The organism is uncultured Comamonas sp. (assembly GCF_964277875.1).
In the GTDB taxonomy this organism is placed as follows: domain Bacteria; phylum Pseudomonadota; class Gammaproteobacteria; order Burkholderiales; family Burkholderiaceae_C; genus Comamonas; species Comamonas sediminis.
In genome coordinates this window covers 1-57,671 of record NZ_CAXYJV010000034.1, presented here as the reverse complement: position 1 = coordinate 57,671, position 57,671 = coordinate 1, and the positions used below count along the sequence as shown (strand labels likewise).

43 protein-coding genes (1 of these 43 running past the window's edge) are annotated in these 57,671 nt (G+C 66.1%); 31 read left to right on the top strand and 12 right to left on the bottom strand.

The features are described 5' to 3' along the window. Both ACHWUQ_RS12200 and ACHWUQ_RS12195 read left to right on the top strand, forming a co-directional pair. Positions 1-374, top strand: partial view of an anti-phage dCTP deaminase gene (locus tag ACHWUQ_RS12200; RefSeq protein ID WP_394681288.1) — the 3' portion only. Its footprint begins 1,222 nt before the window's first position; 374 of the gene's 1,596 nt are visible here — the last part of the coding sequence; its start codon lies off the left edge, out of view; it ends in the stop codon at positions 372-374. Then, positions 361-912 carry a hypothetical protein gene (locus ACHWUQ_RS12195; protein ID WP_394681287.1) on the top strand — a complete coding sequence of 184 codons (552 nt, stop codon included), beginning with the start codon at positions 361-363 and terminating at the stop codon, positions 910-912. Before ACHWUQ_RS12200 ends, ACHWUQ_RS12195 begins: the two co-directional genes overlap by 14 nt. Positions 913-2,136: 1,224 nt before the next feature. On the opposite strand, the gene ACHWUQ_RS12190 is transcribed toward ACHWUQ_RS12195, so the two are convergent. The 4 genes from ACHWUQ_RS12190 to ACHWUQ_RS12175 are packed head-to-tail and all read right to left on the bottom strand — an operon-like array spanning position 2,137 to position 4,844. Then, positions 2,137-3,075: a ZIP family metal transporter gene (locus tag ACHWUQ_RS12190; protein WP_394681340.1), complete on the bottom strand. Its 939-nt coding sequence runs from the start codon at positions 3,073-3,075 to the stop codon at positions 2,137-2,139. Positions 3,076-3,134: 59 nt separating this feature from the next. Next, positions 3,135-3,761: a superoxide dismutase gene (locus ACHWUQ_RS12185; RefSeq protein ID WP_394681286.1), complete on the bottom strand. Its 627-nt coding sequence runs from the start codon at positions 3,759-3,761 to the stop codon at positions 3,135-3,137. A gap of 55 nt (positions 3,762-3,816) precedes the next feature. Further along, positions 3,817-4,311, bottom strand: a complete 495-nt coding sequence (locus tag ACHWUQ_RS12180; protein ID WP_394681285.1) for a hypothetical protein — start codon at positions 4,309-4,311, stop codon at positions 3,817-3,819. Then, positions 4,308-4,844: a hypothetical protein gene (locus tag ACHWUQ_RS12175; protein ID WP_369459742.1), complete on the bottom strand. Its 537-nt coding sequence runs from the start codon at positions 4,842-4,844 to the stop codon at positions 4,308-4,310. Before ACHWUQ_RS12175 ends, ACHWUQ_RS12180 begins: the two co-directional genes overlap by 4 nt. A gap of 249 nt (positions 4,845-5,093) precedes the next feature. Between ACHWUQ_RS12175 and ACHWUQ_RS12170 the strand changes: the two genes are divergently transcribed. From ACHWUQ_RS12170 to ACHWUQ_RS12150, 5 genes are all read left to right on the top strand, one after another. Then, positions 5,094-6,902, top strand: coding sequence for a VRR-NUC domain-containing protein (locus tag ACHWUQ_RS12170; RefSeq protein WP_394681284.1), 1,809 nt, complete (start codon positions 5,094-5,096; stop codon positions 6,900-6,902). Continuing rightward, positions 6,899-9,217: an ATP-dependent DNA helicase gene (locus tag ACHWUQ_RS12165; protein WP_394681283.1), complete on the top strand. Its 2,319-nt coding sequence runs from the start codon at positions 6,899-6,901 to the stop codon at positions 9,215-9,217. The genes ACHWUQ_RS12170 and ACHWUQ_RS12165 overlap by 4 nt, the downstream gene beginning before the upstream one ends. A gap of 84 nt (positions 9,218-9,301) precedes the next feature. Further along, positions 9,302-11,446 (top strand): TonB-dependent receptor family protein, encoded by a 2,145-nt coding sequence (locus ACHWUQ_RS12160; protein WP_394681282.1) that lies wholly within the window; start codon positions 9,302-9,304, stop codon positions 11,444-11,446. A 239-nt stretch (positions 11,447-11,685) separates the two neighbouring features. Further along, complete coding sequence (locus tag ACHWUQ_RS12155) at positions 11,686-12,360, top strand: DUF2760 domain-containing protein (RefSeq protein WP_133857494.1); 675 nt, start codon at positions 11,686-11,688, stop codon at positions 12,358-12,360. Between the two features lie 3 nt (positions 12,361-12,363). Next, a complete protein-coding gene (locus ACHWUQ_RS12150; protein ID WP_394681281.1) occupies positions 12,364-14,220 on the top strand; it encodes an Hsp70 family protein in 1,857 nt (618 codons plus the stop codon). A 92-nt stretch (positions 14,221-14,312) separates the two neighbouring features. Here ACHWUQ_RS12150 and ACHWUQ_RS12145 read toward each other — a convergent pair whose 3' ends face one another. From ACHWUQ_RS12145 to ACHWUQ_RS12115, 7 genes are all read right to left on the bottom strand, one after another. After that, the gene (locus tag ACHWUQ_RS12145; RefSeq protein WP_394681280.1) at positions 14,313-16,310 is read right to left on the bottom strand and encodes an IPTL-CTERM sorting domain-containing protein; all 1,998 of its coding nucleotides are present in this window, start codon (positions 16,308-16,310) and stop codon (positions 14,313-14,315) included. A gap of 120 nt (positions 16,311-16,430) precedes the next feature. After that, complete coding sequence (locus ACHWUQ_RS12140; RefSeq protein WP_394681279.1) at positions 16,431-17,657, bottom strand: acyl-CoA dehydrogenase family protein; 1,227 nt, start codon at positions 17,655-17,657, stop codon at positions 16,431-16,433. 19 nt (positions 17,658-17,676) lie between these two features. After that, positions 17,677-18,717: an aldo/keto reductase gene (locus ACHWUQ_RS12135; protein ID WP_394681278.1), complete on the bottom strand. Its 1,041-nt coding sequence runs from the start codon at positions 18,715-18,717 to the stop codon at positions 17,677-17,679. A gap of 21 nt (positions 18,718-18,738) precedes the next feature. Then, entirely contained in the window at positions 18,739-19,722 is a 984-nt protein-coding gene (locus tag ACHWUQ_RS12130; protein WP_312461586.1) for an oligopeptide/dipeptide ABC transporter ATP-binding protein, read from the bottom strand. Positions 19,723-19,729: 7 nt separating this feature from the next. After that, positions 19,730-20,725, bottom strand: coding sequence for an ABC transporter ATP-binding protein (locus ACHWUQ_RS12125; RefSeq protein WP_230779284.1), 996 nt, complete (start codon positions 20,723-20,725; stop codon positions 19,730-19,732). After that, positions 20,726-21,751 carry an ABC transporter permease gene (locus tag ACHWUQ_RS12120; protein WP_312410768.1) on the bottom strand — a complete coding sequence of 342 codons (1,026 nt, stop codon included), beginning with the start codon at positions 21,749-21,751 and terminating at the stop codon, positions 20,726-20,728. It abuts the gene before it with no gap. Further along, positions 21,751-22,737, bottom strand: a complete 987-nt coding sequence (locus ACHWUQ_RS12115) for an ABC transporter permease (RefSeq protein WP_394681277.1) — start codon at positions 22,735-22,737, stop codon at positions 21,751-21,753. The genes ACHWUQ_RS12120 and ACHWUQ_RS12115 overlap by 1 nt, the downstream gene beginning before the upstream one ends. Positions 22,738-23,177: 440 nt before the next feature. Between ACHWUQ_RS12115 and ACHWUQ_RS12110 the strand changes: the two genes are divergently transcribed. The 7 genes from ACHWUQ_RS12110 (at position 23,178) to ACHWUQ_RS12080 (ending at position 32,501) form a co-directional block, all read left to right on the top strand. Continuing rightward, complete coding sequence (locus tag ACHWUQ_RS12110; RefSeq protein ID WP_239809440.1) at positions 23,178-24,362, top strand: LLM class flavin-dependent oxidoreductase; 1,185 nt, start codon at positions 23,178-23,180, stop codon at positions 24,360-24,362. A gap of 111 nt (positions 24,363-24,473) precedes the next feature. Next, the gene (locus tag ACHWUQ_RS12105; RefSeq protein ID WP_239809439.1) at positions 24,474-26,063 is read left to right on the top strand and encodes an ABC transporter substrate-binding protein; all 1,590 of its coding nucleotides are present in this window, start codon (positions 24,474-24,476) and stop codon (positions 26,061-26,063) included. Beyond that, on the top strand, positions 26,060-27,613 hold the full coding sequence (locus ACHWUQ_RS12100) for an amidase (RefSeq protein ID WP_394681276.1): 1,554 nt from the start codon (positions 26,060-26,062) through the stop codon (positions 27,611-27,613). The genes ACHWUQ_RS12105 and ACHWUQ_RS12100 overlap by 4 nt, the downstream gene beginning before the upstream one ends. Continuing rightward, complete coding sequence (locus ACHWUQ_RS12095; protein WP_394681275.1) at positions 27,610-28,839, top strand: acyl-CoA dehydrogenase family protein; 1,230 nt, start codon at positions 27,610-27,612, stop codon at positions 28,837-28,839. Before ACHWUQ_RS12100 ends, ACHWUQ_RS12095 begins: the two co-directional genes overlap by 4 nt. 32 nt (positions 28,840-28,871) lie before the next feature. Then, positions 28,872-30,494: an ABC transporter substrate-binding protein gene (locus ACHWUQ_RS12090; RefSeq protein ID WP_394681274.1), complete on the top strand. Its 1,623-nt coding sequence runs from the start codon at positions 28,872-28,874 to the stop codon at positions 30,492-30,494. A 22-nt stretch (positions 30,495-30,516) separates the two neighbouring features. Continuing rightward, the gene (locus ACHWUQ_RS12085; protein ID WP_394681273.1) at positions 30,517-31,617 is read left to right on the top strand and encodes an ABC transporter substrate-binding protein; all 1,101 of its coding nucleotides are present in this window, start codon (positions 30,517-30,519) and stop codon (positions 31,615-31,617) included. Beyond that, positions 31,614-32,501 carry an NAD(P)H-binding protein gene (locus ACHWUQ_RS12080; protein ID WP_394681272.1) on the top strand — a complete coding sequence of 296 codons (888 nt, stop codon included), beginning with the start codon at positions 31,614-31,616 and terminating at the stop codon, positions 32,499-32,501. The genes ACHWUQ_RS12085 and ACHWUQ_RS12080 overlap by 4 nt, the downstream gene beginning before the upstream one ends. A 142-nt stretch (positions 32,502-32,643) precedes the next feature. On the opposite strand, the gene ACHWUQ_RS12075 is transcribed toward ACHWUQ_RS12080, so the two are convergent. Beyond that, a complete protein-coding gene (locus ACHWUQ_RS12075; protein ID WP_239809433.1) occupies positions 32,644-32,976 on the bottom strand; it encodes a four-helix bundle copper-binding protein in 333 nt (110 codons plus the stop codon). 357 nt (positions 32,977-33,333) lie between these two features. Between ACHWUQ_RS12075 and ACHWUQ_RS12070 the strand changes: the two genes are divergently transcribed. The 17 genes from ACHWUQ_RS12070 (at position 33,334) to cobA (ending at position 57,154) form a co-directional block, all read left to right on the top strand. Next, positions 33,334-34,212, top strand: a complete 879-nt coding sequence (locus ACHWUQ_RS12070) for an alpha/beta hydrolase (protein ID WP_394681271.1) — start codon at positions 33,334-33,336, stop codon at positions 34,210-34,212. A gap of 294 nt (positions 34,213-34,506) precedes the next feature. Then, the gene (locus ACHWUQ_RS12065; protein ID WP_394681270.1) at positions 34,507-35,292 is read left to right on the top strand and encodes a hypothetical protein; all 786 of its coding nucleotides are present in this window, start codon (positions 34,507-34,509) and stop codon (positions 35,290-35,292) included. A gap of 107 nt (positions 35,293-35,399) precedes the next feature. Beyond that, on the top strand, positions 35,400-35,984 hold the full coding sequence (locus ACHWUQ_RS12060) for a TetR/AcrR family transcriptional regulator (protein WP_394681269.1): 585 nt from the start codon (positions 35,400-35,402) through the stop codon (positions 35,982-35,984). A 90-nt stretch (positions 35,985-36,074) separates the two neighbouring features. After that, complete coding sequence (locus ACHWUQ_RS12055) at positions 36,075-36,566, top strand: hypothetical protein (protein ID WP_394681268.1); 492 nt, start codon at positions 36,075-36,077, stop codon at positions 36,564-36,566. A gap of 252 nt (positions 36,567-36,818) precedes the next feature. Then, positions 36,819-39,221, top strand: coding sequence for a glucose/quinate/shikimate family membrane-bound PQQ-dependent dehydrogenase (locus ACHWUQ_RS12050; protein ID WP_394681267.1), 2,403 nt, complete (start codon positions 36,819-36,821; stop codon positions 39,219-39,221). 140 nt (positions 39,222-39,361) lie between these two features. Beyond that, positions 39,362-42,235, top strand: a complete 2,874-nt coding sequence (locus tag ACHWUQ_RS12045; protein ID WP_394681266.1) for an Hsp70 family protein — start codon at positions 39,362-39,364, stop codon at positions 42,233-42,235. Between the two features lie 196 nt (positions 42,236-42,431). Next, positions 42,432-43,454 (top strand): tripartite tricarboxylate transporter substrate binding protein, encoded by a 1,023-nt coding sequence (locus ACHWUQ_RS12040; protein WP_394681265.1) that lies wholly within the window; start codon positions 42,432-42,434, stop codon positions 43,452-43,454. Continuing rightward, positions 43,447-44,541 carry a P1 family peptidase gene (locus ACHWUQ_RS12035; protein WP_394681264.1) on the top strand — a complete coding sequence of 365 codons (1,095 nt, stop codon included), beginning with the start codon at positions 43,447-43,449 and terminating at the stop codon, positions 44,539-44,541. Before ACHWUQ_RS12040 ends, ACHWUQ_RS12035 begins: the two co-directional genes overlap by 8 nt. Positions 44,542-44,545: 4 nt before the next feature. Further along, entirely contained in the window at positions 44,546-45,364 is an 819-nt protein-coding gene (locus ACHWUQ_RS12030; RefSeq protein ID WP_313337007.1) for a M55 family metallopeptidase, read from the top strand. A gap of 77 nt (positions 45,365-45,441) precedes the next feature. Next, complete coding sequence (locus tag ACHWUQ_RS12025) at positions 45,442-46,743, top strand: nitrate- and nitrite sensing domain-containing protein (protein WP_394681263.1); 1,302 nt, start codon at positions 45,442-45,444, stop codon at positions 46,741-46,743. A 319-nt stretch (positions 46,744-47,062) separates the two neighbouring features. After that, positions 47,063-48,358, top strand: a complete 1,296-nt coding sequence (locus ACHWUQ_RS12020) for a CmpA/NrtA family ABC transporter substrate-binding protein (RefSeq protein ID WP_394681262.1) — start codon at positions 47,063-47,065, stop codon at positions 48,356-48,358. Positions 48,359-48,455: 97 nt separating this feature from the next. Beyond that, positions 48,456-49,343: a nitrate ABC transporter permease gene (gene ntrB / locus ACHWUQ_RS12015; protein ID WP_394681339.1), complete on the top strand. Its 888-nt coding sequence runs from the start codon at positions 48,456-48,458 to the stop codon at positions 49,341-49,343. Beyond that, on the top strand, positions 49,343-50,173 hold the full coding sequence (locus tag ACHWUQ_RS12010; RefSeq protein WP_394681338.1) for an ABC transporter ATP-binding protein: 831 nt from the start codon (positions 49,343-49,345) through the stop codon (positions 50,171-50,173). Before ntrB ends, ACHWUQ_RS12010 begins: the two co-directional genes overlap by 1 nt. Positions 50,174-50,468: 295 nt before the next feature. Next, positions 50,469-52,988: a nitrite reductase large subunit NirB gene (nirB, locus tag ACHWUQ_RS12005; protein ID WP_394681261.1), complete on the top strand. Its 2,520-nt coding sequence runs from the start codon at positions 50,469-50,471 to the stop codon at positions 52,986-52,988. Between the two features lie 23 nt (positions 52,989-53,011). Next, positions 53,012-53,440 (top strand): nitrite reductase small subunit NirD, encoded by a 429-nt coding sequence (nirD, locus tag ACHWUQ_RS12000; protein ID WP_394681260.1) that lies wholly within the window; start codon positions 53,012-53,014, stop codon positions 53,438-53,440. A gap of 25 nt (positions 53,441-53,465) precedes the next feature. After that, the gene (locus ACHWUQ_RS11995; protein WP_394681259.1) at positions 53,466-56,327 is read left to right on the top strand and encodes a molybdopterin-dependent oxidoreductase; all 2,862 of its coding nucleotides are present in this window, start codon (positions 53,466-53,468) and stop codon (positions 56,325-56,327) included. A 20-nt stretch (positions 56,328-56,347) separates the two neighbouring features. Further along, complete coding sequence (cobA, locus tag ACHWUQ_RS11990) at positions 56,348-57,154, top strand: uroporphyrinogen-III C-methyltransferase (protein WP_394681258.1); 807 nt, start codon at positions 56,348-56,350, stop codon at positions 57,152-57,154. Positions 57,155-57,671 lie beyond the last annotated feature (517 nt).

Genomic DNA, 57,671 nt, shown 5'->3' with positions numbered 1-57,671 from the left:
GTACTAAGCTGTATGTAACCACCTTTCCTTGTCACTATTGCGCACGACATATTGTTACTGCAGGGGTTGAAGAAGTCCAGTACATTGAACCCTATCCTAAGAGCAAGGCGTTGAGTCTGCATAGTGATGCGATTCACCAAATTGCTAAGGGTTGGAAGTCGCCGCAAAAAGGGCGTGACGGGAAAGTCCTATTTAGGCCCTTTACGGGGGTTGCGCCTCGTCTGTACAGGAGAGCATTTATGAAAGATAGAAAGTTGAAGGATGAGAGCGGAGGCCTTTCGATCAGCGAGCCTTTGTGGGTTAGTGGGCTGATGCGTGATAGCTATACTTCACTTGAAGCCCACGTGATAGAGGCTCACCGTGTCGAAGATTAGCAACGTTATTTCCCTATTTCGCGGGAAAAATGTTGCTGCAAAATATGAGGGTGAAGAGGAATCCTCATCGAGCGAAGCGTGGCAGATATCGCTGCCATTTAATGCTCCACCCATGGTGTTTGTGATTCACTCTGAAGTGCTGGCATTGAATGTAGATTTCAAGGCATTTATTGAGGCCATTGAGCCAGTGGCTATTTTTGATATGCGAAAGGCACCTCGACTTGATTTTATTTCCTCAAATAGGGTTAATTCTTTCGCGCTGCTTGATTCGATGCATGTAAAATATTTTGATGTTTTAGGTAGGACTGGATTTTCATCCTCTCGCGCCTCCGAATTTGAATTATCTGTGTTTATCGGGGACATCTGCAGTCGAGCGGAAAGCATTGGGGGAGATAATCATCCAATGATTATGCTCTTTGATGATTCTGATTTTTACCATCGTTGCGAGAGGGCGTTGGTCAAGAACTTCGATTTAGAGAATGTTTCCAAAAACTCTCTCGCTGAATTTTCTCATGGGGATTCGAAGCTGAGGATGTAAGCTCCAATGATTCTGAAAAGAGCCGACCTACTTTTTAGTGGGTTGGCTTTTTTGTTCGGGGCCTGCAAGCCACCTTTGACCACTCCAGGTTGCACGATGTCTATTGACCTCGGAAATTGTGTCAACAGGTCTACCGAGTGCAGGAGGTGAGGTTCTGCGCCAAAGTCTCCACGATCCGACTTTTCCCGGCCTATCGTCCAGCCCGCCCGCAGCGTCGGCTCCATCCGGGACCACGCTCGGCTTCCAGCGAGGCCCCTTCTCCTCGCCCTGCAGGATCCTGATGCGTTCTGAGGCGCAGGCCACTTCCTGCGGTGTCTTCATATTGGCCAGATTCTGGAGGATCTCGTTCTGCATTCGAAGGCCCACGCTCTCCAGCGCGGACTTCGCACGCGACTGCTGCCGGTCATCCCTGCGGTCTTGTGCACCTTCACGAGCCTTATGCTGCTCGGTCAGCAAGGAGCATGCTGGGGCAACTGCTGGCGACCGGGCGGTGTGCGGATGCCCATCTGCTGACACAACTTGGCCTGCTGGTACTGCGGCGAGTCGGTCCCATAGATGAGGCGTACCGGTTCCAGCTTGACAGTGTTACCGCAGCGATGGCACCTTGCATCGCCGCGCTGGGATTGCCCGCTGCTTTGTGTGGGTCGGCGGTCAGGCTTGGTACCGGCTGCTCGATACGAGCGCGCAGATACTCGTGCGTGCGGACATGCATGGCACTGTAGAGGCCCTGCTCGTTCTTCCTGATGAAGTAGTTCGCGAAGTACTTCTCAGACTCCGAACTGCGGTACCCATAGGGTATCGAGCAGAGAACTCAGTTGGACGATCAGTATCACCGGCGCGACGGCGACGCAGCGGAGGAATCGATGCGTCGACTGTTAACGGTTACCGGTGTGGCGTGCAATTTGGGAGGATGAAACAGCAATCTATGCAGACGCAGCATCAGGCCGAAAGTGCTGCGGGTCGACGCCCCCCCCGGCGCTGGCAGCGTGTGCCCTACAACGGGCCACATAGCTTCGATTTCGCTCCACTGATTGGTTATCGCTTGGCGAGTGCTGGGGCCGAGGCGGCGAGCCCATCGGCAGAGAGGTCGCTTTTGGCTCCAAAGGTGCCTTCAACGTTTCTTCCGGAATCGACAGCAAACGCTGCAAAGCAGCCGTCGCTTCTTAGTTTTCTACTGCCCAATATAAGTTGGTCGGGCTTTAGCACATCCAAAACGCCCACCCCTCACCCCAACGCCGTATCCAACACCATCATCAAAACAAACCCCACCATCAACCCGGTAGTCGCAAAAAACTCATGCCCCTTGCGGTGCGATTCCGGGATGATTTCGTGGCTGATGACAAAGAGCATGGCGCCGGCGGCGAAGCCCAGGCCCCAGGGGAGGAGCAGGGCGGAGCTGCCGATGATGGCGGCGCCGGCGACGGCGCCCAGGGGTTCGACCAGGCCGGAGGCGATGCCCAGCAGGACGGAGAAGCCTCGGCTGGAGCCGACGGCCAGCAGCGCGGCGGCGACGACAAAGCCTTCGGGGACATCCTGGATGGAGATGCCGATAGCGAGCGCATTGGCGCGCATGCCTTCATTGCCGGCGTAGCCCACGCCAATGGCCAGGCCTTCGGGGAGATTGTGGAGGATGATCGCAAACACAAACAGCCAGGTGCGGCGCAGCTGCTGGGCGCTGGCGCCTTCGCGGCCTTTGATGAAGTGTTCGTGGGGCAGCAGGCGGTCCATCACCAACAGGGCCATGCCGCCCAGCAGGATGGAGGTGCCGACGACACCGCCAGCAGCCCAGGCGCTGCCGCCAAAGATGTTGGAGGCACGTGCGGCATCCAGTGCGGGGATGACCAGCGAGAACGCGCAGGCGGCCAGCATCACGCCGGCGCCAAATCCAAAAAGGGTGTCGCGTGTGCGTTCAGACGGGCGTTGGGCCAGCAGCACCGGCAGGGTGCCCAGCGCAGTGGCCAGCGCGGCCATGCAGCCGCCCAGCAGTGCGTTGCGCACCGATGGCTCGTTTTTGAGGCCATCCCAAATGAGCGCGCCGAGTGCAAATACCCCCAGGCCACAGATCAGCAGACCGATGCGGGTTCGCAGCTTGAGCGCCGGTTTCGGCGCAAGGCTGGCGGTGCTGCGCGATGCGTCATCGCGCGGATCGGGCTGGTTGTCCATTTCCATCGGTTGGTGGCCTGGGGTCATGTGGGTGCTCGCGTGCTCAGTGGGGGAATGGCTTATTGGCCCAGCGCTGCGGCGTACTTGCGGGCAACGGTGCCCCAGTCCACCACATTGTAGAAAGCGGCAATGTATTCAGGGCGGCGGTTTTGGTACTTCAGGTAGTAAGCGTGCTCCCACACATCCAGGCCCAGGATCGGGGTGTTGCCCGAGCCAATGCCTTTCATCAGCGGCGAGTCCTGGTTGGCGCTGCTTTCCACCGCCAGCTTGCCTTCAGGCGTTACCGTCAGCCAGGCCCAGCCGCTGCCAAAACGGCTCAGTGCCGCCTTGGTGAAGGCATCCTTGAAGGCCTCAAAACCACCCAGGTCGGCATCGATGGCCTTGGCCACATCGCCTTGGGGCAGGCCGCCGCCGCTGGGCGACATCACTTCCCAGAACAGGCTGTGGTTGGCATGGCCGCCGCCGTTGTTGCGCACGGGCAGGCGCAGCTTCTCGGGCAGCGATTCCACCTGGGCCACCAGCGCTTCGATGGGCAGGTTGGCGAACTCCGTGCCTTCAACCGCCGCATTGAGGTTGTTCACATAGGTCTGGTGGTGCTTGCTGTAGTGGATCTCCATCGTCTGGGCGTCAATATTGGGCTCCAGGGCATCGTAGGCATAGGCCAGCTTGGGGAGGGTATAGGACATATCGTGTGTCAGTCGTTGGGTGGAGAGCAGTGGGTCAATGCCGGTGCGGCGGCTGTCAGTGCAGCAGCGTGCCCGGCGGCGGGTTGCCCGAAGGCATGGAAACGCTGTGGGCCTGCCGCTCCATCGCATCCTCGCGCTCGCGGGCGGCGCAGCGGTTGTGGTGCTCGTTCAAGGCGGCAAAGGTGTGGTGCAGGTGCTTGCAGGCGGCCGATCGCAGATCGGCGCTGGCATGGTCGTCGCGTGTCAAGGCCAGCAGCTGGTGGTGGGCGCAGTGGATGCACTCGCCGGCGGATATGGGCTGGCTCAAGGTGTTGAAGCAGTCGGCCAAATTCAGGTGCGCGACCACAAAGGCGGCGAGGCGGTCATCGGCGCAGACGCCGGCCGGTGCATCGTGGAACAGCTGGTGCGCCACGCGCAGCGCATGCTCATGCCAGACCAGCGCCTGCTCGGGGCGGTTGTCGCGGCTGGCTTCCACGCCGGTCTGGGTCAGGCGCTCCCATTCGCGCAGCAGCAGCGGGCCCGATACGGAGGACGGAAAACGTGAACTCATCGCTGCTCCTTGGCGGGCCCGCTGGCCGCCGTCATCACCCAGGCGTGCGATGCCTTGGCGGTTTCTGTGGGGACAAAGGCCTGGGGGTCTTCCAGCAGGCAGGTGGTGCCCAGGCGCTTGCACTGGTCGTGGTCGCGCCAGTAGCCGCCGTGGCTGATGCAGCCGGTCTGGCAGATCACCAGGTTGGCGGCATGCTGGCCCAGCTCCTGCAGATAGGCATCGGGTGGCGGCTGGGGCACGGCGGCCACTTCCATCGTCGCGGCCGGGTCCACACAGCGGCGCACGGCCGTGACGGCCGCCCGGTTGGCGATGGCCGACAGGTGGCGCAGCCGGTCTTCGCGCTCCCAGATGAGGGCGCTGTCGCGCATGATGACCTGGGCCCGCAGCCGGGTGACCTGGGCGCGCAGCGCCTTCACTTCAGCACGCAGGGCATCGACCTGGGCCGTGCAGCGCGCTTGCAGTGCAGCATAGTGGCGCAGCATCACACCGTGCTCCTGCACCAACGGATGGATGTCACTGTCTGGGTTTGGCACGGTGGGCTCGCCTCCACGGAATCAACGGAAAACACTTTGCTCGGCATCAAGGCAGCATCAAATGAAACCATAATAAATGAGAATCGTTTCTATTCGCAAACTCATTTGTGTATGGCCTGCCAGTTAGCAGTGGAATAGCGCTATCAGTTGAGCGAGCCATACGGCCAGAAGGGGACATGGCTGCAAAGTTAAAATAGCTGTATAAAAATACAGATAAGCTATCACTCACACCCACCGCATCCAACCTCCATGCTGGCCCCCCATCGCTACTACTACCTGCACAACTTCGAGCGCGCGCTGCAGTGGTTGGGGCAGCGCTATGGCGATGTGCTGGATGCGCAGGAGCAGCAGTTTCTGGCGGACTTTGCGCAAGCCCCGATGCAGTCGCAGGCGCTGATGGTGCGCATGCTGATGCGGCGCGGGCCCTGGTTCCGCGCGGACAAGCTGGTCTACGACGAGATCCCCGATGTGCATGCCGCCGCGCAGCCCTTGCTGGCGCTTGGCTGGATCGATGCCGATGCCGACATGGCCCTGGCCGAGCTGTTTGCGCTGCACACCAAGCCCGAGCTGCTGCAGATCTTTGCCCACGCCGGCTTGGCGCGCTCGCTGCGCAAGGCGGACATGCTGGCCCAGCTTGCACAATGGGCGCAGCTGTCTGATCCAGGTACCGAGCAAGAAGCCCAAGAGCAGCTGCAGCCCTACCACCGCTGGCACCCGCAGGCCGAGCATGCCGCCTGGCGCGTGACGGTCGGCGAGTTGGCTGAAGGCCTGCGCCTGATGTTCTTTGGCAATCTGCACCAGGACTGGTCAGAGTTTGTGCTGGCCGACCTGGGCATCTTCAAGTACGAGACGGTGGCCTTTGATGCGCAGTCGCGCGCGTTTCAGACCCGTGCCGATGTGCAGGGCTACCGCCAGCTGCAGCAGTGGCGCCAGGCGGTGGATGAGGATGAAGACCGCCAGGCCTTGATGGACGCGCTGGCCGCCTGGCGCAGCGCCAACCCCTGGCTGCAGCAGCGCCATGCCAAGGTGCTGCTGCGCCTGGGCCAGGCCTGCGAGCGCAGCCAAAGCTGGGCACTGGCCGAGCAGGCCTATGCCGCCAGCCCCTACCCGGGCGCGCGCCACCGCCGCATGCGCGTGCTGGAACGCATGGAGCGTTTTGACGAAGCCCTGGCCCTGGCCAGCGCCGCCGCGCAGCAGCCCGAGAGCGATGAAGAAAGCCAGCGCCTGGCCCGCATGCTGCCGCGCCTGCGCCGCCACCTGGGCCAGCGCAGCGCCAGCCGCCGCGCGCTCAAACCCGAGGTGGCACAGCTGCGCGAGGATGTGGCGCTGGACCGGGTGCTGCGCATGCCACGCATGGCGCACGGTGGGGCGGCGATGGATGCGCTGAGCGATGCGGCTGCCCTGGAAGCCGCCTTGCGCGCTGGCGAAGCGCTGGACGCCACCGAGGCCCCCGAAGGCCTGCGCCTGATGCCGGTGGAATACGCGTTGCGCGACCACTGGCACCGCGACGATGCGCCGGTGTTTTATGTCGAGAACGCGCTGGTCAACTCGCTGTTTGGCCTGCTGTGCTGGCCGGCGATTTTTGCGCCTTTGCCGGGGGCGTTTTTTCATCCGTTTCAGGCGGGGCCGGCCGATGTGTATGCGCCCGATTTTGTTGCGCGGCGTGCGGCGCTGTTTGGCGCTTGCCTGGCCATGCTCGATGACGGCAGTTATGCCGATGTGATCCGCCAGCGCTTTGCCGACAAGGCCGGCCTGCAGTCGCCGTTTGTGTTTTGGGGAACGTTGACCGAGGCACTGCTGGCGCATGCGCTGGCCTGCATCCCGGCGGCCCACCTCAAGCTGCTGTTCCAGCGCCTGCTCGGCAATCTGCAGGCCAACCGCACGGGCTTTCCGGACCTGGTGCGGTTCTGGCCGGCGGAGCGGCGCTACCAGCTGGTGGAAGTCAAAGGCCCGGGCGACAAGCTGCAGGACAACCAGATCCGCTGGCTGGAGTACTGCGCCGCCCATGGCATACCCGTGGGCGTCTGCCATGTGCAGTGGCGCGAGGCGGGCGCATGAGCTACACCGTGGCGGTGCGCGCCTTGTGCGAGTTCACCGCCCGCGCGGGCGATCTGGATCTGCGCTTTACACCGGCGCCATCGGCGCTGGAGGGCATCGAAGGCCATGGCCTGGTGCGTGCCCGCCGGGGCGCTGGCTATGAGGCGGAGGTACGCCTGGCAGGCCGCTTTGAAGACCTGCAGGTACGCGGCCGCGCCGATGGCTTTGACCCGGCCCTGGGTCAGCTCGAAGAAATCAAAACCTACCGGGGCCAGATCGACAGCGTGCGCGACAACCACCGCGCGTTGCACTGGGCGCAGGCCAAGGTCTACGGCCATCTGCTGTGCCTGGAGCGGGGCCTGCCCAGCTTGAAGGTGGCGCTGGTCTACTTCAACGTCGGCACGCAGCAAGAGACCGTGCTGGCCGAGCCCTACAGCGCCGCCAAGCTGCAGGCGTTTTTTGAGCAGCAGTGCCGCTTGTTTTTGGACTGGGCGCGCAGCGAGGCCGCGCACCGCAGCGCGCGCGATGCGGCGCTCACGGCGCTGCGCTTTCCGTTTGCGCAGTTCCGCAGCGGGCAGCGGGCGCTGTCGGTGGCGGTGTACCGCACCGCGCAGGCAGGCTTGCAGGCGGGTGGCGGCAGCTGTTTGATGGCGCAGGCACCCACCGGCATTGGCAAGACCGTGGCCACGATTTTTCCGATGCTCAAGGCCAGTGCGGCGCAGGGGCTGGACAAGCTGTTTTTTCTGACCGCCAAGACCACCGGCCACCGGCTGGCCTTGCATGCGCTGGGCCTGTTGCAGACGGCACTGCAGGGCCAGACGGGCGCGGTGCCGCTGCGCGTGGTCGATCTGCAGGCGCGCGACAAAAGCTGCGAGCACCCGGACAAGGCCTGCCATGGCGAATCCTGCCCGCTGGCCCGGGGCTTTTACGACCGCTTGCCTGCCGCCCGCGCCCAGGCGCTCGCGCAAGAGCCGATGCTGACGCCCGACAAGGTGCGCAGCCTGGCGCTGCAGCACCAGGTCTGCCCCTATTACCTGACGCAGGAGCTGGCGCGCTGGAGCGATGTGGTCGTCGGCGACTACCACTACTTTTATGACAGCGCCGCCATGCTGTATGCGCTGACCCAGGCCCACCAGTGGAAGGTGGGCGTGCTGGTGGACGAGGCCCACAACCTGCTCGAACGCGCCCGCCGCATGTACACGGCCGAGCTGCCGCAGCACACCTTGGCTGCGGCGCGCAAGGCGGCGGCCGGCCCGGTCAAGAAATCGCTGGATGCCTTGAACCGCCAATGGAACGCACTGAACAAGGCCCAGCAAGAAGGCGGCCAGGACTACCAGGTCTACCCCGAACTGCCGCCCGGCCTGTTGGGCGCCGTGCAGCGCGCCGTGGCCGCCATTGCCCAGGCCCAGGGCGACAGCCCCATGCTGCCCGGCGATGCGGTACTGGGCTTTTACCTGGAGGCCTTGTCGTGGCTGAACCTGGCCGAGCAGCTGGGGCCGCATGCGCTGTTTGATACCAGTTTGTGGCGCAGCGCAACGTCCGGCCGCCGGGGGCCGATGTCCACGCTCTGCATCCGCAATGTCGTGCCCGCGCCGCACCTGGCTGCGCGCCATACCGCCGCCTGCGCCACGGTGCTGTTCTCCGGCACCCTGGGGCCGCAGGCCTTCTACCAGGATCTGCTGGGCCTGCCGCCCGCCACGCAGTGGGTGGATGTGCCCTCGCCCTTCCAGGCCGCGCAGCTGCAGGTGCAGATTGCCGGGCATATCTCCACCCGCTACCAGGACCGGGCGCAGTCGCTGGCGCCAATTGCCGAGCTGGTGGCGGCGCAGTTTGCCCGCCAGCCAGGCAACTACCTGTGTTTTTTCAGCAGCTTTGACTATTTGCAGCGCGCCGCCGAATGCATGCAGCGCCTGCACCCGCAGCTGCCGCTGTTCTGCCAGACCTCGGCGATGGACGATGCCGGGCGCGCCGCCTTTTTGGCGCGCTTTGACGAGGCCGGGCGGGGCATTGGGCTGGCGGTGCTGGGCGGGGCGTTTTCAGAAGGGGTGGACTTGCCGGGCAACCGGCTGATTGGCGCCTTTATCGCCACCCTGGGCCTGCCCCAGGTCAACCCCATCAACACACACATGCAGCGGGCCATGGCCCAGCGCTTTGGCGCTGCCAAGGCCTATGACTACACCTACCTCTACCCGGGGCTGCGCAAGGTGGTGCAGGCGGCCGGGCGGGTGATTCGCAGTGAGGACGACCGGGGCGTGGTGGTGCTGATCGACGACCGCTTTCACCGCGCCCAGGTACGCGCGCTGCTGCCAGGCTGGTGGGCGCCGCAAAAGCTGTAGCGCAGGGTTTGTCTCAGAGGGTGTTAGGGGTTTCTGTACCAAATTTCCCATCCCTGGGGGCGCTGTAAGAAAATACGGGCCTCTATGCCGATCCACGCCCTTTCCTTCTCGCCCCTGCGCCCTGTGGCCGGGGCCGCTGCGCTGCTGTGCGCCTTGTCCGCCGCTGCACAAACGGCACCCGCAACACCTTCCACCCCTGAAACCCCCGCTGCCGAAGCCACCTTGCCGACCGTGTCGGTGCGCTCGGCTGTTGGCACCGCGGACCTGCTGCAGCTGCCGGCCTCGGCCAATGTGGTGGAAGGCCGCGAGCTGCAGGATCGGCAGATGCAGGTCAACCTGTCCGAAGCGCTGGGCAGTGTGCCCGGCCTGACCCTGAACAACCGCAACAACTATGCCCAGGACCTGCAGCTGAGCGTGCGCGGCTATGGCGCGCGCTCCACCTTTGGTGTGCGCGGCGTGCGCCTGTATGTCGATGGCATACCGGCGACGATGCCCGATGGCCAGGGCCAGACCTCGAATGTCGATATCTCTAGCCTGGAGCGGGTGGAGGTGCTGCGCGGCCCGTATTCGGCGCTGTACGGCAATGCCTCGGGCGGTGTGCTGAGCTTTTACACCGAAGACCCGCAAGGCCCGCTGAAGCTGGAAACTGGCGCGAGCGTAGGCAGCGATGGCCAGCAGCGCTACAGCCTGAAGGCCAGCGGCCAGACCGATGGCGGCATGGGCTATGTGCTGAGCACCAGCCGCTTCATGACCGATGGCTACCGCGAGCACAGCGCCGCCGACCGCAACCTGCTCAACGCCAAGCTGGTGATTCCGCTGGCGCATGACGACAAGCTGACCCTGGTGGCCAACCACACCCGGGGCGATGCGCAGGACCCGCAGGGCCTGACCATGGCGCAGTGGCAGGCCGATCCGCGCCAGGCCAGCAGCGTGGCCAACCAGTACAACACGCGCAAATCGCTGGAGCAGCAGCAGCTGGGCGCCACCTATGACCTGCGCATCAACGCCCGGCAAAGCCTGAGCCTGTCTGCCTACTACGGCCACCGCAGCATGCTGCAGTACCAGTCCATCCCCAAAGCGCCGCAGCTGGCGCCGGGCCACGCCGGCGGCGTGATCGACATGGCGCGCGACTATGCCGGTGCCCGCCTGGTCTGGGTGGGTGAGTTCGACACCATCGTGCCGCTGCAGCTGAGCGCGGGGCTGGATCTGCAGCAGATGACCGAGAACCGCCAGGGCTACGAGAACTTTATCGGCAACACCTTGGGCGTGCGCGGCCAGCTGCGCCGGGACGAGAAAAACAAGGTCAGCAGCACCGACCCCTTTGTGCAGGCGCGCTGGCAGCTGGCGCCCCGCTGGAGCCTGGACACCGGCCTGCGCTACAGCCGCGTGCGCTTCAGCTCGGACGACTACTACATCACCCCCGGCAATGGCGACGACAGCGGCAGCAGCCGCCACAGCAAGTTGCTGCCGGTCGCTTCGCTGTCGTACCAACTCAGCCCGCAGCAGACGGTTTACGCCAGCGTGGGGCGCGGCTTTGAGACGCCGAGCATCACCGAGATGTCCTACCGCAACAGCGGCTCGGGCCTGAACACCGATCTGCGGCCCACCAGCAGCACGCAGTGGGAGCTGGGCTACCGCCAGCAGCTGCGTGGCGATGCGCTGCGCGGGCTCTGGAGCGCGGCGCTGTTCCAGTCGCACAGCAGTGATGAGATCGTGACCGACCAAAGCGCCGGCGGCCGCACCACCTACCGCAATGCCGGCAAGACCCGCCGCCAGGGCGTGGAGCTGTCGGCCCAGTTGGACCTTGTGCGCGACTGGCAGCTGCGCGCCGCCTATACCTGGCTGGATGCGCGCTTCCGCGAGGATTCGGGCAGCGGCATCGCCGGCCAGCGCCTGCCGGGCCTGGCCCGCCACAACGCCTACCTGGGTGCCGACTGGCACTTTGCGCCGGCCTGGACGGTCGGCATGGGCGTGCAGGCCAGCTCCAATGTGCAGGCCAACGATGCCAACACCCAGGCTGCCCCCGGCTATGCCACCACGGCCCTCAGCCTGGGCTACCGCGCACAGATCGCCCCGCGCTGGACCCTGGCCGCGTTTGCGCGGGTCAACAATGTGTTCGACAAGCACTACATCGGCTCGGTCATCGTCAACGACGGCAACCAGCGCTATTTTGAAAGCGCGATGGGGCGCAACTGGGCCAGTGGCGTCAACGTCAGTTACCAGTTTTAAGCCGTTCCCCTCGCTATTGCCCTCCGGGATGCTTATCCACCGCTTGCTGGTGCATAGCGCGGGGGCATAGGGCCAGCCGGTAAAATCCCCGGTTTTGCGGGCTGGCCGCCGGCTGTAGAGCCCAGGCCCAGCGCTTGCCGCAAACCCCGTTTTTAAAACCACCCGCCTGCGCTGCGCAGCTGCCCCGGCCCTGACCGCGCAGCGCCGCAGCGCCCTGGCGGGTGTCTGTTGGTGCCTCCATGAACAACACCCCCCCATCCTTTTTCAGCCGTATCGCCATTGCGATCGGCAGCTTCTTCGCCATTCTGGGCAATGGCCGCCTGGCGGCCGATGTGCAGCGCGTGCGTGGCGGTGAGCGCCTGGCGGCCGATGTGCCACCGCAGGAAGTGCGTGTCGAAGTCCCGGTCGAGAAGATCGTCGAAGTCCGCATTGAAGTGCCGGTCGAGAAAATCGTTGAGAAGACGGTAGAGAAGCGGGTCGAAGTACCGGTGGAAAAGCTGGTCGAGAAGCTCGTGGAAAAGACCGTGCAACTGCCCACCGAGACCGCTGCGCTGCAGCTGCTGGGCCTGCTCCAGCGCGAGGCCCGCTTTGTCGACTTTATCCAGGAAGACGTGGCGCCCTACACGGATGCCGAGATTGGCGCCGCCGCCCGCGTGGTGCACGAAGGCTGCCGCAAGGTACTGCGTGAGCACTTCGCGCTGGCCCCTGTGCGTGCCGAGGCCGAAGGCAGCCGCATCACCTTGCAGGCCGGCTTTGATGCCGCAGCCGTGCGCCTGACCGGCAATGTCGTGGGCCAGGCCCCGTTCACCGGCACGCTGGGCCACCGGGGCTGGCAGGTCACTGAGGTCAAGCTGCCCCAGCTGACCGACACCGCCGCCGCCAAGGTGCTGGCCCAGGCCGAAGTGGAGCTGTAAACCATGCAAGCACCTGCCCAATTCAGCATTGGTATCGACCTGGGGACCACGCACTGCGCGCTGTCCTATGTGGACAAGAGCGCCAGCGATGGCGACCACCTGGTCCAGCATGTGCTGGCCATCCCCCAGCTCACGGCGCCCGCCAGCATCGAGGCGCGGCCGCTGCTGCCGTCGTTCCTGTACCTGCCCCATGAGAGCGAGCTGAGCGCCGCCGACATGGCGCTGCCCTGGGGCGCGCAGCAGGATTTTGTCGTGGGCGAATTTGCCCGTTCGAGCGGCGCGGCCACGCCGATCCGCCTGGTCTCCAGCGCCAAGAGCTGGCTCTGCCACCCCGGTGTGGACCGCCGCAGCCCGCTGCTGCCGGCCGATGCCCCGGCCGAGGTGCACCGCGTCTCGCCCCTCACAGCCTCGATCCGTTACCTGTCGCACCTGCGCTGGGCCTGGGAGCAGGCCCACCCCGAGGCGCCGTTCGATGCGCAGGACATCACCGTCACCATTCCCGCATCCTTTGACCCGGCCGCGCGCGAGCTGACGGCCGAGGCCTGCAAGGCCGCCGGCTTTCAAAAGCTCAGCCTGCTCGAAGAGCCGCAAGCCGCGCTCTACAGCTGGATCCAGGCCAGCGGTGGCGGCTGGCGCAAGCAAGTGCAAAGCGGCGATGTGATCCTCGTCGTGGACGTGGGCGGTGGCACCACCGACCTGTCGCTGATCGCCGTGCTGGAGCGCGATGGCAACCTGGCCTTGCAGCGCGTGGCCGTGGGCGAGCACATCCTGCTGGGCGGCGACAACATGGATCTGGCGCTGGCCTATGCCGTGGCGCGCAAGCTGGCGCAAGAGGGCAAGCAGCTCGACGCCTGGCAAACCCGCGCGCTGGCGCATGGCTGCCGCGCCGCCAAGGAGCAGCTGCTGTCCGATGAGGCGCTGCAATCCGTACCCGTGGTGGTGCCCAGCCGGGGCAGCAAGCTGATCGGCGGCAGCATCCGCACCGAGGTGACCCGCAGCGAAGTGCTGGCCACCCTGGTCGAAGGCTTCTTCCCCCAAGTGGCGGTGAGCGACAAGCCCATCAGCCGCGCGCGTGGCGCGCTGACCCAGCTGGGTCTGCCCTATGCGCAAGATGCTGCGGTGACCCGCCACCTGGCCGCCTTCCTGTCGCGCCAAGCCGGCGTGACCGAGCAGATCGACGGCCTGCAGGGCACCCAGCCCGAAGGCGCCAGCTTTCTGCACCCCACCGCGATCCTGTTCAACGGCGGCGTGCTCAAGGCGCCGCAGATTGAGCAGCGCATCACCGAAGTGCTGAACAGCTGGCTGGCTGCTGAAGGCGCTGCCCCCGCACGCCTGCTGGACGGCGCCAACCTGGACCTGGCTGTGGCCCGTGGCGCTGCCTACTACGGCCATGTGCGCGAAGGCCGGGGTGTGCGCATCCGTGGCGGCACCGCGCAGTCCTACTACGTCGGCGTCGAGTCCAACATGCCGGCGATCCCCGGCATGGAGCCCCCCATGTCCGCGCTGTGCCTGGCACCGTTTGGCATGGAAGAGGGCAGCGAGGCGGCGCTCGATACGCAGGAGTTCGGCCTGGTTGTGGGCGAGCCGGTGCGCATGCGCTTCTTCGGCTCCAGCGTGCGCCGCAGCGATACCGTTGGCACGATGCTCGATTTCTGGGGCCCCGAAGAGCTGCTGGAGCTGCAGGAGATCGAGCTGAACCTGCCCGCCGAAGGCCGCGCCAATGGCGAGGTCGTCCCCGTCACCCTGCATGCCCGCGTGACCGACATCGGCACCCTGGAGCTCAATGCCGTGCCCGTGGGCGGCAGCGAGCGCTGGAAGGTGGAGTTTGATGTGCGGGCGCAGACGGCGGCGGAGCAGTAAGCGGCGGGCCGTTGCGAGGCGGCGGCTACTTTGCCTATAAAAAATGGCCCCTCAGTGTTGCGCTGACGGGCCATTTTTCGTTGTGGGTGGGATCAGCGCTGGCGCCTGCGGAGCTGGCTCATGCCGAACATGGCTGCCATCGACGACAGCAGCATCAGCGCCCATCCGCCCAAGGTAGGCACCCTTGCCAGATTGGTGGCGGTATCCGGCACCTGGGGCACTTCCGGAATCTGCGGGGTACCCGGGTCGGTCACGACGGCGGTTTTGGCCTGCAGGTACCAGTTGCTGCCCACTTGGGCCAGCTGGTAGCGGAAGCCACCCACATCGATATAGCCAGGTGCAGGCAGTGCGAAGGCGTTGGCGGCAGAGCTGCCAGCCACCTGCACCAGCAAGATGCCATTGCCGCTGGTGGCGGCACCGGCACCAGCCAGGTTGCTGATGGCCAAGGTGGTGGGCGTTGCATCGGTATTGCCCTGCACCACCAGATGGTCTGCTGCCGAGCTGCTGTCGCCCAAAACGACATCCAGCGCCAGGCCGCCACCACCGGCGTAGTTGCCGGTGACGGTCAACACATCGCCTGCCTGGCTGTTGGACAGCGCCACCTGGCCCTGGTTGCCCAGATCACCATGGACCGAAAACGCCGCATCCTGGAAGCGCAGCGTATTGCCTGCGTTGACGACCAGGCCCATCGCTTCGCCGGCCAGCGCGCCGCTGCCGGTGACCAAGCTGCTGCCGGTCAAGCTCAGGTCGCTGTTGCCCGTCAGGCTGATGCGTTCCCAGTTCAGAAACTTGGCGGCCGGCTGCGGGCCGTTGATGGCCGCCAGGGTCAGGCGGTCCACATAGCCGTCTGCGGTGGACACGTCATCGCCGCCATCGATCAAGGTGATCTGGCTGATGTCCGTGCCATGGATGGTCAGGCTGTCCGAGCCATCGCCCAGCACGATGCTGCCGCTGACCTGGGCAGCGCTGTCCAAAGTCACGCTCGTATTGCCATTGCCGGGACCATCAAAGATCGCGCGGCCTGCGCTGGCAGTCAGCTGGCCGGCCTGGATATGGATGCTGTTCGCCACAGCCGGTGCGTTCACCGAGATCGCATCACCGGTGGTGGCGGTCACGCTGCCGCCTTGCATCTGCACCGTGTTGCCTGCCGCGGCGCTGGCCTGGATGCCGTTGGCGCCCTGTACCGTCACGCTCTGCGTGCCAATGCTGACCAGGCTGGTGCCCGCTGCTGGTGTGGCCGATGTAGGTGCGCTGTTGCCCAACGCCACCTGCCCACCGCTGGCGAGAATCGCTGTGCCTGTGCCGCTGGTAATGGTGGCTGGCACAGGCATATCGACCGTGCCGGCCGAGATATTGATGGCGGCGCCTGCCGTGCTGTTGATGCTGGCGGCAGCGCCCAGTACCTGCACCAGACCGGCGCTGTTGGAAATGCCGGTGGCTGCGGAATAAATGGTCAGCCCATTGCCGAAGAAGTTGCTCCCTGTGGTGCCGCCGGAGGCACCGTTGCGGATGCCGTCCACCGGTGCGGGTGCCGTGGTCGAGGCATCGGCGCCCAGGCGGGTGCTGCCTGTGACCTCAATCACCCCCCCGGTGTTCTGAACTACCGCGCCTCCCGAGCTGCCCGCGCGCATCGCCACCAGGTTGCCATCGACCTGCACTTTGTTGAGCACATTGGCGGCATTGGCACCGGAGTAGATATAGAGGGCACGGCTGTTGTTGCCCCGTGACGTGAGGCTGAGGTTTCCCAGCGCATGCACCAGGGAGGCAGGCTCCGCTGCCACGCCACCACTGTTCAAACCGCCGGAACTCAAGGTGTAAGTGCTGCCGGTACTGGTGATGAGGCTCGTGCCGGCCAGCAGGTTCAACACCGATCCATCGCCGGTGGCACCGGCGACATTGTTGCCGCCGTACGCCGTGAGGCTCGCATTGCAGGTGCTGCCTGCCGTGGCCGTCAGCGCCGGGTTGCCGGAGGGGATGTCACTGCAGGCGGCCCAACTGCCCGATGCCAGGCTGCAGAGCAAGGCAATCGAGAGAAGACGGAAGCGGGCGGATGGGTGGCGTGGGTGGTGTGGGGGGCGTTTGCAGATCATGGGGTTCCTGGGAATCTTTCACTGACCTGGGCGAATGTAATTGATTTGGTTAAAAATGCCACATTTTGTAAATTTATTTGCAAAAATTAACCATGCCTGCAACACCCACGCCGCACCGGTTCAAAACACCCGCCCCTCCTCCAGATGCGTGCGCGTGCCATTGAGCACATAGTCCCCCACCACCCGGGTCTTATGCAGCAAAGGGTTGTGGCTGAAGATGGTGCGCAGGTTGCGCCAGTGGCGGTCCAGGTTCAGCTGGCGCGAGGTGGCGGAGGCGCCGCCTACTTCAAACAGGCGCTCGCCGGCATTCAGCGCCAGGCGGCTGACGACCAGCTGGGTCTGGGCGGTGGCCAGCGCGCCTTGCAGCACGGCGTCGTCCGCACTCTGCGGGGCGTGCACGATGGCATAGGCACCCTGGTCGAGCTGGCGGGCGTTGGCGCTGATGAGCGCATCGATCGCATAGCTGGCGGCGGCCAGCTCGCCGACGACGGCCTGCACAAAATGGTCGTCGCGTGAGCGCTCTGCCGGGCTGTGCATCGCAGGCCTGCCCAGCTGCAGCACATAGTGGCGCGCATCGGCCAGGATATTGCGCACAATGCCGGCAGCAGTCGCCACCAGGATCAGCTGGCGCAGCGCAGACGCATGGCGGCCGGCCAGGTTGTCGCGCGCGCCGGGGCTGATTTCGTCGTCATAGACCAGCACGTTGTTCAGCTCCAGGCTGCCGCTGGCCGTCAGCCGCTGGCCCATGCCATCCCAGTCGTCGAGTATCCGCACCCCCTCGCGCTGCACGGGGATCACGGCATTGACGCCCTGGCCCTCGTCATTGACGGCAAAGACGTTGAAGTAATCCGCATAGGCCGTGCCGGTGGCGTAGTACTTCTTGCCATTCAGCCGGTGGTGTAGTCCCTCGCGCAGCAGGGTCGAGGTGCTGATGCCGGCGCGGGCCGTGCCCAGCTCGGTAAAGGCGCCGCCAAACAGCTTGCCCTGCAAGGCCCAGGCGTTCTGGCGCTGGGCCAGCGGGGAGGGCTTGGTGTCCAGCCGCAGCAGCTCGGTGGTGTTGAAGTGGGTGCGCAGCGCATGCGCCACGTTGGAATCGGCAGCGGCCAGGGTGCTGACCACCTCGACCACATCGGCCACCGATCCACCCGGTCCGCCCTGTTCACGGCCAATGCGCAGGCCGCCGAGGCCCGATGCGCGAAGCAGGTCAAACGCCGCCCAGGGCGGCTCGCGCAGCAGCTCGCGCTGTGCAGCGCCTTGGCCGATATCGGCCGCCAGCTGGGGCAGGCGGGCCAGCAGGTCATCGCGGCTGGGGCGGCTGGAGCGCAGGGGGGGAACAGAGGCATTCATGGCGGTGGACCTGGTGGGTTTAAGCGGCCGCTGGTGTGGAGGCCGGGGCAGCCGCGACATAGGGCACACGGCCTTCGACCGGGTGGCCGGGGTCGGTAAAGCCCAAGGTGGAAGGGTGGCCGGCGGCCACCAGGCGGTTGACCAGGGCCTCGTCATCAGCGGTGAACTGGTAATCGAGCGCGCGGATATAGCCGTCCCATTGCTCGGGCGTGCGCGGGCCGGCGATGGCGGCAGTCACCAGGCGGTTGTTCAGCACCCAGGCCAGCGCAAAGTCCACCGGGCTGATGCCGCGCTCGTCGGTATGCCGCTTGATCTCGGCGGCAATGTCGATGGACTCGGGGCGCCATTCGGTCTCCAGCATGCGCTTGTCCAGCCGCGCGGCGCGCGAGCCGGGCTCGGCCGCTTCCACACTCGGGTACTTGGCGGTCAGCACGCCCCGGGCCAGCGGGCTGTACGAGACCACGCCCAGGCCGTAGGCGGCGGCAGCAGGCAGCTGCTCGGCCTCGGCCGTGCGGTTGACGATGTTGTAGAGCGGCTGGCTGGCGATGGGGCGGTCGATGCCTTCGGCGTCGGCCAGGTGCGCCACCTCGGCAATGCGCCAACCGCGAAAGTTGGACAGCCCGAAATAGCGCAGCTTGCCCGCGCGCACCAGGTCGCCAATGGCGCGCACTGCCTCGCCCAGCGGCGCGTCGAAATCGGCGCGGTGAAAGTACAGCAGGTCGATGTAGTCGGTACCCAGGCGGCGCAGGCTGTTGTCGACCGATTCGATGATCCATTTGCGCGAGGTGCCGCGCCGGTTCGGGCCCTCGCCCAGCGGGTTGCCGAACTTGGTGGCCAGCACCCAGTCATGGCGGTCCTTGGCCAGCGCGCGGCCCACCACCTGCTCGGTCACGCCCTTTTGGTAGACGTCGGCCGTGTCGATGAAGTTGATGCCCTGGGACTTGGCCGTGGCGATGATGGCGTGCGCGGTCTGCTCATCGGTCGGGCCGCCGAACATCATGGTGCCCAGGGCGAGGCGAGAAACCTTGAGGCCGCTGCGGCCGAGATAACGGTAGGTCATGGCAATGGAGAAAACAAAGGGTTAGTGGACAAAAGAGATGACGGAGGTCTGCGTGTCAGCGGTCTGCGGAGCCTGCGGATGGTGGCAGGCCACCAGGTGGCCGTTGCCGCTGTCGCTGAGCAGTGGCTCCTGCGTGGTGCACAGCGCGGTGGCGCGCGGGCAGCGCGGATGAAAGCGGCAGCCGCTGGGCAGGTTCTGCGGGCTGGGCAGGTCGCCGCCCAACGGGGCGGCCTGGCGGTGCCGGCTCGGGTCCGGTACCGCATCGAGCAGCGCCTGGGTGTAGGGGTGGCGCGGAGCGCTCCACAGGCTGCGGCGGTCGGCACTCTCGACGATGCGGCCCAGGTACATCACCAGCACCCGGTCGGCAAAGTACTGCACGACCGACAGGTCATGCGAGATGAACAGGTAGGACAGGCCAAACTCGCGCTTCATCTCGACCAGCAGGTTCAGGATCTGGGCCTGGATCGACAGGTCCAGCGCCGAGACCGGCTCGTCGCAGACCACCAGATCGGGCTGCAGCATCAGCGCGCGGGCAATGCCCAGGCGCTGGCGCTGGCCGCCCGAAAACTCATGCGGGTAACGGCCCAGCGCACTGCGCGGCAGGCCCACGCGGTCGAGCAGGCGCTCCACCTGGCGGCGGCGCTGGGCACGGTCGCCCAGGCCATGCACCTGCAGCGGCGTCTCCAGAATGCTGCCGATGCTGTGGCGCGGGTTGAGTGATGCGAACGGGTCCTGGAAGATCATCTGCATGCGCTTGCGCAGGCTGCGCAAGCGCGCGCCTTGCAGCGGCAGGATGTCCTCGCCGTCCAGCGCCACCTGGCCGGCCGTCGGTGTCTCCAGCCGCAGCAGGCTGCGGCCCAAGGTGGATTTGCCGCAGCCCGATTCGCCGACCAGGCCGACGGTCTCGCCCTTGGCAATGCTGAACGACACTCCATCGACGGCGCGCAGCACGCCCTTGGGCAGTTTGAAATGGGTCTGAAGATCGCTGACAGTCAGCAGGCTCATGGCAGTCCTAGGCAAGGTGGGCGCTGCGTGCAGACGCAGGCAGGGTGATGGGGCAGGCGCTGAGGCGTTGCGGGCCTGCTGCTTGCAAGGGCGGCACAACGCTGTGGCAATAGGCCTGGGCGCGCGGGCAGCGCGGAGCAAAGGCGCAGCCGGCCTGGCCGATGGCCGAGGTGATGCTGCCGCGAATCTCGGTCAGCGGGCCATCGAGGTAGTGCGCGCCGGGCTGCAGCCGGGGCGATGCCGCCAGCAGGCCCTGGGTGTAGGGGTGCAGGGGCTCGTCAAACAGCGGGCCGGGGCGGGCCTGCTCCACCTCGCGGCCGGCATACATCACCACCACGCGGTCGGCCCATTGCGACACCACGCCCAGATCGTGGGTGATCAGGATCAGGCCCATCGACAGCTCCTTGCGCAGCCGGTCGAGCAGGTCCAGCACCTGGGCCTGGATGGTCACATCCAGCGCGGTGGTGGGCTCGTCGGCGATCAGCAGGCGCGGGCGGCAGGCAATGGCCATGGCAATCATCACGCGCTGGCGCATGCCGCCCGAGAGCTGGTGCGGAAAGTCATCGACCCGGCGCTGCGGATCGGGGATGCGCACGGTATCGAGCAGCTCGATGGCGCGCAGCCGAGCCGCCTTGGCACTCAAGCCCTCGTGCTGGCGCAGCACCTCGGCGATCTGCCAACCGATGGTGTAGACCGGGTTCAGCGAGGTCATCGGCTCCTGGAAGATCATGCCGATTTCGCGCCCGCGCAGCTGGCGCATCGCGCGCTCATCGAGCGCCAGCAGGTCCTGGCCGTTGAAGCGGATCTCGCCCTGCGCAATGCGGGCCGCGCGCGGCAGCAGGCGCATCAGCGCGAGGGCGGTGAGTGATTTGCCCGAGCCCGATTCACCGACGATCGCCAAGGTCTCGCCCGCCTGCACGCTGAAGCTCAGCCCACGCACCGGATCGAGTTGCGGAAAACGGATGCTCAGCCCGCGCACATCCAGCAAAGAGGTTTCGGACATTCAGCGCTCCTGCGACAGACGGGGGTTGAGGGCATCGTTCAAGCCATCACCAATCAGGTTGAAAGCCAGCACGGCAAACACGATGGCCAGGCCCGGTGCGGCCGTCAGGTACCAGGCGGTGCGCAGCAGGTCCCGCCCCATGCCGATCATGCTGCCCCAGCTGACCACATTCGGGTCGCCCATGCCCATGAAGGACAGCGCCGATTCCAGCAGGATGGCCGAGGCCACCATCACCGACGAGGTGACGATGATGGGCGGCAGCGCATTGGGCAGCATCTCGCGCAGGATGATGCGGCTGTGCGAGTAACCCAGCGCGCGGGCGGCCAGCACAAACTCCTTGTGGCGCAGCGCGCGGAACTCGGCCCGCACCAGGCGCGCCACCGTGGGCCAGGTCACCAGGCCAATCGCCACGACGATGGTGCTGATCGCCGGCTGGGCAATCGCCACCAGCACCACCAGCAAGATAAAGCTGGGAATCGTCTGGAACAGCACCACCACGCGCTGCAGCAGGTCATCGACCCAGCCGCCAAAGTAGCCGCTAACGGCGCCAATGCCAATGCCCAGGCTCAGCCCGATCAACGTGGCCGACACGCCCACCAGCAGCGACACGCGCGCGCCATGGGCAATGCCGGCAGCCACATCACGGCCCATCGAGTCGGTGCCCAGCAGGTAGGCGGCATCCTGGCCGGGCCAGAGAAAGGGCTGGGCCACCATGTCCAGCGGATCACCGGGAAAGAGCCAGGGCGCGGTCAGCGCCAGCAGCAGCACGGCCAGCAAGAAGCCGCAGCCCAGCATGGCCGTGGGATTGCGCAGGAACACGCGCAGCGCGCGGTAGCCCTGGCTGCCACTGCCGGCGTTGGCAGCACTGGTGCTGGTGCGCACCGCGTCGGGCGCATGCAGATTGGGCCAGGGCGCGGCATCGGGCTCGGCGTTGCTGGTGCTGCTGTGCGCCGCCTGTGCGGCCGCCAGCGGGTGGGTGGCGGCCGGGGGGATCGGCAGCGCCTGGGAAGAGGAAGACAAAGACATCAGCGCACCTCGATTCGGGGATCCAGCCAGGCATGCAGCAGATCGACCAGCACATTGGCGGCGATCACCAGCAGGGAAGAGAGAAACAGCACACCCATCAGCACGCTGAAATCGCGGCTCAGTACGGCCTCGAAGGCCAGGCGCCCCAGGCCCGGCCAGCTGTAGACGGTCTCGACCACCACCGCGCCGCCGAGCATGCCGCCCAGGTGCATGCCGGCCATCGTGGTCACCGGCAGCAGCGCATTGCGCAGCACATGGCGCACGGTGATGCGCCAGGGCGAGAGGCCCTTGGCCGCGGCGGTGCGCACAAAGTCCTGCGACTGCACCTCCAGCATCGCTGCGCGGGTCAGGCGCGCATAGATCGCTACATAGAAGAGGGCGAGCGACGTGGCAGGCAGCACCATGTAGCGCAGCTGGTCGAGCACGGCGGCCACGCCACTCAGCTGCGAGCCGATGCTGGCCGAGCCGCCGCTGGGCAGCCAGCCGAGCTTGACCGAGAACAGCACGATCAGCATCAGCCCGGTCCAGAAGCCCGGCACCGAATAGAACAGCAGCGACAGCACCGACAGCAGGCGGTCCGGCAGGCGGCCGGCAAAGTAGGCCATCGCCGTGCCCAGCGCAATGCCCAAGGTCAGCGCAATCGCCAGCGCCAGGCCCATCAGCAGCAAGGTGCTGGGCAGGCGCTGGCCGATCAGCTCCATCACCGGCATGTTGTAGCGCGGCGAAAAACCCAGGCTGAAATGCGCCAGGTTGCCCAGGTAGGCCTGCAGCTGCTCCAGCACGCTCAGATCCAGCCCAAAGCGTGAGCGCAGCGCCGCCAGGGTCTCGGCCGTGGCCGCGCCGGATTCGCCGGCCATCACATCGGCCGCATCACCGGGTGTGAGCTGCAGCAGCAGAAAGTTCAAAATCGCTACGCCCAGCACCGTGGGTACTGCATATTTGGCATTGAACCAGAGCGATCGCAATAAACGGGGGAGGGTATTCATGCGCATTATTGATCGGGGGTGACCCTGTGCATGATAGGAGCGTTCCTGCCTTATCTCCGGTATTTGCAGCATGCCATTTCATATATCAAAAGGTGCAAACTAAATAACAAATATCGGTATCTGATTTTTATTGGTTGGTGGCCGCTCGCCAAAGTTTTTCAAGCGGATGTGAACCCAAAAGCGCATATTTTGTTTGCTTGGCAGCACATACTTGAAAGCTATAAGCGGTGGCAAGGGGCTGCGCTGTACGTTGGCACTGTGCTTTGGTGGGGATTTGCATGCCAGCGTTGATGGCTGATTTTTAAATATGCAAATGCAAAATCGGCGCAAGAACACGCTGGTGATTCATGGGATTATTCAAGCCAATGCGGACGGTGAAATCCCCGGTTTACCTCTTTGCCGGTTTTCCGTCCTTTGTCGTGAAACCCCCTGGCCGCTCCATGAACTCTGCAATACCCCTGGATACGCTCGCTGATCGAGAGACATTCGCCTCGCCGCTGGATTTTCCGGACAGCCCCCTGTCGCAGGCCTTTGCGCAGCCCATTTTGCTGGGCCTGTTTCTGCCGATCCAGGCGGGCGGCTGGAGTGCCTCGACCCTGCCGCGCAGCACCGACTGGCGCTTTGACTACAACAAGGACCTGGTGCTGAAGGCGGAAGACCTGGGGTTCGATCTGGTGTTTGCGCTGTCGCAGTGGCTGCCCAAGGGCGGCTATGGCGGGGTGTTCAACGGGGATGCGCTGGATTCGTTTGCCACCACGGCGGCGCTGACCTCGGTCACCCGGCGCATCATGCTGATCTCGACCATCCATGTGCTCTACGGCCCGCTGCACCCGCTGCACCTGGCCAAGTGGGGTGCCACCTTGGACCATATCTCGGGCGGGCGCTGGGGCATCAATATCGTCACCGGCCACCGCGAGGTGGAGCACAAGATGTTTGGCTGGGACCAGATCGAGCATGACCGGCGCTATGACCTGGCCTCGGAGTTCATCGAGGTCGTGCAGCGCCTGTGGTCCTATGACGAGAACTACTCGTTCGAAGGCATCTCGCCGTGGAAGCTGGGGGGCGGCTTTGTCAGCCCCAAGCCGCGCTTTGGCCGGCCTGCGCTGGTCAACGCCACCGGCTCGGATGCGGGCATTGCCTTTGCGGCCCGGCATTCGGACCTGGTCTTCATTACCAGCCCCGGCGCATCGGACTTCGCCCGTGCCATCGAGGTGCTGCCCGCCCATGCGGCCCGCGTCAAGCAAGAGGCGCGCAATGCCGGCCGCAATGTGCGCACCTTGCTCAACCCGATGGTCATCAGCCGCGGCACCGAGGCGGAGACCTGGGCCTACCACGATGCCATCGTGGCCCACCAGGACCAGCGCACCCCGGACGGCTTCAGCAGCTTAAAGAGCGATGCCCATGCCTGGCGCGGCCGCACGGCGCTTGATGCCCCCAAGCGCCGCGCCATCGGCGGCAACATCGAAGTGATCGGTACGCCCGAGCAGGTGGTCGAGCAGTTTGTCCAACTCAAGCGCGCCGGTATCGATGGGCTGCAGCTGAGCTTTTTTGACTTCAAGCCCGACCTGGAATTTTTTGGCGACCGCATTCTGCCGCTGATGAAGCAAGCCGGTCTGCGCTTCTAAGCACTGCGCGCCGCAGTTATCCACAGACTTTCTCCGTCTCTCCCGTTTTTCTTTGCGCTTTTTGCGTGTTATCTGCGCTTTGACTGCGCCTTCTCTCCTGGACCATTGCCCATGCGAACTCTCTACAAAAACCTGGCCTGGGGCCTGCTGACCGCCAGCACATTCGGCGCGGCCTATGCCCAGGCACCCGCCACGCCCGTCAAGGGCGGCACGGTCACCTCCGTCGTCGCGCAGGAGCCGACCTCGCTGGTGTCCTTTCTCGATACCAAGACCGACAACCGCGATGTCAGCGCCAAGATCACCGAAGGCCTGCTGCGCTATGACGCCAAGTTCCAGCCCCAGCCGCTGCTGGCCACGTCCTGGACGGTCAGCCCCGATGGTCTGCAGTACCGCTTCAAGCTGCGCGAGGGCGTCAAGTTCCATGATGGGCGCGACTTCAGCTCGGCCGATGTGCGCTACTCGTTCCTGACCCAGAAAAAGCTGGGCCCGCGTGGCCGCATCACCTTGCAGAACCTGGAGCGGGTCGATACGCCCGACGCACACACGGCGGTGCTGGTGCTGTCCAAGCCTGCGCCGTTTCTGCTCAAGTCGCTGTCGTCGGCAGAGCTGCCGATCGTGCCGGCGCACCGCTATGGCGATGGCGACCCGCTGGGCAGCCCCAACGCCAATGCGCCGGTCGGTACGGGCCCCTTTATCTTTGAGCAATGGGTGCGCGGCAGCCATGTGATCCTCAAGCGCAACCCGAACTACTGGCGCCCCGGTGTGCCCCATGTGGACCGGGTGGTGATCCGCTTTGTGCGTGACCCGGCCGCGATCTCGGCGGCCATCGAAACGGGTGAGGCCGATGTGGCGCAGAACCTGGCCCTGGCCGACCTGGGCCGCTTGCTGCAAAAGCCCAACCTCAAGCTCGATGCCAGCTATGACGCGTTCCTGAACAATGCGTCGTTCCTGGAGTTCAACGTCGAGAACCCGGTGCTGGCCAAGCCCGAGGTGCGCCATGCGATTGCCCATGCGGTCGACCGCAACTTCATCGTCAACAACGTCTACTACAAGCAGGCCGAGCTGGTGAACTCGCCCGTCCCCAAGGTGCTGGGCGCCTATTACGACGACAGCCAGTTCAACTACGGCTTTGATGTGGCCCGCGCCAACCAGCTGCTCGATGCCGCCGGCTACCCGCGCCAGGCCAACGGCCAGCGCTTTGCGCTCAAGCTCACCTACATCCCCGGCGCGCAGTTCAAGCAGACGTCCGAGTACCTGCGCTCGGCGCTGAACCGTGTGGGCATCAAGGTGGACATTCTGGATGGTGACCTGCCCACCTTCCTCAAGCGTGCCTATACCGCGCGCGAGTTTGACCTGAACCTCAACGGCCTGGGCCGCTTGTTTGATCCATCGGTGGGCGTGCAGCGCATCTACTGGTCCGATGGCATCAAGAACCCGCTGATCTGGATCAATGCCTCGCACTACAACAACCCGCAGGTGGACAACCTGTTCCGCCAAGCTGCTGTCGAGGTGGACGAGGCCAAGCGTGCCGCGCAGTTCCGCGAGATCCAGCAGATTGTGGGCCGTGATCTGCCGGTCTACCCGATCGCGACCGTGCCGTCTGCGCTGCGGGTACACAGCACGCGGGTGCATGGGCTCAACAACAGCATTGACCTGACGTCTGGAGACTTTTCTGACCTGTGGCTGGAGGCTAGCAAATGACGACGACCATCGACTTTCCCAACGAAACCACCCTCAGTGAGAGCGCGGCAGCGGCCCAGGGCGTCGCCGCCAGCCTGGCCTTTGCCAGCGCCCGTGAGCAGCTGCAGGCACTGGCCGATGGCCGCGTCAGCGCGGTCGAGCTGCTGGAGCAGGCGCTGGCCCGCATCGAGCGCCATGATGGCGAGCTCAATGCGATCCCGGTGCGGGCGATCGAACAAGCCCGGCGCGATGCCCAGGCGGCCGATGCCGCCTTGCAGCGGGGCGAGCGCAAGCCGCTGCTGGGCCTGCCGATCACCGTGAAGGAGAACTTTGATGTTGCGGGCCTGCCCACCACCGTGGGCAACCCGGACTACCGCAGCAATATCGCCCGGCAGGATGCGCCTGCGGTGGCGGCGTTGCGGGCGGCTGGCGCGGTCCTGATCGGCAAGAGCAATGTGCCGCTGGCGCTGAGCGATCTGCAAAGCTACAACGCCGTCTACGGCAGCAGCAACAACCCCTGGGATCTGCAGCGCACGCCCGGTGGCTCGTCGGGCGGCAGCGCAGCGGCCGTGGCCGCCGGCTTTGTGGCGCTGGAGCTGGGCACGGACATTGGCGGCTCGGTGCGCATTCCCGCCCACTTCAACGGCGTGTTTGGCCACAAGACCAGCTATGGGCTGATCTCGATGCGCGGCACCGGCGCGCCGCAAGGACGCTTTGCCGCGCGTGACCTGTCGGTGGCCGGGCCACTGGCGCGCAGTGCGCTGGACCTGGAGCTGGCGCTGGCGCAACTGCTCAACCTCGATCCGCTGCAGGCCAAGGGCTGGCAGGCGAGCCTGCCACCGCCGCGCCACCAGCGGCTGCAGGATTTTCGGGTGCTGGTGCTGGGCGCCTGGCCGGGCCAGGAGGCGAGCCTGTCGGAGCAGCTGGTGATTGCCAGGGTCGTCAGCGCCTTGCAAGCGCAAGGCGTGCAGACCACGCAGTGGCGCGATCTGCCTCCTGCGCAGCGCCCCGACCTGAGTGAGCAGCACCGCACCTACCGCAGCCTTCTGGGCTCGTCCGTCGCCCATGGGGCGCCGCTGACCGAAGCGCAGCAGCAGCGCCTGGCCGAGCTGGAGCCCGATGACCGCAGCGCCGAGGCCGCGTTGCTGCGCGCGCCCAGCCTGCCCCATGCCACCTGGCTGCAGGACAACGAGCACCGCCATGCGCTGAGCCACCAGTGGGAGCAGCTGTTCAAGGACTATGACGTGGTGCTGACCCCTGTGGCGCCCACCCCGGCCTTTGCGCACCAGCAGCAAGGCCACAAGGAAGAGCGCCGCTTTCCGGTGGCCTATGCCGATGGGGTGCGCCACATCGGCTTTCGCGAGCTGTTTTACTGGGCCGGCTTGCCAGTGCTGCCGGGCCTGCCTGCGACCAGTTTCCCGGTCGGGCTCGATGATGACGGGCTGCCCATCAGCGCCCAGGTGGTCGGCCCCTATCTGGAAGACCGCACGACCATTGCCTTTGCCCATGCCTGGGAGCAGGCCCAGGGCGGCTTTGTGGTGCCGCCCCGCTATGCGCAGGGGGATGCATGAGCGCCGTGCTGCAAGCGCTGCAGCAGCCCCTGGATACGGCCAGCCCCAGCCCGGCCTTGGACGAGGCCCGCTTGCTGGCCCGCGCGCAGGCGCTGATCGGCGAGCTGGCCGCACTGGCCGAGGCGCATGACGCCAGCGGCGCGGCGCCAGCCCCCCAGTTTGCGCTGCTGCACCAGGCCGACCTGCTGCGGCTGACCATTGCGCGCGAGGCCGGTGGCCATGGCGCGGGCCTGGCCAGCGCCCGTGCGGTGGTCGGGGCCATTGCCCAGGGCGACCCGGCGGTGGCCCTGATTTTGGCGATGCACTACAGCAACCATGCGGCCATTGCCCGCTCGCAGCGCGCAGCGCAGGGCGAGTGGCCGGCAGCGCTGGCGGACGAGCTGATAGCGGCCAGCCTGCAAGGCCCGGCATTGCTCAACGCCGCCCAGGTGGAGCCGGAGCTGGGCTCGCCCTCGCACGGCGGCCTGCCGGCGGCGCGGGCCAGGCGCGTGGCCGGTGGCTGGCAGTTGAGCGGCCACAAGGTCTATGTGACCGGCGGGCCGCTGTTGGCCTGGATCAGCGTGCTGGCCGTGACCGACGAGCCCGAGCCGCGCCTGGGCAGCTTTGTGCTGCCCCGAGATACGCCCGGTGCCCGCTTGCTGGACACCTGGAACCCCATGGGCATGCGCGCCACCGTCAGCCAGGACCTGGTGCTCGACGGCGCCTGGGTGCCCGACCACCATGCGGTTGGCCTGCGCCCGGCCAGCCTGGGCCTGCAGCGCGAGGCCCATGGCATTGCCTGGTACTTCAGCCTGGTGGCCACCGTCTATGACTGCGCGGCGCGCTCGGCGCGCGATTGGCTGGGTGCGTTTTTGAACCAGCGCCGCCCCAGCGCACTGGGCGGTGCCAACCTGGCATCGCTCACCACCGTGCAGGAAAAGTTTGGCGAGATCGAGGTGCTGCTGCAGACCAGCGACTGGCTGCTGGACAGCCATGCCCGCGCCTACGACAGCGGCACCGCGCCCGATGGCCTGGTGGCCGTGGCCAAGCATGTGGCGGTGGAAAACGCGCTGCGCGTGGCACAGCTGGCGCTGGAGCTGGCCGGCAACCACGGCCTGGCGCGGCGCAATCCGCTGGAGCGCCATCTGCGCAATGTGCTGTGCAGCCAGATCCATTCGCCGTCCAACAGCCTGATCCGCAGCAACACCGGCCGTGCAGCCTTGCAAATGCGGCAGGCCGCTGTCTGAGCGCCGCCCTGTTTTTACCCTTGGTACCTCGCATGTCTACTGATTCCGATTTCTCGCTCGCCACGCGCCGCCGCTTCATGCTGGCCGCTGCGGCCTCCGGCCTGGGCACGGCAGTCCCCAGCCTGGCCTGGGCGCAGGACAAGCCGCAAAAAGGCGGCACCTTGAACCTGCTGCTCTTCCCCGAGCCGCCGACCTTGACGACGATTGCGCACACGGCGGGCTCGTCGGTGACGATCTCGGGCAAGGTCACCGAGGGGCTGCTGACCTATGACTTCAACCTCAACCCGCAGCCGCAGCTGGCTGTGGCCTGGACCATCAGCCCCGATGGGTTGGTCTACCGCTTCCAGCTGCGCCAGGGCGTCAAATGGCATGACGGCAAGCCCTTCACTTCGGCCGATGTGGTGCATTCGATTGGCCTGCTTAAAGAGTTCCACCCCCGGGGCCGCGCCACCTTTGCCGGCGTGGCCGAGGTGCAGGCCCCCGACGCGCACACGGTGGTACTGCAACTGAGCCGCCCCATCCCGTACCTGATCACGGCACTTGCGGCCTCGGAGTCGCCGATCGTGCCCAAGCACCTCTATGCCAGCGGCCGGGCCGATACCAACCCGGCCAACAATGCGCCGGTGGGCACGGGCCCCTTCGTGTTCAAGGAATGGGTGCGCGGCAGCCATGTGATCTACGAGCGCAACCCGCATTACTGGGATGGCGACAAGCCCTATATCGACCGGCTGGTGGTGCGCTTTATCCCCGACGCCGCCGCGCGCACGGCAGCCATCGAGAGCGGCCAGGTGCAGATTGCACCCAGCTCGCCGGTGCCCTTTGCCGAGGTGGAGCGCCTGCGCGCCAAGCCGGGCCTGCAGTTCGAGACCCGGGGCTATGAATACATCAACAGCGTCTACCGGCTGGAGTTCAACCTGGAGAGCGAGCCGCTCAAGGACCTGCGCGTGCGCCAGGCCATTGCCCATGCGCTGCAGCGCGAGAACCTGCTCAAGGTCGCCTGGTACGGCCAGGGCAGGCTGACCACCGGGCCGGTGCACCCGGCGCTGAAGAAGTTCTATGTGCCCGATCTGCCGGTGCTGCCCTATGACCTGAAGCGCGCCGAAAAGCTGCTGGATGATGCGGGCCTGACGCGTGGCAAGGCCGGCGGCCAGTGGCGTGCGCGGCTGAACCTGACCCCCATCCCCAACGAGGGCGGCCAGCGCACTGGCGACTTCCTCAAGCAGGCGCTGGGCCGTATCGGCATCGACGTGCAGATCAACAGCCAGGACTTTGCCACCTACATCAAGCGCATCTACACCGACCGCGCCTTTGACCTGCATGTGAGCGCGATGAGCAACACCTTTGACCCGACGGTGGGCATCCAGCGGCTGTACTGGTCCAAGAGCTTCCAGCGCGGACTGCCGTTCTCCAACGGCGCGCATTACGCCAGCCCCGAGGTGGACCGCCTGCTGGAATCCGCCGCCGTCGAGATGAACGAGGCCCAGCGCATCCGCGAGGTGGCCGAGTTCCAGAAGCACATCGCCACCGACCTGCCCGACATCACCTTGGTCGCCCCCGACATCTACACGATTGCCGACAAGCGCGTGCGCAACCACACCGTGGGCGCGGACGGCGTGGCCGGCAACCTGGCCGGCGTCTGGCTGGCCGCGTCCTGATCCATCTGCCTCGGAGAAACCGATGACAAGCCCTTCCGAAACATCGAACGTACCAGGTCAACAACCGAGCTCCCTCTGGTACACCCGCTGCCCGGTGCCATCGCCACTGGGCATTGCCGCGCAGCAAGGCTGGCTGCAAGAGGCCTTTGTGGCGCTGGGCATTGGGGTGGAGTCCATCTTTGACTCCAAGGACCGCAAGGTGCGCGAGAGCCATTTCGACCACAGCCTGCCCTGGTCCTTCCGCCAGGGCGGCAACATTCCGCCGATCTGGGCACGGGCCAAGGGCCGCGATACGCGCCTGGTCGCCATCACCTGGACCGACGAGTTCCAGGCGCTGGTGACCTTGCCGGGCCGGGGCATCGGCAAGCCCGAGGACCTGGCCGGCAAGCGCTTTGGCGTGCCCAGCCGGGTCAATGACCTGATCGACTTCCACCGCGCGACTGCCCTCAAGGGCCTGGTTTCGGGCCTGTCGCTGGTGGGCCTGCAGCACAGCGATGTGCAGCTGGTCGATCTGGTGATCGAGGAATCGGTGATCCAGCAGCATGGCACGCCCAGCCTGTTTGGCCTGCGCCGCCGCCACCCGTATTTCCGCGAGGCTGATGCCCTCGTGCGTGGCGAGGTCGATGCCATCTTTGTCAAAGGCGCCGAGGGCCTCTTGGTGGCCAACCTGATTGGCGCGCAGCTGGTCAGCGAGTTTGGCCGCCACCCCGATCCGCGCGTGCGCATCAACAATGGCACACCACGCACCTTGACGGTGGACGCCGCGCTGGCCGAGCAGCGCCCGGACCTGGTTCTGGAGTTGCTGCGTGTGGTGCAGCGCGCCGGCCGTTGGGCCGAGGCCCATCCCGACGAGACCTTGCGCTTTGTCGCCCGCGAGATCGCCACCAGCGAAGAGGCCATCCTGGCCTCCAACGGCGCAGACCTGCACCATCACCTGGGCATCAGCCTGGAGCCGGAGCTGGTCGATGCGATCGGCTACTTCAAGGACTTCTTGCTGGAGTGGGGCTTTTTGCCGGCCGATTTCTCGGTCGCCGACTGGGTGGATGCCCGGCCGCTGAACCGCCTGCTGGCCGAGGGTGCGGCGCCGCAAACCGCCGCCGAGCCCGAGGCGCTGCGGGCATGAGTGCGAACCCGCATCCCCGCGTGCTGGTCTGCGGCGCCAGCGGGCGCCTGGGCCAGCTGCTGGTGCCGCGCCTGCTGGCCCGGCAGGCACGGCCAAGAGTATTCGTGCGCCAAGCCGCCACTGCGCAGGCGCTGTGGGGCGATACCGTCGAGGTAGCGCAGGGCAGTTTTGAGGATGCTGCGGCCTTGGGCCAGTCCCTCGTCGGCATTGACCGGCTGTTCCTGCTCTCTCCGATCACACCGACGCTGGCCGAGCAGCAACTACGCGTGGTCGAAGCTGCGCGCGCTGCCGGTGTGCAGCACATCGTCAAACTCTCCGGCTCAGACTGGACCATTGACCCACCCGGCCGTTCGCTGTCCGGCGATGCCCATGGCCGCATCGAACAGGGCTTGCTAGCCAGTGGCATCTCCCATGTTGTGCTGCGCCCCAATGCCTGGATGCAGGTAGGCCTGTCGCGCATCGCGGCTGATCTGCGCAGTGGCGATGTGCTCCGCTCCCAGCACCTGGGCGCTGGCGTCTCCTACCTTGATGCCCGCGACATCGCCGATGTGGCTGTTGAAGCGCTGCTGAACCCTGAAGCTGCCCAGCAGCGCCTGGGCGCCTCCGGCCGCTGGGTGCTGACCGGCAGCCAGGCACTGCGCCCGCAAAAACTGGCCGAGATCGCATCGCGCTTGCTGGGCCGGCCGATCACCGCCGCCGCGCCTGTGGCCGCCCCCGCCGCCGACCCCTTTATCGCGCAGGTGCATGGCGAGTTTTTTGCGCTGATGCGCGCGGGCCATGCGGCTGCGCTGACGGCCACGGTGCGGCAGGTGCTGGGGCGCGAGCCGCGGACGGTGGAGGGGTTTTTGGCGGAAGAGCTCGGGGCTTTGGCGGTGGCGGCTTGAGGGGGCAGGCAGCGGGCCAGCAGTGTCTGGTGGTCCTGAAAGCCCGGCCATCGGTTGGAGGGATGCCCATTGTTGGGGCGCAGCTCCGTCAGCGGGCTTCTTCACCGGTGGTGCAGACATGCGTGGCTTTGGCGCGGCCTGGTCAGTTGACCATCGCCAGGCAGGCCTTCGAGCAAGCCCTGCAAGCCTCTGCACATCGCACGCAATGGTCATGCGGGTGATGGGCGCACTCGTTCGCGCAAGCGAGGCAGACCTCGCTGCATAGCCTGCAGAAGTGTTTCGCCATTTCGCTGTTGCGCGCCATGGCACCCACAGCGAGCGAGCAGATGGCTGCGCAATCGGCATCCAGCGCAATGCAGCGTGCCATCATTTTGGGATCGTCCTCTTGGAGGCAGCCTGCAAAGCATTCGTTGCATGCAATCACGCAGGCGTTGCATGCGTCAATACAGGCCTGATAAGGGTTGGTGGTGGTCATCAGCGTCTCCTGTTGCAAAACCATGTTTTACGCCTTGCGCGCGGCTGAGGCTGTAGGAATGACGCGTTCATTCCTCTGCATCCAGGGTGGCCTGCGGCTGTCCTGCAGTGAACCGTTGTAGGACGCGGGATCGATAGCCACGGGTCCTTAGCACTCCTGTACCCGATTCCAGGCGGTCATTCGGCCTACGTCAGTTTCCGGTCGCAGCTGAGAGGCCCAGCACCTGGCTTACCCGCAGACTGGTGACAATCATTGCTCGAAGCTGGCAGGAGGTTCCGTACTTTCAACGGAATGAATCCAAAACGCTTTCAGCGGCGTATAGCGCACATGCCCATTTCTTCCAAACTCTCCACCCCTATGAGCCGCCGCCTAGGCCTTATCAGCATTGGTTCCGCCATCGCAGCCCTGGTCTCCGGCTGTTCGGGTGCCCAGGTTCTGGACCACCTGGTGGCCCATGACACCTACCACGGCCCCACGGGCGTACCCTATGGGCCCGATCCACGGCATCTGCTGGATGTGTACCAGCCACAGGCCAGCACGGTGCCCGGCCCTGCACCGGTGGTGCTCTTTTTTTACGGCGGCAACTGGACCAGCGGCGAGCGGGCCGAGTACCGGTTCGTCGGCGAGGCGCTGGCTGCGAACGGCATCATCGCGGTGGTGGCCGACTACCGGCTGAGCCCCCAGGTGCAGTACGACGGCTTTCTGGGCGATTGCGCGTTGGCGCTGCAGTGGACCTTGGCCCATGCCGCCAGCCTGGGGGGCGACCCGGCGCGGGTGATGGTGATGGGCCATTCGGCCGGGGCTTACAACGCCGCGATGTTGGCACTGGACCCGCGCTGGCTCGCGCCTTTGGGCCTGGCACCGGATCGCCTTGCGGGCTGGATAGGTCTGGCCGGGCCCTACGACTTTTTGCCGCTGGTGGACCCCCAGGTTCAGGTGGCTTTTAACTGGCCGCACACCCCGGCCGATTCCCAGCCGATCTTCTATGCCGAGGCCAAGGCCCCCCGCACTTTGCTGCTGGCCGCACGCAACGACAAGATCGTTGATACGCAGCGCAACACCGTCGGCCTGGCGAACCGGTTGCGGGCGGCCGGTACCAATGTGGATATGCGGATCTTTGACCGGCTCAGCCACGTGACGACGGTTGCCGCGCTGGCCCGGCCGCTGGACTGGCTGGCACCGGTTCTGCCGACGGTGGTGGACTTTGTACGCGGGGATCCGAAAACGGCGCCATGACCGATAAAGGGAGCGCTGCCGTGGCCAGATGGCCTCGGCGTCAAGCCTGCTTTGCAGCTGGTGCCCAGGTGGATCTCTCGTGGCGGGAGTCGCATGGCGACGGGCTGGCGGCGCTAAGATCGTGGTTTTGGCCAGAACCGGCCTTCCGCCACCACCGCACAACGGTGCCAGCCAGCGCTGCTGTCAACCGCTTCCATGCATCACCTCTACACCCACCCGCACCAGGGCGCGTTTGGCCATGTCCTTGCCAAGTTGTTCAATTCGCGCCGCTTTGCCACGTACCGGCGAGCGGCGATGTCTCGCCTGCCCTTCATGACCTTGGACAGCGATGTGGTGGACGTGGTCTACATGAACTGGCTGGTGGACGAAGCCCTGGCAGCACCCTTTGCCCCGCCGGGCGCGCGCCTCTGGTCTCACCAGGGCCGCACTCCGCTCACGGTGCTGACCTATCGGCATGGCCATTTTGGTCCCCGTTGGATGGGCCCCTTGAGGCGCTTGATGCCTTCGCCGCTGCAGAGCAACTGGCGCCTGTACCTCGCAGAGCCGCTGTTTGATGCGCCGCCCATTCCCACCGTCGCCTTTGTCTACAACACGATGGACAGCCTCGCCTATGTGGCCGGGACGCGCCTGTTCAGTGATGCCTTGCCATCCCATTGGCCAGCCCGTTTCGATTTCCGCGTGACTCCCGATGAGGCCATCATCGGCATCGCGCCTGGCGACGGCAGCGCGCCAAGATTGGCGGCGAGGGCGACCAGGGCGGCGAGGGCGGGGGAGGCCGTTTTGCCGCCCCCCTGGTCCGGGATGTTCCATAGCTGGCCGGATGCGATCGTGCGCCTGGCCTCCCAGGATGCCGCTGTGGTGGAGGTGCCGATGGCGGAGGGCGCCCCTGCGAGGTCGGCCTTGGCGACGATTGCATTGCCGGTGGATGCCGCCTCGGTGGAGCCCTTGCTGCTGGATACGCACACCCTGGACTGTCCTTTGCTGCAGAGGCTCGATGCGGACCCCGAGGCCCTCTGTTTTCTGCTGCCCAGCGTGCGCTTCTCTGCCTTGTCCGAACGGCTTTTGCGTGCTCCTGCCTGAGGCGGGCCCGCTGCAACAGCGTTGTTAGCCCATCAAAAATGGGGGCTTGACGCAAACCAACCAACTAGTAGAATGGCTCATCTTTGAATGCGCTAGCTGCCCACCCGATGACTGTTGAACTCTCCCCCCGCGCCACTGAATTGGCAGAACACGCCCGGCAACTGCTGGCCGCCGGCGGCTACAACGGTTTCAGCTATGCGGATCTCTCTAACAAGGTGGGCATCGGCAAGGCCAGCATCCACCACCATTTCCCCAGCAAGGCGGACTTGGTGTTGACAGTGGTGCAACGCCACCGGCAGCAATCCGCTGCGGGCTTGGCAGCGATGCAGCAGCATATCGGCGACGATCCACAGGCCCAATTGAGCGCTTATGTAGATTACTGGGCGCGCTGCATACGCGATGGTTCATCGACGATGTGCATCTGCGCGATGCTGGCCGCTGAGGCGCCGATGATTCCGCCGGAAATAGCAGCGGAAGTGCGTGGCTATTTCCAGGAGCTGAGCGAGTGGCTGGCAGCGGTGATCACGCAAGGCCAGGCCAAGGCGCAGTTCAAGCCAGAAGCGAATGCGCCGGTAGAAGCGCTCACATTGATGTCCACCGTGCACGGCGCGATGCTGACGGCGCGCGCCTTGGGTGACCCTGAAGCTTTCCAGACGATTGTGCGCGCTGCGATACATCGGCTGGCCGTGTAAAGAATGGCCCGCTCAGCCAGGGAGGCGGGCCCTCTATTTTTTGCCCTGCAAACCAATCAACTAGTCGGTTGTTTTAAGAAAGTCCACCCTATGCCACATCCCATCTCGACCCTTGGCGCGGTACATACCGCCATCAGTGTGCTGCCGCTCGCTGCCGGCTTGTACAGCTTTATCCGCTACCGCGCGATTGAGCCGGCCAGGCGCTCGGGTCAGCTGTACCTGGTCAGCATGCTGCTGTCCGTGCTGACCGCTTTCGGCCTGTCCAGCACCGGAGGCTTCAATGCCGGCCATGCCCTGGGCATTCTGGCGCTGCTGGTGATCGGTGGGTCGTTGCTCATCCGGCAGCTGCCGCTGTTCCCGCGCCTGGTTCCCTATCTGTCGCAGTTCGGCTTTTCGTTCAGCTTCTTTCTGCTGTTGGTACCGGCCATCGGCGAAACCTTGACGCGTCTGCCAGTTGCCCATCCGTTGGCCACCGGCCCTGAGTCGCCTTTGGTGCGCGGCACCTTGCTCGCCTGGTTGGCGATTTTTGTGGTCGGCTCCGCATTGCAAATGTGGTGGCTGCGCTCGCAGCGCAAGCGCTGAATAGGCAAAACCGGTTGTCTTCCGGCGGACAAGAGGTGGTGCAGAGGGTCCGCAACAGTGCGTTTGGAATTGCCGCGCTTCTCGGGTACCAGCCGGTAAACACCGCCTTTGGCTGACAGACAACGCCCCCGCCTGGTGCTGCAATAGTTGCCGACTCATCCAATTCAGCGGCCCTATGAACGTTCAGCGACTGCTCCAATGGGTAGAAGTCTTCCGTTCAACCTGGGGCCCGAGGGCCTGAAAGTGGAAGCAATGACGCAATCGCATGGCAAACCCATCGCTAGAAACATAACGGTAGCGATCCTGGTCCTGGTGACCTTGTTTTTGGTGGGGGGCGGGGGATGGCTGATCGCGCTCGGTGGCTCGGCCTACTACCTGGCGGCAGGCGTGGTGCTGGCCGTCATCACCTGGTTGTATGCGCGTGACCGCGTCGCAAGCCTGTGGTTGTATGCCGTGCTGCTGTTCGCGACGATCGCATGGGGCATCTGGGAGTCGGGGACCGATTTCTGGGCGCTGACGCCGCGGCTGGATATCTGGTTTGTGCTGGGCCTGTGGCTGGTGCTGCCCTGGGCGAGCCGGCGGCTGCTGCCCAGCGCGGGTGCGAAATCGCTGCTGTCTGTGGGACTGGTGGCGGTGCTTGCGGTGCTGGGCCTGAGCTGGTTCAACGATCCGCAAGAAGTCAATGGCAGCCTGGCGCGCGCGCCGTCGGCCCAGAAAACGCCGGTGGCGGGCGTGGCCGATGCCGACTGGCCGGCCTATGGACGCACCCAGGCAGGGGTGCGCTACTCGCCGCTGGCGCAGATCAACGACAGCAACGTGAACAAGCTCCAGCTGGCCTGGAAGTACCAGACGGGTGACTTCAAGGGCGAAGACGACTCGGGCGAAACTACGGCAGAGCTGACGCCGATCAAGGTGGGCAACCGTATGTTCATCTGCACGACGCACCAGTTCCTCGATGCCCTCGACCCGGCAACGGGCAAGCGCCTGTGGCGCTTTGATCCGCAGCTAAAGGCCGACCGGACCTTCCAGCATCTGACTTGCCGAGGCGTGTCCTACTACGACAGCGCCAACGTCGAGGCCAACAGCGCCAGCGTGCAGAAGAACCTGACCCAGGCCTCTGCCGAGTGCCCCCGCAAGGTGATCCTGCCGGTGAACGATGGGCGCCTGTTTGCGGTGAACCCGGACACCGGCAAGCCTTGCAGCGACTTTGGCAACCAGGGCCAGGTGGATCTGCAGGCCAATATGCCCTTTCCTTACCGGGGCGGCTACAACCCCACATCGCCCCCGGTGGTGACGGGCTCGACGATCGTGATTGGCGGCTCGATCACCGACAACCTGTCCAACGCGGAACCTTCTGGCGTGATTCGCGGTTATGACGTCAACACCGGCGCGCTGCGCTGGGTGTTCGATACCGGTGCTGAGGACCCGAACCAGATGCCCGGCGAGAAAGGCGAGTTCGTGCACAACTCCCCCAATGCCTGGGCGCCGTTGGCCTATGACGCCCAGACCGACATCGTCTACGCGCCGACGGGCGTCGGGACGCCCGATATCTGGGGCGGCGACCGGACCCCATTGAAGGAGCGCTATGCCAACTCGATGCTGGCCCTGGATGCCAGCACCGGCAAGCTGGTCTGGCACTTCCAGACCACCCACCATGATCTCTGGGACATGGATGTGCCAGCGCAGCCCTCGCTGGTCGACCTCAAGCGCCAGGACGGTACAACGGTGCCTGCCATTTATGTGTTGACCAAGACCGGGCAGCTGTTTGTGCTCAATCGGACGAATGGCGAAGCGATCCTTCCGGTGACTGAAAAGCCGGTGCCGCAAAGCGTCAAGCGCGGCCCGCAAACCCATGGAGAACACTATGCGCCGACGCAGCCGTTCTCGCCGTTGAACATGGGGCCGCATGAGAATCTGACGGACCGGAACATGTGGGGCGCCACGATGTTCGACCAGCTGATGTGCCGGGTGATCTTCCACCGCCTCAATTACGAAGGTATCTATACGCCGCCGTCGGAAAATGGCACCTTGGTGTTTCCGGGCAACCTTGGCGTATTCGAGTGGGGAGGCATGGCGGTGGACAGCGACCGCCAGATCGCGTTCATGAACCCGCTGGGTCTGCCCTTTGTGTCGCGCCTGATCCCTGCGGACCCGAACCGTCCGCGCACTGAAAAGGGCGCAGGCACCGAGCAGGGCGTGCAGCCTATGTATGGCACGCCGTATGGGGTGGAGCTCAATGCCTTCTTGTCGCCGCTGGGCCTGCCCTGCAAGGAACCTGCATGGATGACGGTCGCGGGTGTGGATCTGGCGACGCATGAAGTCGTGTGGCGCAAGCGTGTGGGCACCATCCGCGACAGCCTGCCCAAGCTGATGGAGCTGCCGCCGATCAAGGCCGGTGTGCCGGGTTTGGGTGGCCTGATCTCCACCGGCGGCAACCTGATGTTCATCGGCGCGACCCAGGACAACTACCTGCGCGCGTTCAACGCCAGCAATGGCGAACTGCTCTGGCAGGCACGCCTGCCCGCTGGCGGCCAGGCCACGCCGATGACCTACGACATCGGCGGCAAGCAGTATGTGGTCATCATGGCCGGCGGGCATGGCTCGTTCGGCACCAAGCTGGGTGATTCGCTGATGGCCTATGCGTTGCCGGATTGAGTGGAAGACGAAGGGCTAGCGGGCGCTGCTGCACCAGCGGCACCGCTTTCGCAGAGGCACCCTGGGTCTTTGCAAGAATTGTTACGATTCGCCTACCCGGCCATCCTTGGCCGGGTTTTTGCCGTCTCGCTTGGCCGTTTATGAATTCCTCGTCCCCCTCCTATGTCATTGGTATCGATCTGGGCACCAGCCACACGGTGGTGGCCTATGCACCACTGACGGCGGCGGGGGACGAGATTGCGCTGCTGACCATTCCCCAGCGCAGCAGTGCGGGCGAGGTACAGGCGCAGACCCTGCTGCCCTCGGTGCGCTACCAGGCGGCTGCGGGGGAGTTGGGTGATGCCTGGCAACAGCCCTGGCCGCCGCAAGGCGCGAGCGATGAAGCGCCGGCGGTAGTGGGACGCTGGGCCCGTGACCTGGGCACCGCTGTGCCCAGCCGCCTGGTAGCCAGCGCCAAAAGCTGGCTGTCGCACCCGGGGGTGGACCGCAGCGCGGCCATCCTGCCCTGGGGCGCCGGTGACGAGGTCGCCAAGATATCGCCGCTGGCAGCATCGGCCTCCTACCTGGCGCATGTGAAGGCTGCCTGGGAGCAGGCCCATCCGCAGGCGCCACTGAGCGCGCAGATCGTTGTGCTGACGGTGCCCGCCTCGTTTGATGAGGGCGCGCGCGCGCTGACTGTGGAGGCCGCTCAACGGGCCGGCCTGCCGCAGGTGCATTTGCTCGAAGAGCCCAAGGCCGCTTTCCACGACTGGCTGGTACTGCAGGGCGAGCAGCTGGCTGCGCGGCTCGCCGACAGCCGGCTGGTGCTGGTGGTGGATGTGGGCGGAGGCACCACCGACCTGACCCTGATCCAGGTCGAGCCCGCCGCCGATGGCGGCCTGCCGAGCCTGACACGCACTGCCGTGGGCGAGCACCTGATGCTGGGCGGCGACAACATGGATCTGGCGCTGGCCCACCAGCTGGAGCCCCAGTTTGCGCCCGAGGGCCAGCGCCTGCCGGCGGCCCGCTTTGCGCAGCTGGTGCAGCGCTGCCGCATCGCCAAGGAGCAGTTGCTGGCGGCTGATGCGCCCGAGCAGGTGGCGGTGACCCTGCTGGGCGGCGGCAGCCGCCTGCTGGCCCAAAGCAAGACGGCCAGCCTGAGCCGCGCCCAGGTGCAGCAATGGGTGGTTGAAGGCTTCTTACCGCTGGCCGAGCGCAGCGCGGTGCCCAGCAAACGCCAGGGCGCCTTGCGCGGCTTTGGCCTGCCCTACCCGGCTGATGCGGCCATCACCCGGCATCTGGCGCAGTTTCTGGCGCAGCATGCGGGCAACGGCGGGGCGCAGGCGCTGCCCGATACCGTCTTGCTCAATGGCGGCGTGTTCCATGCGCATGCGGTGGTGGAGCGGCTGACGCAGCAGCTCAGCGCCTGGCGCGGCACGCCAGTGCGCGTGCTGCACAACCCGCACCCCGACTGGGCCGTGGCCCGGGGCGCGGCCGCCTATGGCCTGACCCGTTTTGCGCCCGAGACTGAGCCCGCCGCAGCGCTACCCGCAACCACCGATGCAGCAGCACCGCCTGTGGCCCCCCTGCGCAGCCGCTTGCCGCAGATTGGGGGCGGATCGGCGCGCAGCTACTGGCTGCTGCTGCCCGGTGCCAAGGGCGCAGCACCCCAGGGCCTGTGCCTGCTGCCGCGCGGCACGCAGGAAGGGGTGCGCATGGTGTTATCGGGCCGGCGCTTTGCGCTCAAGCTGGGCCAGGCGGTGCGCTTTGACCTGCTGGCCAACAGCTTGCCCAGCCAGCCGGCCCAGGCCGGGCAGCTGGCGCCGTTGCAGGGCGATGGTTGGGTGGAGCTGCCGCCGCTGGCCACCGTGCTGCCCGCGCCCGAGGGCCAGCACCAGGCCCAGATCGAGGTGCAGCTGCAGGCCAGCATGACTGAAGTCGGCACCCTGGAGGTGCGCTGCATGGCGGTCGATGACCCGAGCCAATCCTGGCTGCTGCCGCTCAGCCTGCGCGGCACGGTGCAGGCTGCGGATGAAAGCGTGGCCACCGCTGACAGCGCCGGCGAGGCGCATGCCAGCGCTCGCCGGGAGCAGGCGATTGCGCAGATCGACCGTATTTTTGGCAACCAGGCGCAGGCGGTGGACGCCAAGGAAGTACGCCAGCTGCGCCAGGTGCTGGAGCGGCTGCTGGGCCCGCGCAACAGCTGGGATCTGGCACTGCTGCGCGCGATGTTTGATGCGCTGCTGGCGCGTGCCAAGCGCCGCCGCCGCACGCCCGAGCATGAGCGCGCTTGGCTGAACCTGGCCGGCTGGTGCCTGCGCCCGGGCCTGGGTGCGCAGCTCGATGCCTGGCGGGTGGAGCAGGTCTGGGCGCTGTACCCGCAAGGCCTGGGCCATGGCAAGGAGCCGGGCAACTGGACCGAATGGTGGGTGTTCTGGCGCCGCGTGGCTGCCGGCCTGAACGAAGCGCAGCAGATGGAGCTGCTCGAAGATGTGGCCGGCCACATGCAAAAGGCGGTGCAGCAAACCGCCCGCAAGCGCGCCGATGGCAGTGGCGGCAAAAGCAGCCATGGCAGCTATGACGACATGCTGCGCCTGTTTGCCGCGATGGAGGCCGTGCCTTGGCAGTACCGCCAGGAGATGGGCCAGTGGATGCTGCAGCGCCTGAAGCGCGAGGGCGAAACCGTGCAGACCTGGTGGGCCATTGGCCGCCTGGCCGCCCGCCAGCCGATGGCCGCCAATGCCCACCTCGTCATGCCCCCCGACGCCGCCCAGGAGTTTGTGCAGGCCACGCTGGCCCAGGACTGGCGCCGCAACGAGACCGCCATGTTTGCAGCGCTGCAGATGGCGCGCATGACCGGCGACCGCGCCCGTGACCTGCCCGATGCGCTGCGCAGCGCGGTGCTGGAGAAGATGCGCAGCAGCGGCGCACCCGAGCGCTGGATCGCGATGGTGAGCCAGGTGGTGGAGATGGATGCCGAAGACCAGCAGCGCAGCCTGGGCGACAGCCTGCCGCCGGGTCTGGCGTTGCTGTAAGCGCCTGTTCAAGCGCTCATCACGCCGCGGCCGTGGCTTGGAACAGGCCTTTCGCCCCGTGTTTGGGCGCTGCCCTCTGCTGCAATCGCGACGGGTGGCGGCGCCCGTCGCGGCATTGTGGCCACCGGCCAGTGCAACAATGGCGGCTGCGCCGCGCGGAACTGCGGGCGCGGTGCCACTTTCAGGAGATATTGCAATGATGTTTGACACGACCCCCTCTTCAGCTTGCTTGCCGCGCCGTGCTGCGCTGGCTGCGGCACTGGCCGCCGTGCTGGCGGGCGGCGTGCTACCCCAGGCCTGGGCACAAGGGAGTACCGCTAGCAGTACGGCCAACTGGCCGAACAAGCCCATCACCTTTGTCGTGCCCCAGGCCCCCGGCGGTGCCAATGATGTGATTGCCCGCGCCGTCGCACAGGGCCTGGGCCAGTCGCTCGGGCAGCCGGTGATTGTGGAGAACCGGGCAGGGGCCAATGGCAATGTGGGCACCAGCCAGGTGGCGCGCAGCGCGGCCGATGGCTACACCTTTCTGGTGACGGCGCAGAGCGCTTACACGATCAACCCGGCGCTCTACAGCTCGGTGCCTTTTGACCCGATCAAGGACTTCACGCCGGTGATGCAGCTGGCCGTGGCGCCGTATCTGCTGGTGGTGAACCCGAACTTCCCGGCCAAGAACCTGGATGAGCTGGTGGCCTATGCCAAGCAGCACCCGGGCAAGGTCGAGTACGCATCGGCCGGCAATGGCACCTTGAACCATTTGCTAGGCGAGATGCTGAAAAAGCAAAAGGGCGTGGACCTGCTGCATGTGCCTTACAAGGGCGCCTCGGCCGCTGCCACCGATGTGGTCGCCGGCCAGCTGCCGATGACCTTTGGCAGCTTTCCTGGTGTGATGCCCTTTGTCACCAGCGGCAAGCTGCGCGTTTTGGGCGTGGCCTCGGACAAGCCAACCCAGCTGGCGCCTGAGATCCCGCCGCTGGGCAAGGGCCTGGCCGTCACCAGCTGGTACGGCCTGTTTGCACCAGCCGGCACGCCCGATACCGTCGTCGTGCGCCTGCATGCCGCGATCACCAAGGTGCTGGCGACGCCGGTGATGGCCGAGCGCCTGAAGACCCTGGGCGCCGAATCGGTGGTGTCGACCCCGCAAAGCTTCAAGGCCAGCCTGCCAGCCGAGCTGGCCTACTGGAAGCAGGTGGTGCAGGACTCGGGAGCGCACATTGATTGATACCCAAGACGCCGCACTGCTGGACGCCTGCAGGCAATTGCCCGTCGTCGGCCTGCTGCCGGCGGGCCCGCGCAATGCCATCACCGATGTGGCTGGCCTGCGCCTGGGGCATTGCACGGTGGCCGATGGCGATCTGCAGACCGGGGTCACGGTGCTGATCCCGCCGGTGGACAACCCCTTCCTGCACAAGCTGCCCGCCGGCCTGGCGGTGATCAACGGCTTTGGCAAGAGTGCCGGCCTGGTGCAGCTGGCCGAGCTGGGCCAGATCGAAACCCCGATTGCGCTGACCAATACCTTTGGCGTCTCTGCCGTGGTGCAGGCGCAGATTGCGCAGTGTATTGCGGCCAACCCTGAATGCGGCCGCAGCCTGCCCACCGTGAATGCGCTGGTGCTGGAATGCAATGATGGCTACCTGAGCGATATCCAGCGCATGGCCATGGGCCCGGCGCACTACCAGGCGGCGCTGGACAGCGCTTCGCCCGACGTGGTGCAGGGCGCGGTGGGTGCGGGCCGGGGCATGTCGGCCTTCCAGCTCAAGGGCGGCATCGGCAGCGCATCGCGCCAGGTGGTGGTGGGCGAGCAGCGCTATACCGTGGGTGCGCTGGTGCTGGCCAATATGGGCAAGCTGGCCGATCTGCGCTGGGGCGGCCAGGCGCCGGGTGCAGCGCTGGAGCGACGGCTGCAGGCCAAGCTGGCCGCTGGCGCAGTGGCAGGTGCCGAAGTAGGCGATGGTGTGGACAAGGGCAGCATCATCATGCTGCTGGCCACCGATGCGCCGCTGGACAGCCGCCAGCTCAGCCGCCTGGCGCGGCGTGCCGCCGCCGGCCTGGCCAACACCGGCTCCTGTTACGGCCATGGCAGCGGCGATATCGCGCTGGCGTTCTCGACGGCCTACACCCTGCCCGCCGATGCGGCCACGCCGATGCCGGCGCTGGCGATGCTGCATGAGGCGCAGCTGGACCCGCTGTTCCGCGCGGCGGCCGATGCGGTGGAGCAATCCATTTTGAATGCGCTGTGGCATGCCCAGAGCGTGCAAGGGCGGGACGGCCACCAGCGCTGGGGGCTGCAAGAACTCTGCAAGGACTGAAGCGATGAAAGTACTGATTTCTGTCGATATCGAAGGCGTGGCCGGTGTCTACCACCCCGAGCAGGTGCGCGCGGGCAACCCGGAGTACGAGCGCGCGCGCCGCCTGATGGCCCAGGAAGCCAATGCTGCTGTCGAAGGCGCTTTTGCCGCTGGCGCGGAGGAGGTCTATGTCAACGACTCGCATGGCGGCTTTCGCAACATGCCGCCCGATCTGCTCGATGCGCGCGCCCAGGTCATCCAGGGCAAGCCGCGCTACCTGAGCATGGTGGCGGGCGTGGAGCTGGGGGTGGATGCGGTCTGCATGGTCGGCTACCACTCGCGCGCGCAGGGCCGGGGCATCCTGGCCCACACCATCAACAGCTTTGCGTTTGCCAGCATCCACATCAACGGGCAGGAGGCCAGTGAGGCCAGCATTTATGGCGCGTTGGCAGGCGCCTATGGCGCGCCGGTGGTGATGCTGGCCGGCGACGATGTGCTGCGCGAGGAGAACCAGGCGATCTTCCCGCATGCGGTGTTTGTGCAGACCAAGCGCGCCACGGGCCAGGGCAGCGGCATCAGCCTCTCGCCCGAGCAGGCGCAGCAGGCGATCCGCGCCGGGGTGGAGCAGGGCCTGGCCGGCCGCGCGCGCTGCCAGCCGCTGCCAACGGCGAGCCCGGTGCAGGTGCAGATTGCCGCGACCTCGCCGGGCATGGCCGATCTGTTCTGCCAGTGGCCGGCCCTGGAGCGGGTCGATGGCCGCACGGTGCGCTTCAGCGCGCCGGATATCGAATCGGCCGTGCGCATGACCAATTGCCTGTCAGCCATGTCCAGCATGCTGCGCTGAGCGGCCTGTAGCCATGCTCCGGCGGGCATGGCATGAAACCTGCTGGTTAGAGCGCTCAACATCGTTGGTGCGCGTTTATGAAGTCTTCCCTGCATTTTCTGGTCGCTGCCCGCCAGCATGAGATGGCTGCGCTGGAACAGCTGGGCAAGGCCTGCTCGCTGGTGGTGGCCATGTCCTCGCTGGTGCATGCGCTGCAAAAGGAGCGCGGGCTGTCGAACATGGTGCTGGCCAGCGGCGGCGCGCAGGGCGCCGAGCTGCTGGCGCCCCAGCGGCTGCTGGCGGATGCACAGATCGCCAATGTGCGCGATGAGCTCGATCGCCTGGGCCCGCACCCCTCGGGCGGCAGCGGCGCGCGGCTGTGCAATGCCATTGCCTATACCTTGCAAGGCGTGGCGGCCCTGCCTGCGCTGCGCGCCCAGGTGCAGGCCGGCGGGCTGACACCGGCGGTCTGCACCGATGCCTTTGCGCGCCTGATTGCCGGCTGCCTGGCCGTGGTGTTTGAGGCGGCCGACAGCGCCAACGAGCCCGAGATTTCGCGCATGCTGGTGGCCCTGTTCCACCTGATGCAGGGCAAGGAGCTGGCCGGGCAGGAGCGCGCCTGTGGCACCAGCGCCTTTGCCTCGGGCCAGCTGCAGCCCGGCGCCCGGGCGCAGTGGCTGCACCTGATCGAATCGCAGGAACGCTGCTTTGAGGTGTTTGCCAGCCTGGCCAGCGCCCGCGTGCTGCTGCTGTGGCAGGCCCATGTGGCCGGCGATACCGATATGGCGGCGGTGGAGCGCATGCGCCGCGTGGCCCACACCGCCACCGGCGCCAGCCTGAACCGCAGCTGGAGCGCCGACTGGTTTGCCGCCTGCAGCCACCGGCTCGATGCCTTGCATGGCGTGGAGACCTTGGTGGCGCAGGAGCTGCAGGTGCTGTGCCTGCACAAGCTGCAGGCCCAGGAGCAAGCGCTGGCGGCCTTGCAGGCGCTGTCGCCGGGCGCCGAAGGAGGCACAGGGGCCGCAGAGGGCGGCATGGCCTTTTTTGAGGCCTCGGCGCCGCCCGATGCCTGGTCGCTGGATGCCGTGGGCGCACCGGCGCTGGGGCGGGATATCTTGTCACTGGTGCAGCAGCAAGCGCAGCGGCTTCAGACCATGCAGAGCCAGATCCACGAGGCCCGCACTGCCTTGCATGAACGCAAGACCCTGGAGCGCGCCAAGGGCCTGCTGATGGCCCAGCACCAGCTCAGCGAGAGCGATGCCTACCAGCTGCTGCGCCAGACGGCGATGAACCAGAACAAGCGCATGCAGGAGGTGGCCGAGGCGGTGCTGGCGATGGCGGCCTTGGTGCCCACCGTGCCTGGAGCGCCTGCCACGCCTGCCGCCCCCGAGCGGCGCTGATCCGGGCCGCTACCAACAATCCTGCGCACCAAAGCATGGCAGCCACCGTGCAACCCACTGCTGCAATGCACCATTGCAGGGACGGTGGAGGGCATTCCGTGCTGGCAGCGGTCCGCACGCCAGAGAGAAGCACCGCATTTTTTAAATTGGCATGGAAAATGCATTGATCTCTTCAACCAGGCCAAAGGCGGCCTGTTTCCGGTAATCGCGAGTTATTTCGGGACAACGGCGTCCCTTTCCTGATGGTGCAAGCCATCAGCGGAAGGACGCCGTTTTTTGTTTTTGGAACATGCAACGCTTTCGATGGAGTCCGACCAGAATGACGACACGCCCCACCACTGATACCGCCCCGGCGGCCGAGGCCTCGCCCGCTCCGTCGGCCCAGGCCGGCCGCCGCCAGTTTCTGCGCCATGGCGCCCGGGCAACGGCCGCAGCCTTTGTCTACAGCGCGCTGGGCCACCAGGGGGTCTGGGCCGCTGGCTCGGATGCGCCCGAGAAAAAAGAGGTCAACATCGGCTTTATCCCGTTGACCGACTGCGCCAGCGTGGTGATGGCCTCGGTGCTGGGGCTGGACCAGAAGTACGGCGTCAAGATCATGCCCAGCAAGGAAGCCAGCTGGGCCGGCGTGCGCGACAAGCTGACCAATGGCGACCTGGACATGGCCCATGTGCTCTATGGCCTGGTCTACGGCGTGCAGCTGGGTGTGGGCAGCCCGCAAAAGGACATGGCGGTGCTGATGACGCTCAACCGCAATGGCCAGGCGATCACCCTGTCCAAAAAACTGGCCGACAAGGGCGCGGTGGATGCTGCCTCGCTCGCCAAGCTGATGGCCGCCGAGAAGCGCGAATACACCTTTGCGCAGACCTTCCCGACGGGGACCCATGCGATGTGGCTCTACTACTGGCTGGCCAGCGCGGGCATCCACCCGCTCAAGGATGCCAAGGTGATCACCGTGCCGCCGCCGCAGATGGTGGCCAATATGCGGGTGGGCAATATGGATGGCTTTTGCGTGGGCGAGCCCTGGGGCCACCGCGCGATCATGGATGGCATCGGCATCACGGCCGTCACCACCCAGGACATCTGGCGCGACCACCCGGAAAAGGTGCTGGGCTGCACGCAGGACTTTGTCAGCCGCAACCCCAACACCGCACGCGCTGTCACCATGGCCATCCTGGAGGCGGGCCGCTGGATCGATGCCAGCCTGCAGAACAAGCAGAAGATGGCCGAGACCATCGCCGGCAAGGCCTATGTGAACACCAGCGTGGATGCGATCAACCAGCGCATTCTGGGCCGCTACCAGAATGGCATGGGCAAGACCTGGGACGACCCCAACCACATGAAGTTCTTTGCCGACGGCGATGCCAGCTACCCCTACCTGTCCGATGGCATGTGGTTCCTCACCCAGCACAAGCGCTGGGGTTTGCTGAAGAACCACCCCGACTACCTGGCCGTCGCGAAAAAGATCAACCAGACCGCGCTGTACAAGGAAGCGGCCACGCAGCTGAAGATGGCCGTGCCCAAGTCGGACATGCGCAGCAGCGCGCTGATCGACGGCAAGGTCTGGGATGGATCGGACCCCGCCAAGTACGCCGACAGCTTTGCGATCAAAGCCTGATAAGGAGCACCCCATGCCAGTTGCACTGCGAGAGAGTGTGTCGCCCTTGCCGACATCGGCCCCGGCCGAGCGCAAGGTCTTGTCCATCCATGAGCACATGGCGCGCAGCCTGCCCACCGCTGGGGCGGCTGCGGCGGCCGAGCCATCAGCGCCATCCGCGCCGGCTGCTGCGGCCCCGCGCGATCTGGCCGCCGCCTGGCAGCAGCGCTTTGGCAGCTTGGTGCAAAGCCTGCTGCCACCGGTGCTCGGCTTTGGCCTGCTGCTGGTGCTGTGGTCCATCTTCGCCCAGGGCAACCCCGGCATCCCCAGCCCGCAGGAGACCTGGCTGCAGGCGCAGGAGATCTTTCGCGATCCCTTCTACCGCAAGGGCCCCAATGACCAGGGCGTGGGCTGGAATGTGCTGGCCTCGCTGCAGCGGGTAAGCATCGGCTTTGGCCTGGCGGCGCTGGTTGGCATTCCGCTGGGCTTTGTCATCGGCCGCTTTGAGTTTCTCTCGCGCATGTTCAACCCGGTGATCAGCCTGCTGCGCCCGGTCTCGCCGCTGGCCTGGCTGCCGATTGGGCTGCTGGTGTTCAAGGGCGCGAACCCGGCGGCGATCTGGACCATCTTCATCTGCTCGATCTGGCCGATGGTGATCAACACGGCCGTGGGCGTGCAGCGCGTGCCACAGGACTATATGAATGTGGCGCGGGTGCTGAACCTGAGCGAGTGGAAGATTGCCACCACCATCCTCTTTCCCGCCGTGCTGCCCTACATGCTGACGGGCGTGCGCCTGGCCGTGGGCACCGCCTGGCTGGTGATCGTCGCTGCCGAGATGCTGACCGGTGGCGTGGGCATTGGCTTCTGGGTCTGGGACGAGTGGAACAACCTCAACGTCAAGAACATCATCATCGCGATCTTTGTCATTGGCCTGGTCGGCCTGCTGCTGGAATGGGCGCTGATCCGCCTGGCCTCGGCATTCACTTTCGAGGAGGTCAAGGCATGATGCCCAATACGCTCAACATCCCCGCCACGTCCCAGGGCAAGTACATCGAGATCCAGCAGGTGGCGCAAAGCTTCAAGACCGCCAAAGGCCTGTTCCAGGCGCTGCAGGACATCAACCTGGAGATTGCCCAGGGCGAGTTTGTCAGCCTGATCGGCCACTCGGGCTGCGGCAAATCCACCTTGCTGAACCTGATTGCCGGCCTGACCAGCCCCAGCGAAGGCACCTTGCTCTGCGCCAACCGCGAGATCAAGGGCCCCGGGCCGCAGCGGGCCGTCGTGTTCCAGAACCATTCGCTGTTGCCCTGGCTGACCTGCTGGGCCAATGTGCACCTGGCAGTCGAGCGGGTGTTTGGCGGGCGTGAGCGCAAGGCCCAGCTCGCCGCCCGTACCGATGCCGCGCTGGCGCTGGTGGGCCTGACCCACGCGGCGCAAAAGCGCCCTGGCGAGATATCGGGCGGCATGAAGCAGCGCGTGGGCATTGCCCGGGCCTTGTCGATGGAACCCCAGGTGCTGCTGATGGACGAGCCCTTTGGCGCGCTGGATGCCCTGACCCGCGCCAAGCTGCAGGACGAGATGCTGGAGATCGTTGCGCGCACGCGCAGCACCGTGGTGATGGTGACCCATGATGTCGATGAGGCCGTGCTGCTGTCCGACAAGATTGTGATGATGACCAATGGGCCCGCTGCGACGATCGGCGAGGTGCTGACGGTGCCCCTGGCCCGCCCGCGCAACCGGGTGGCCTTGGCCGAGGATGCGCAGTACCAGGCCTGCCGCAAGTCGGTGATTGACTTTCTCTACACCCGCCAGGTGCATGTGGAGAAGGTGGCCTGAGCACTGCCGCGGATGCTGCCCCAGGCGCTCCCCACGGAGCGCCTTTTTTATGCACGCAAATGAGGCAGGGCGGCACCCAAGCAGCACAAAAAATGTGCACAGGCGATGCGCGGCTGCCGGCGCGCGTCGACAGCCAACTTGGTATGGAACTTGCATAGTTGTTGGCGTGGCCATGGCGGCCACCGGGTGGTGGTGCAAAGTGGCGCTGCCGTCCAAAGACAAAGACGTCTAAGCGCGCATGCCTGGCATGCGGCGCCTAGACGTCTTTTTTTTTGTGCTGCCCACGGGAAATGCTATGAAAAAAATCAAGTTGGTCATGGTTGGCAACGGTATGGCGGGTGTGCGTGCGCTCGAAGAGCTGCTGGCCCTGGCCCCGGATTTGTACGAGATAACGGTATTTGGCGCGGAGCCACACCCCAACTACAACCGCATCCTGCTGTCGCCGGTGCTGGCGGGCGAGCAGACCCTGGAGGACATCGTCCTCAACGACTGGAGCTGGTACGAGACGCATGGCGTGCGCCTGCATGCCGGCTGCACGGTGCATGCGGTGGACCGCGCCCGACGCGTGGTGCATGCCCGCAATGCCCAGGGCGAGGCGGTGACGGCCGGCTACGACCGGCTCATTCTGGCCACCGGCTCCAACCCCTTCATGCTACCGATTGCCGGCAAGGAGCTGCAAGGCGTGCTGGCCTACCGCGACATTGCCGATACCCAGGCGATGATCGATGCGGCCAGCAGCTGGCGCCATGCGGTGGTGATTGGTGGCGGCCTGCTGGGGCTGGAGGCGGCCAATGGGCTGATGAAGCGCGGCATGCAGGTAGCGGTAGTGCATGCCGGCGAGTGGCTGATGGAGCGCCAGCTGGATGACCAGGCCGGGCAGCTGCTGAAGAAGTCGCTGATCGAGCGGGGCATGCAGTTTTTCATGCAGGCGCAGACGCAGGAGCTGCTGGGCAATGCCGAAGGCCGGGTGCGTGCGCTGCGCTTTGCCGATGGCCGCGAGATCGAGGCCGACCTGGTGGTGATGGCCGTCGGCATCCGCCCCAACACGGCACTGGCCGAGGCCATGCACCTGCATGTGAGCCGGGGCATTGTCGTCAGCGACACCATGCAGACCATCACCGACCCGCGCATCTATGCGGTGGGCGAGTGCGCCGCGCACCGGGGCATTGCCTACGGCCTGGTGGCACCGCTGTTTGAGCAGGGCAAGGTGCTGGCCAACCACCTGGCCGAGCTGGGCATTGGCCGCTACCAGGGCTCGCTCACCTCGACCAAGCTCAAGGTCACCGGCATCGATCTGTTCTCGGCCGGGGATTTCCAGGGCGGGGAGGGCACCGAGCAGATCGTGCTGAGCGACCCCTACTCAGGCGTGTACAAAAAGCTGGTGATCAAGGAAGACCGGCTGGTGGGCGCCTGCCTGTATGGCGATACGGTCGATGGCAGCTGGTACTTCAAACTGCTGCGCGAAGGCCGCAGCGTGGCCGATATCCGCGACAAGCTGATGTTTGGCGAATCCAACCTGGGCGATGCCGGCCACCAGGGCCAGAACAAGGCCGCCGCGCTGGCGGATGCCGACGAGGTCTGCGGCTGCAATGGCGTCAGCAAGGGCGCCATCTGCAAGGCCATCAAGGACAAGGGCTTGTTCACCCTGGACGAGGTGCGCAAGCACACCAAGGCCAGTGCCAGCTGCGGCTCCTGCACCGGCCTGGTCGAGCAGATCATCATGTTCACCGTCGGTGGGGACTATTCGGCATCGCCCAAGACCAAGCCGATGTGCGGCTGCAGTGAGCATGGCCACCAGGCGGTGCGCGATGCCATCCGTGAGCACCGGCTGCTGACGACCGACAGCGTCTTCCGCTTCATGGAATGGAAGACGCCCAATGGCTGCGCCAGCTGCCGCCCGGCCATCAACTACTACCTGATCAGCACCTGGCCCAAGGAGGCGCGTGACGACCCGCAAAGCCGCTTCATCAACGAGCGCAGCCATGCCAACATCCAAAAGGATGGCACCTACAGCGTGATCCCGCGCATGTGGGGCGGGGAGACCACGGCCGCCGAACTGCGCCGCATTGCCGATGTGGTGGACAAGTACCAGATCCCCACCGTGAAGGTGACCGGCGGCCAGCGCATTGACCTGCTGGGCGTGAAAAAGGAAGACCTGCAAGGCGTGTGGAACGACATAGGCATGCCCTGCGGCCACGCCTATGCCAAGGCGCTGCGCACCGTCAAGACCTGTGTGGGCAGCGAGTGGTGCCGCATGGGCACGCAGGACAGCACGCAGATGGGCAAGGACCTGGAGCGCGCGATGTGGCGCATGTATGCGCCGCACAAGGTGAAATTTGCCGTCAGCGGCTGCCCGCGCAACTGCGCTGAATCAGGCATCAAGGATGTGGGCATCATCGGCGTGGACTCGGGCTGGGAGATGTACATCGCCGGCAACGGCGGCATCAAGACCGAGGTGGCGCACTTTCTCACCAAGCTCAAGACTGCCGAGGAGGTGCTGGAGTACACCGGTGCCTTTATGCAGCTCTACCGGCTGGAGGGCTGGTACCTGGAGCGCACGGTGCACTACGTGAACCGGGTGGGGCTGGACTATGTCAAGCGCCGCATTCTGGACGATGCCGCTGGCCGCCAGGCGCTCTGGGCCCAGCTGCAGCAGGCGCTGGAGGGCGAGCCCGACCCCTGGTTCGAGACCGACAAGGCGGCCGTGGATCTGCGCCAGTTCCAGCCGCTGCCGGTGCTGCCCGCACTGCAGGCTGCGCCTGTGTTGGCGGCCCTGTCCGCCCCCGTACCCGCCACCACCACCGCCGGCGCATGATGCCGCGCCGCCAGGAGACCGACATGAATGAATGGATCACCATCTGCGCCATCGATGAGATTCCGGTGCTGGGCGCCCGCCGCGTGGCCCGCGCCCAGGGGCTGGATGTCGCCGTGTTCCGCACCGCCAGCGGCGAGGTGTTTGCACTGCTCGACCGCTGCCCGCACAAGGGCGGTCCGCTGTCGCAAGGCCTGGTGTTTGGCAGCAGCGTGGCCTGCCCCTTGCACAACTGGACGATTGCGCTGGCCACCGGCCAGGCCGCAGCCCCCGATGAAGGGTGCACCCCGCGCTTTGCGGTGCGGCTGGAAGGCAGCGCGGTGCAGCTGCGCGCCGATGAGCTGGCCCAGCATGCGCTGGAGCAGACCCGGCCGCTGGCGGGACCGGTAGGCCTGGGGCGCTGCGGTTCGGCTGCCTCCAGCTGCAGTTCGTCGCCATCCACCGTGGCCGCCTGATTTCGCCCACCGGACGGAGCCGCCCATGCGAGAGACCCGATCCACCTGCCCCTATTGCGGCGTGGGCTGCGGCGTGATCATCACGTCCGACGGCCAGCAGATCACCGCCGTGCGCGGCGACCCGGCGCACCCGGCCAACCAGGGCAAGCTCTGCACCAAGGGCAGCAGCCTGCACCTGACGGCAGCGCCCGCGCTGGCGCGGCAAAGCCGCTTGCTGCAGCCGATGCAGCGCCTGCAGCGCGGGGCCGCACCCGAGGCCCGCAGCTGGGACACGGCGCTGGACCAGCTGGCCCGCCAGCTGCTGCAAATCCATGCCGACCATGGACCCGATGCGCTGGGCTTTTACCTGAGCGGCCAGCTGCTGACCGAGGACTACTACGTGTTCAACAAGCTGGTCAAAGGCTTGTTAGGCACCAACAACCTGGACACCAACTCGCGCCTGTGCATGAGCAGCGCGGTGGCCGGCTACAAGGCCACCCTGGGGGCGGATGCACCGCCGGCCTGCTATGAGGACATCGACCTGGCCGGCTGCTTGTTCATCAGCGGCAGCAATATGGCCTGGGCGCACCCCATCCTGTTCCGCCGGGTGGAAGAGGCCAAGGCGCGTCATCCCGAGCGCAAGATCATCGTTGTTGACCCGCGCCGCACCGAGACCGCCGAGCTGGCCGATCTGCACCTGGCCCTGCAGCCGGGCAGCGATGTGATGCTCTGCCATGGCCTCTTGCACATCATGCTGGCCCAGGGCTGGGCCGACCCAGCCTTTATCGATGCGCACACCAGTGGCTTTGCGCAACTGCATGCGATCGTGCGTGAGGCGACGCCGGAGCGGGTGGCCCAGGTCTGCGGCCTGGCGCTGGCCGACCTCTACCTGGCCGCACAATGGCTGGCCTGGGGCGGGGCCGATGCGCCGGGTACGAACAGCGAACGCCTGCCCACCCTCAGCCTGTACTGCCAGGGGCTCAACCAAAGCAGCAGCGGCACGGCCAACAATGCGGCGCTGATCAACCTGCACCTGGCCACCGGCCAGATCGGCAAGCCGGGCGCGGGCCCCCTGTCCTTGACCGGCCAGCCCAATGCGATGGGCGGGCGCGAGGTGGGCGGCCTGTCCAACCTGCTCAGCGCCCACCGCGACATGGCCAACCCGCAGCACCGGGCCGAGGTGGCCCAGCTGTGGGGCGTGGAGGCCGTGCCGGCGCTGCCCGGCAAGTCGGCGCTGGAGATGTTTGAGGCGGCGGCCGATGGCCAGATCAAGGCCCTGTGGATTGCCTGCACCAACCCCGCGCAGAGCATGCCCGAGCAAGCCATGGTGCGCCGCGCGCTGGAGCGGGCCGAGCTGGTGGTGGTGCAGGAGGCCTTTGCCCAGACCGAGACGACCGTTTACGCCGACTGGCTGCTGCCCGCCACCACCTGGGGCGAGAAGCTGGGCACGGTCACCAACAGCGAGCGCCGCATATCGCGGGTGCGCGCGGCGGTGGCAGCGCCCGGCCAGGCGCGCCATGACTGGCAGATTGGCGTGCAACTGGCCCAGCGGCTGGAACGCCATCTGCGCCCTGGTAGCCCCAGCCTGTTTGCCTATGACACCGTGCAGGCCGAGCGCGGCTGCGAAGCCATCTGGACGGAGCACCGCGACAGCACGCGCGGGCGCGACCTGGACATCACGGGCCTGAGCTGGGCGCTGCTGGAGGCGCAAGGCCCGCAGCAGTGGCCGCTGCCCAGCGGCGCGGCCCAAGGGCGCCAGCGCCTCTACAGCGATGGCCGGTTTGCCACCGACGATGGCCGCGCCCGTTTTGATGCCCAGGCCTGGAAGCCGGTGGCCGTGCCGCGCGATGCGCACTACCCCTTCAGCCTGAACACCAGCCGCCTGCGCGACCAGTGGCATGGCATGAGCCGCACCGGCCAGCTGGGCCGCCTGTTTGCCCATGCCAGCGAGCCCAGCGTGCAGGCCCACCCGCAGGACATGCGCCGCCTGCAACTGCAGGATGGCGACCTGGTGCAGCTGCACAGCCGCTACGGCAGCCTGGTGCTGCCGGTGCTGGCCGATGCCGGCCTGCAGCCCGCGCAGCTGAACCTGCCGATGCACTGGGGCAGCATGCACTTGAGCGGCAGCACCGTGGACGGCCAGCGCCTGGCGGGCGTGAACGCGCTGACCACACCCGAGCGCTGCCCGCGCTCCAAGCAGCCCGAGCTGAAGCACGTGGCGGTGCAGCTGGAAAAAGCCAGCCTGTCCTGGCAGTGCCTGGGCATGGCCTGGCTCGATGACCGCCAGGTGCTGGCCACGCGCCAGGCGCTGGCCACGTTGTTAGGCGAGTTCGACTTTGGCAGCTGCGTGCTGTTTGGCCGCGCCGTGCCACTGGATGGCGCTGCTGGCCAGGGCCGCAATGGCGTGCAGTTCCGCGCTGCCGCACGCCAGGCGCCGCCGGCGGCCTTGCTGGCGCGTTTGCAGCAGCTGCTGCAGCTCGATGGCCCGCAGACCCTGCGCTATGCCGATGCGCAGCGCCAGTGCAGCCGCGCCATGGCCATGGGCGAGCAAGCGGGCGAGCCGGTGCTGCAGGCCTTCTTGCTCTGCGGCGATGCCAGTGCCGGCCAGTGGCTGGCGCCGGTGCTGCGCGATGAGCAATCGACGCGCAGCTTTGGCCGCCTGCTGCTGTCCTCGGGCAGCCAGGCGCCTGCTGCGTTGCCCACCCGCGCACGCCAGGTCTGCGCCTGCATGAATGTGGACGAGGCCGCCATTGGCGAGGCCCTGGCCCGCATCGACGGCGCGCCGGAGCAGCGCCTGGTAGAGCTCAAAAACACCTTGGGCTGTGGCACACGCTGCGGCTCCTGTATTCCCCAACTCAAGCAGCTGGTGCAGCGCGTGGCCCCGGCCGCGCTGGCCCCTTCTGCCTGATGCTTTTGAAAGGTCTTGCCATGCATGCCATTGCCACCACACCCCTCGCCGCCGGCCGCTGCTACCTGGTGGGCGCCGGCCCCGGCGACCCCGAGCTGCTGACCCTGCGCGCCTGGCGCGCCATCCAGGCCGCCACTTTGCTGTTGGTGGACGACCTGGTCTCCGCCGACATCGTGGCGCTGGCGCCCGCTGCCACCCGCACCATCTATGTGGGCAAGCGTGGCGGCCGGGCCAGCACCTCGCAGGCCTTTATCGAAAAGCTGATGGTGATGGCCGCGCGCCAAGGTGAGACGGTGGTCCGCCTCAAAGGCGGCGACCCTTTCATCTTTGGCCGGGGCGGCGAGGAGGTCGCCCACCTGCAGGCCCAGGGCGTGCAGGTGGAGGTGATCAACGGCATCACCTCGGGCCTGGCCGCGGCCACCAGCCTGGGTGTGCCGCTGACCCACCGCGACTATGCCCATGGTGTTGTCTTTGTGACCGGCCATGCCAAGCCGGGTGGGGCGCCTTTGGATTGGCACCAGTTGGGCGCTACGGCTGAGGCGATGTCGCTCAGCCTGGTGGTGTACATGGGGGTGGGGGCGGCGCCTTTGATTGAGGCTGGTCTGTTGGCTGGTGGCTTGGCGCCGGATACGCCGGTGGCTTTGGTGCAGAACGCTAGTTTGTCTTCTCAGCGGTCGGTGTTGACGTCTTTGTCTTGTTTGGTGAGTTGTTTGCAGGGGAGTGGGTTGGGGAGTCCTTGCATGATGGTCATCGGGAAGGTGGCTGGGTTGGCGGATGCTAGTTTGTTGTGGCAGGGGCTTGTTGAGCCTTTGGAGCGGCAGGCTTGATGGGTTTGTTTCTTTATTGGCACTGTTTACTACTGGCGTAGGGCAGTTGGCCGGGTCTCGCCCCGGCGGGCGAGGTACTTTTCTTGCGCGGCCAAGAAAAGTACCCAAAAGAAGGCCGCCCCTGCTGACTGCGTCCCTTCGCTTCGCTGCGGGCAACCTGTGGTGCTCGGGCATGGGCTGCACCGCGAAACTCACTACGCGCCAAAGGCGCTCCGTTCAAACAGACGCGGTGAGTCAGTTCACGAAGCAGTTGCACTCTGCGGTGCAACTGCCAGCCCATACCCTGTGCTCCTCGGCGCATTCAGAAGGGGTATTGGCAGACGCAGGCCATCGCTGCGCTCGGCGCCTGAAGTTCTTGCTTTTGCGTATGCCTGCGGCGCTGCTTGGTTTTGCTGGCCGGGTCTCGCCCCGGCGGGCGAGGTACTTTTCTTGCTCAGCCAAGAAAAGTACCCAAAAGAAGGCTGCCCCTGCTGACTGCGTCCCTTCGCTTCGCTGCGGGCAACCTGTGGTGCTCGGG

Excerpts from the sequence above, each read along its gene's own strand:
- ACHWUQ_RS12190 (WP_394681340.1), bottom strand. The coding sequence starts at position 3,075 with ATGGACAACCAGCCCGATCCGCGCGATGACGCATCGCGCAGCACCGCC.
- ACHWUQ_RS12185 (WP_394681286.1), bottom strand. The coding sequence starts at position 3,761 with ATGTCCTATACCCTCCCCAAGCTGGCCTATGCCTACGATGCCCTGGAG.
- ACHWUQ_RS12180 (WP_394681285.1), bottom strand. The coding sequence starts at position 4,311 with ATGAGTTCACGTTTTCCGTCCTCCGTATCGGGCCCGCTGCTGCTGCGC.
- ACHWUQ_RS12170 (WP_394681284.1), top strand. The coding sequence starts at position 5,094 with ATGCTGGCCCCCCATCGCTACTACTACCTGCACAACTTCGAGCGCGCG.
- ACHWUQ_RS12165 (WP_394681283.1), top strand. The coding sequence starts at position 6,899 with ATGAGCTACACCGTGGCGGTGCGCGCCTTGTGCGAGTTCACCGCCCGC.
- ACHWUQ_RS12160 (WP_394681282.1), top strand. The coding sequence starts at position 9,302 with ATGCCGATCCACGCCCTTTCCTTCTCGCCCCTGCGCCCTGTGGCCGGG.
- ACHWUQ_RS12155 (WP_133857494.1), top strand. The coding sequence starts at position 11,686 with ATGAACAACACCCCCCCATCCTTTTTCAGCCGTATCGCCATTGCGATC.
- ACHWUQ_RS12150 (WP_394681281.1), top strand. The coding sequence starts at position 12,364 with ATGCAAGCACCTGCCCAATTCAGCATTGGTATCGACCTGGGGACCACG.
- ACHWUQ_RS12145 (WP_394681280.1), bottom strand. The coding sequence starts at position 16,310 with ATGATCTGCAAACGCCCCCCACACCACCCACGCCACCCATCCGCCCGC.
- ACHWUQ_RS12140 (WP_394681279.1), bottom strand. The coding sequence starts at position 17,657 with ATGAATGCCTCTGTTCCCCCCCTGCGCTCCAGCCGCCCCAGCCGCGAT.
- ACHWUQ_RS12135 (WP_394681278.1), bottom strand. The coding sequence starts at position 18,717 with ATGACCTACCGTTATCTCGGCCGCAGCGGCCTCAAGGTTTCTCGCCTC.
- ACHWUQ_RS12130 (WP_312461586.1), bottom strand. The coding sequence starts at position 19,722 with ATGAGCCTGCTGACTGTCAGCGATCTTCAGACCCATTTCAAACTGCCC.
- ACHWUQ_RS12125 (WP_230779284.1), bottom strand. The coding sequence starts at position 20,725 with ATGTCCGAAACCTCTTTGCTGGATGTGCGCGGGCTGAGCATCCGTTTT.
- ACHWUQ_RS12120 (WP_312410768.1), bottom strand. The coding sequence starts at position 21,751 with ATGTCTTTGTCTTCCTCTTCCCAGGCGCTGCCGATCCCCCCGGCCGCC.
- ACHWUQ_RS12115 (WP_394681277.1), bottom strand. The coding sequence starts at position 22,737 with ATGAATACCCTCCCCCGTTTATTGCGATCGCTCTGGTTCAATGCCAAA.
- ACHWUQ_RS12110 (WP_239809440.1), top strand. The coding sequence starts at position 23,178 with ATGAACTCTGCAATACCCCTGGATACGCTCGCTGATCGAGAGACATTC.
- ACHWUQ_RS12105 (WP_239809439.1), top strand. The coding sequence starts at position 24,474 with ATGCGAACTCTCTACAAAAACCTGGCCTGGGGCCTGCTGACCGCCAGC.
- ACHWUQ_RS12100 (WP_394681276.1), top strand. The coding sequence starts at position 26,060 with ATGACGACGACCATCGACTTTCCCAACGAAACCACCCTCAGTGAGAGC.
- ACHWUQ_RS12095 (WP_394681275.1), top strand. The coding sequence starts at position 27,610 with ATGAGCGCCGTGCTGCAAGCGCTGCAGCAGCCCCTGGATACGGCCAGC.
- ACHWUQ_RS12090 (WP_394681274.1), top strand. The coding sequence starts at position 28,872 with ATGTCTACTGATTCCGATTTCTCGCTCGCCACGCGCCGCCGCTTCATG.
- ACHWUQ_RS12085 (WP_394681273.1), top strand. The coding sequence starts at position 30,517 with ATGACAAGCCCTTCCGAAACATCGAACGTACCAGGTCAACAACCGAGC.
- ACHWUQ_RS12080 (WP_394681272.1), top strand. The coding sequence starts at position 31,614 with ATGAGTGCGAACCCGCATCCCCGCGTGCTGGTCTGCGGCGCCAGCGGG.
- ACHWUQ_RS12075 (WP_239809433.1), bottom strand. The coding sequence starts at position 32,976 with ATGACCACCACCAACCCTTATCAGGCCTGTATTGACGCATGCAACGCC.
- ACHWUQ_RS12070 (WP_394681271.1), top strand. The coding sequence starts at position 33,334 with ATGAGCCGCCGCCTAGGCCTTATCAGCATTGGTTCCGCCATCGCAGCC.
- ACHWUQ_RS12065 (WP_394681270.1), top strand. The coding sequence starts at position 34,507 with ATGTCTCGCCTGCCCTTCATGACCTTGGACAGCGATGTGGTGGACGTG.
- ACHWUQ_RS12060 (WP_394681269.1), top strand. The coding sequence starts at position 35,400 with ATGACTGTTGAACTCTCCCCCCGCGCCACTGAATTGGCAGAACACGCC.
- ACHWUQ_RS12055 (WP_394681268.1), top strand. The coding sequence starts at position 36,075 with ATGCCACATCCCATCTCGACCCTTGGCGCGGTACATACCGCCATCAGT.
- ACHWUQ_RS12050 (WP_394681267.1), top strand. The coding sequence starts at position 36,819 with ATGACGCAATCGCATGGCAAACCCATCGCTAGAAACATAACGGTAGCG.
- ACHWUQ_RS12045 (WP_394681266.1), top strand. The coding sequence starts at position 39,362 with ATGAATTCCTCGTCCCCCTCCTATGTCATTGGTATCGATCTGGGCACC.
- ACHWUQ_RS12040 (WP_394681265.1), top strand. The coding sequence starts at position 42,432 with ATGATGTTTGACACGACCCCCTCTTCAGCTTGCTTGCCGCGCCGTGCT.
- ACHWUQ_RS12030 (WP_313337007.1), top strand. The coding sequence starts at position 44,546 with ATGAAAGTACTGATTTCTGTCGATATCGAAGGCGTGGCCGGTGTCTAC.
- ACHWUQ_RS12025 (WP_394681263.1), top strand. The coding sequence starts at position 45,442 with ATGAAGTCTTCCCTGCATTTTCTGGTCGCTGCCCGCCAGCATGAGATG.
- ACHWUQ_RS12020 (WP_394681262.1), top strand. The coding sequence starts at position 47,063 with ATGACGACACGCCCCACCACTGATACCGCCCCGGCGGCCGAGGCCTCG.
- ntrB (WP_394681339.1), top strand. The coding sequence starts at position 48,456 with ATGGCGCGCAGCCTGCCCACCGCTGGGGCGGCTGCGGCGGCCGAGCCA.
- ACHWUQ_RS12010 (WP_394681338.1), top strand. The coding sequence starts at position 49,343 with ATGCCCAATACGCTCAACATCCCCGCCACGTCCCAGGGCAAGTACATC.
- nirB (WP_394681261.1), top strand. The coding sequence starts at position 50,469 with ATGAAAAAAATCAAGTTGGTCATGGTTGGCAACGGTATGGCGGGTGTG.
- nirD (WP_394681260.1), top strand. The coding sequence starts at position 53,012 with ATGAATGAATGGATCACCATCTGCGCCATCGATGAGATTCCGGTGCTG.
- ACHWUQ_RS11995 (WP_394681259.1), top strand. The coding sequence starts at position 53,466 with ATGCGAGAGACCCGATCCACCTGCCCCTATTGCGGCGTGGGCTGCGGC.
- cobA (WP_394681258.1), top strand. The coding sequence starts at position 56,348 with ATGCATGCCATTGCCACCACACCCCTCGCCGCCGGCCGCTGCTACCTG.